This window comes from Streptomyces sp. NPDC093261 (assembly GCF_044753645.1).
In the GTDB taxonomy this organism is placed as follows: domain Bacteria; phylum Actinomycetota; class Actinomycetes; order Streptomycetales; family Streptomycetaceae; genus Streptomyces.
This window is the reverse complement of record NZ_JBIVNO010000005.1, coordinates 165,221-222,891: the sequence shown is the minus strand read 5'-3', so window position 1 is coordinate 222,891 and position 57,671 is coordinate 165,221. Positions and strand designations below refer to the sequence as shown.

Sequence of the window (57,671 nt, the reverse complement as noted above, 5' to 3'; positions counted from 1 at the left end):
GCGAGCGCGGTCAGCAGCACGGTGCCGGGGACGACCAGCGGCAGCGGACGGAGCGCCAGCAGGGTGACGGCCAGCACCACCACACACGCCGCCGCGGCAAGCACCCCGGGCATCCCGGGTGCGTAGCCACCGTGCGGCCCCTGACGGATCGTCAGTCCGGTGAGCGCGCCGAACGCCATCGAGCCGAGACCCGCCACCAGCACGGTGCCCCGGTCGGCGCCGAGCCGGGCGGCGACCACACACCCGGCGCCCAGCAGCACGGCGATCAGCCCGGCGCCGGCCGCGGTCGGCGCACCGGGGCCGAGCCCCAGCAGCGCGGCGGCCAGCGCGGGCAACGCCAGTACCGCCATGGCCAGCGCGAGCCCCCGGGTCAGCTCCGGGCGCCAGCGGCCCGGCATCGCGTCCACCGCCTGCGCCACGCCGTCGGCGACGTCGTCGAAGTGCAGCGTGGGCAGCGGATCCTCGGCGGGCCGCAGATGGAGTACGTCGCCGTGGCGCAGCCCCAGCGTCGCCGGGGTGCCGTCGGCGTCCAGCGGGTCCTCGCCGAGCCGTTGCAGCACCCAGGGCGTACCCCGGTCGGCGGTGTCCTTCGTCACGTGGCGCACCAGCACCGGCAGCAGCGCGGAGACCGGCGTGGTGAGCGGGATGGCCAGGTCGGACCGGCCGGTGGGACCGACCACCGTCACCCGGCAGACCTCCGAGGCCGGTGCGGTGACCGCATGCGGTGAGGTCATCGGGCTGCTCCTGGGGTGCGGTGGTACGGGACGGGCAGGCGAAGGGGAAGGCCGTGCGGTGCGAGGGGGGACCGGCCCGGTCCCGGTGCGAGGCTCACGGGGTCACCAGTCCGGTCTGTACGAGCTTGACCGACCGGCGGGTCACGAGTTGGGCGCGGCCCGGGGGCAGGGTGCGTGGCTTGGCCTCGCCGAGGAACTTGCCCTCCTCCTTGGGGTACGAGAACAGCAGGGCGGGGTTGCCCAGTTCCCACAGCCGGCGCAGCACCGGATCCATCATGGCTCGGACGGCACCGGAGGTGCTGCGGGCGACGACCAGGTGCATGCCGATGTGCAGGCCCTGCGCGAGCAGGGGCACCAGCGGCGCCATGGGCGAGGGTGCGCCCGGGGTGCCGGAGAACAGGTCGTAGTCGTCGAGGAGCACGAACAGCCGTGGCCCTTCCCACCAGTCGCGGCGGGCGAGCTGCTCGGGGCTGATGTCCGGTCCCGGCACTCGTTTGCCCACCGAGACCGAGGCGCTGTTGGCCAGTTGGGTGAGGGCGTCGCTGTCGACGACGTATCCGACCCGGTACTCCTCGGGCACCGAGGTGAGCAGTCCCCGGCCGGGGTCGGCGACCATGATGCGGGCCTGCTCGGGGGTATAGCGGGAGGTGATGGACCGGATCATCAGACGCAGCGCGTTGGTCTTGCCGGTCTCCCCGTCGCCGAACACCATCAGATGCGGGGTGGAGGAGAAGTCGTGCCAGACCGGCTCGAGCCGCTGTTCGTCCCAGCCCAGGCACACCCGCAGGTCACCCTCCGCCCCCGGGAGCTGGGTCACCGGAAGCCGGGTCGGCAGCAGGCGCACACCGGGTGCGGGACGACCGGTCCAGAAGGTGTCGATCTCCGCCACCGCCGCCTTGGTGGCGGCCGTGAGGTCGACGGTCTCGCCGGAGCTGTCCAGCCGGGGCAGCGCGGACAGGAAGTGGTGGCCGCCCGCGGTCAGGCCGCGGCCCGGCTGGTGCGGGACGGTCGCGGCGGTGCGGGAGCCGACCTCCGACTCCATGGAGTCGCCGAGGCGCAGTTCGAACTTGGTGCCCAGCAGGTCGCGCAGGCGAGGGCGGATCTCCGACCAGCGTACGGCGGAACCGATCACGTGCAGGCCGAACGACAGCCCGCGCGCGGCCATGTCGATGACGCGCGGCTCCAGGTCCTCGTAGTCCTGGCGCAGGGTGCCCCAGCCGTCGACCACCAGGAACACATCACCGTAGGGATCGTCGATCTCACCCGCGGCCTTGAGCGCGCGGTAGGCCGTCATCGACTCCAGGCCCCGTGTGGTGAACTCCTCCTCGCGCCTCTCCAGCAGCTGCGTCAGCTCCGCCACCGTGCGCAGGACACGGTCGCGTTCCAGACGGGTGGCGACCGAGCCGACGTGCGGCAGGCCGGCCGTGGAGACCAGACCGCCGCCGCCGAAGTCGAGGCAGTAGAACTGCACTTCCTCCGGGGTGTGGGTCAGCGCGAGGGACAGCATCAGCGTGCGCAGCATGGTCGACTTGCCGGTCTGCGGGGCGCCGACCAGACCGATGTGACCGTCGGCGCCGGACAGATCGGCGACCAGCAGTTCACGCAACTGCTCGAAGGGCCGGTCGATGATGCCCAGCGGCACGCGCAGCGAGCCGAGCGCCGGATAGTCCGCCGCGCTCATGCCGCGCACCGGGTCGGGGACGATACCCGGCAGCAGCTGGTCGAGACTGGGGGACTCGGTCAGCGGAGGCAGCCACACCTGGCGAGCCGGCGGGCCGCTGTCCTCCAGCCGCCCGATCAGCACCTCCAGCAGACTCTCCTCACTCTGCTCGGCGTCCGAGGACTTCCCGGCGGGCTCCTCGCGCTCGGCGGCCCGCAGGGGCCGCATCTCGGCGGGATGCTCCTCGGTACGTTCGGACGACAACGTGCCCTGCCGCTCCAGGCCGAACGCGGTGACCTCCTGGGCGGCCCTGGCCTGTTCGGCGGTCTGCTCCGCCTCGCTCACCGGTTCCGGAGCGGGGCCGGAGACATAGGCGGCCTTGAAGCGGACCAGGTTGGTCGTGTCCACCTTCAGGTAGCCGTTGCCCGGCGCCGACGGCAGTTCATAGGCGCTGGACACGCCGATGACGCTGCGCGACTCCATCGAGGAGAACGTGCGCAGGGCGATCCGGTAGGACAGGTGGCCCTCCACCTTGTGGATACGGCTCTCGTCCAGGCGCTGCGAAGCGAGCAGCAGATGCACGCCGAGGCTGCGCCCGAGGCGGCCGATGGAGACGAAGAGGTCGACGAACTCCGGCTTGCTCGCGAGCAGTTCGGAGAACTCGTCCACGATGATCAGCAGCGAGGGCAGCGGGGTGAGATTCGCACCGGCACCCCGCGCCTTCTCGTAGTCGAACAGCGAGGAGTATCCGGAGTCGCGCAACAGCTCCTGACGGCGGATCATCTCGCCGTTGATGGAGTCACGCATCCGGTCCACGAGATGGATCTCGTCGGCGAGGTTGGTGATGACCGCCGAGGTGTGCGGCAGCCGGTCCATCCCCAGGAACGTCGCACCGCCCTTGAAGTCGACCAGCACCAGGTTGAGGACCTCGGAGGAGTGGGTCGCCACCAGGCCCATCACCAGCGTGCGCAGCAGCTCGCTCTTGCCGGAACCGGTCGCACCGATGAGCAGGCCGTGCGGGCCCATGCCGCCCTGCGCCGACTCCTTGATGTCCAGCTCGACGACCTCGCCCTCCTCCGTGACACCCAACGGCACCAGCAGGCGCGCCGACTGGGCCTGCCGAGGGCGCCATGCGCCGGCCACATCGAAGGTGTGCGGGTCGCGAATGCCCAGCAGAGCGGTCAGGTCGAAGTCCGAATCCAGCGGCTGGTCCACCAGGTCGACGCTGCCGCTGGTGCGCATCGGCGCCAGGGTGCGGGCGAGGGTGTCGGCCTGCGTGCGGCTGAGCGCGTCTGCCTCGGCGGTGACCGTGTCGTCGCCGGACGGGAAGGCGACGTTCGTACCGTGCGTCGTGAGCCGCAGCACCTTCGGGCCGCCGGTCATCGCGCCGGTCGCGTCCAGCAGCACCACATTCCGCAGCCCGCCGTGCAGCAGCCGTGAGGTCTCCGGCAGCCGCACGCCCTGCGCCACGATCACCACGAACGGCTCGGCCACACTCGGCGAGGCGTCCGGGTCGTGGTCGGGACGGTCACGCACGTCCGCGCCGAGCAGATCCATCAGCGCGTCGTGATCCTCGGCCGCCAGCCGCACCGGGCCCGCGTCATCCGCCTCGTGCGGATGGGCGTTGTGCGGAAGCCACTTGAGCCAGTCCCACTCGGTCCGCGCCGACGCACCGCCGAGCACCGCGATCCGCAGCTCGTCGGGGGAGTGGAACACGACAAGCTGCCCGATCATCGCGCGCAGCAGCGCGAGAGCGGGCTCGGGCTCACCCGCCAGCTCCACGCTGGTGAAACGGCGCAGCGCGACCGGGATCGGCAGCCGCGGCACCGTCTGATGCGCCTTGGTGAACCGCCGCAACGAGATGGCGGTCAGCGGCTCCAGATCCTCCACCGGCTTGGTCTGCGGCGGCAGAAACTCCAACGCCGCCCGCCGGATACCCTGCCCGATGCGTATACGTGCGAAGTCCTCGTGGGCGGGGCGGCGTTCCCACAACCGGGCGCCGATCGCCAGAGCCCACAGCTGACCCGGATCGGGGTTGTCCCACAGCAGGGCGGAGCGCTGCTGGGCGGCGGCCTGACGGGCCTGGCGGCGCTTCTGCGCCAGATAGCGCAAGTAGTCACGACGTTCCGCACGCATCCTGCGACGGCGTTCCGCGCTGGACCGGCCGATCTGGGTCAGCGTCATGCTGATCATGGCGACGCCCATCATTCCGGACATCACGTACGTCGTCGGACCGGCACTGCGCATGGAGAACATCAGAACCATCGCGCCCGTGCCCAGGCCCATCGGCAAGTACATGAGCGCCGACCCGAAGTCGGCACTCGCCGGCTCCCCCAGAACCGGTGGCTCCGCCAGCTCGACCTGCCCTTCGGGCAGTTGCGGGCCCTCGGCGCGCGGCGATCGCTTGGCCACCACGGTGCTCAATATGTGACCTCTCTGGCGCGTGCACGCCCGTCAGACCGGAGTCAACCGGAGCTGATGCGACGGGCGTTGGTCGTTTCAACAGGTGGAGGTGGCGGCCCCCGACAGGCCGATCTTAAGCCCATGAAGTCAGTGACTGGTGAACGCTCCTTGATGCTCTGAACGCCGTCTGAGGAAATTTTGCGTCACCTTTTGATCTTTTGTGGTTACGAGGGGGCGGGGCGTCTGGCCGGGATGCGATGGCCGTCACCTGCCCGACGCCGCCTGAATCGCGGCAGCCGCATCAGGCTGAACCGGAGGATCCGCCTCTCGAACACCCGAGTGTGGGGCGAGCCGAGATGGCCGGATTTGGCCGGTGAGCGGCGCGGGACGGGGCGGCGACTCCCAGCCGACCAGGCCACGGCGCCGGCCAGGGGGAGAACGGGATGGCCCGGTCCGGGTCGTGGTCCCCCCGACGTTGAGGCCGGCCGCCTCGAAGGCCGCCCCAACCCCCGTGCCGGCCAGGTGGGTCAGCAGTGGCCACACCCCTGCCGCCGAGAACGCCGCGCCGCCCTTGCCGCCCTCCGAGACACCCGCCACCGCGCGGTCAGCCCGTTCACCCCACCGAACGTCGCCGTCGCGACCCCCATTCCCCCCATCGCCAGCGTGCTTGATGCGCCCGGTCGTACGTCGGTTCAGAGTCGCCGCCGCCCGACCCGGATGCGCGGTACCCGTGCCCCCACCCCCACTACCCGGCCCCCATCAGCCCGAAGGGCGGTACCGCGACGCGCCCAACAGGCCGAGCGCATCCTGCGGCGCATCGACTCGCCCGTGGCCTCTTGGCCGCCGGGTGCACGGCGGTCACGGCGATCCGGTCCACTCGGGCAGCGGCGTGTCTTCCCGCCGGCGGGGCAGGCGCGGAGAGCCTCCGCCCAGCGGCCGGATGACGGCGCGGCATCGGTGGTGAAATGATGACCGGCGACACAAGGCGACGGCGGTCCGAGGAAGCCGGTGTGAATCCGGCGCGGTCCCGCCACTGTGACCGGTGAGCGAGTTCCGGCAGGCCACCGCCCTGATCCGGGTGGGAAGGCGGAGCGAGCGGCGACCCGGGAGCCAGGGGACTCACGCGGTCGCCTCCTCAGGCGACACCGGGGCGGATCTCCCCGGGAGGGGAGTGGCGCGCCGTGCCCGAGAGGCCGACGGAAGAGGCATTCAGCGGGGCCGTGGAGGGCGGCGACCCGGTGCCGTGCCGGGTCGTCGTGTGCCGGGACTGCTGCTGCGGCAGTCCCAAGGTGACCGGGGTCGATCACGCGGCGCAGACCGCGCGGCTGCGGGCGGAGGTGCCGGTGCGCATCTCCGACTGTCTCGATGTGTGCGAGCAGGCCAACGTCATCGTCGTACAGCCGTCCGCCGCGGGGCGGACGGCCGGTGCGCGGCCGGTCTGGCTGGGGCTCGTCAACGATCCGGACGCGACCGAGGACATCATCACCTGGGTGTGTGCCGGCGGCCCGGGCGTGGCTCCCCGGCCCGACATCCTCGACCTGTACGCCTTCACGCCGCCGCGACCACGTGCGGATTCCTGAGTACACGCACACTTCGAACGGCGCCTTTTCCACGCGGTGTTCGCGACCGTGGACCAGGCGGAGGCGTTGGGCCCTTCGTCGGCAAGCGGTCACCGGGGGTTCCGCCACCGCTGACCCCGCGACCACCCCGCGCGGAGAGGGAGACCAGGCCGGAACAACAGAACGAGTCGCCCAATGCGTGCGACGGAACGAGCGGTGAGGCACCCCGCGGCCCCGACACCTGATAGGCCGGCCGGAGTCCTCGCATGTCGACCGAGCGCTGATCGGCCATGTCCGGAAGGCACGCGCAGAGACCCTGTTGAAGGACCGGCGTTCACCAGCGGCCGAACGAGCGGTGGACGCTGGCGGCCGAGGGACGAGGCGGAGTGACGGGTGTCAGCCGCGCGGCAGGAGGAGGCGGGAGAGGGCGGTGGTGGCGAGGAGAAGCGCGGCGATGGCGAGGAGACCGAGGCGCATGCCCGGCAGGGAGAAGCCGCCACCGGGAGTGGGGAGCAGACTACCGAAGAGGGCGACGGCGAGCGCACCACCGGTCTGGCGAGAGGAGTTGAGCAGTCCCGACGCGGTTCCCACGCGCTCTTTGGGGACGGCGTCCATGAGCAGCGCGGTCAGCGCGGGCACCGCGAGCGCCCCGCCGATGCTCAGCGGCAGCAGCAGAACCAGCACCAGCCACACCGGGGTGTGCGCGGCCAGCGGCAGCATGGCCGCCATCGCGCCGGTGAAGACAAGCTGCCCGGCGACGATCACCGACCGCCGCCCGATCCGCTCCGCCAGCCGCGGCGAGACCAGATTGGTCGTCGTCACCACGGCCGACATCGGGACGAACATCAGCCCCGCCGCGGTCCCCGACATCCCGCGCAGCTGCTGGTAGTACAGCCCGAGGAGGAAGATGCCGCCGTAGAAGGCGGCGTTGACGGCGAAACCGACCGCGAGCGGGACGGCCACCCGGCGATCCCTCAGCATGCCCAGCGGGACCATGGGCCGACGGTGCCCAGCCTCCACCACGCGGAAGGCGTATCCGCAGGCGACGGCCAGCACCCCGGCTGCCAGTACGGGACCACTGGTCCAGCCCAGGTGGCCGCCCTCGATCACCGCGAAGGCCAGCCCGGCCAAGGCCAGTACCGCGGTGAGCTGGCCGCCGCCGTCCAGCGCGGCCGGCCGGCGCGGGGAGCGGGGCACCCGGACCAGCAGGCCGAGGATCACCGCGCCCACCGGGAGGTTGAGCAGGAAGACCGCCCGCCAGCCGGCCGAGTCGGTGAGCAGCCCGCCCAGCACCGGGCCCGCGGCCATCGCCACCGAGCCGCCGACCGTCCACAGCGCTATGGCGCGGGCGCGCGCCCGGGCGTCCTCGTAGGCCTGCCGGATCAGCGCCAGTGAGGCCGGCATCACCACCGCGGCGGTGCCGCCCTGTGCCACCCGCGCGGCAACCAGCGCGCCGATGCCGGGCGCGAGCGCGCAGCCGAGGGAGGCGAGGGTGAACAGTGTGACGCCCCAGACGTAGGCCCGGCGGGCGCCGGCGCGGTCGGCGAGGGCGCCGGCGGAGAGCATCAAGGCCGCGAACATCAGGGTGTACGCGTCCACCACCCACTGGAGTCCGGCCATCCCGCCGCTGAGGGAGTTCCGGATCGCGGGCAGCGCGATGTTCACGGCCGAGACGTCGATGGTGATCACTGTGAACCCGAGCAGCGAAGCGACCAGCGCGACGCCGCCCCGCGGCGGCGCGCTGAGGGCGTCGGCAGGCGGCGGGGTCGGTCGGGCTCGCAGCGGTCGCCGGAGCGTGGGCGCCGACGACTCGGAGGCGTGCCCGGGGGCGGGGGCGGTGAACCGGGACGGGGTGGTCGGCATGGTGAACTCCTTCAGTTCAAGTGGGATTGACGGGCCATCACGGACAACTGGCGGGCGGCCACAGCCCGCTGGGGCCGCGGTCCGGTGTCCTGCACCCCCTGGGTCCCCGGCGGCCGGGCCGCCCGCTCCGGGTCAACTCTGCGCCCGGGCGAGGCCGCCCGGCAGACCGGGTTGTGCCGGGGGTCTGGCGTTCCAGGCCCCGACACGGCCCCCCACGCTCCCCGCCCGCTTGCGATAATGACTCAATGGCAGCAGTGGACGCGCGGGGCACCGAGCTCGGCAGGTATCTGAAGGCCCGCAGGGCGCAGGTGCGCCCGGAGGATGTCGGCCTCCCGGTCGGCGCGGGCCTGCGACGCACTCCAGGACTCCGCCGGGAGGAACTGGCCGCGCTGGCCGGGGTGAGCGTCGACTACTACATCCGCCTGGAGCGCGGCCGGGAGACCAACCCGTCCCCCGCCGTCGTGGACGCCCTCGGCCGTGCCCTGCGGCTGCGCGGCGATGGTTACGAACGCCTTCACGAGCTCGCGGAGTTGGCCTCCGGCCGGGTCTCCGAGCTGCCGGCCTGTTCGGACCACACCGTCCGCGACTCGGTACTGCGGATGCTGGAGTCGGTGCGACCGCTGCCGGCCTATGTGGTGAGCCGCTACAACCGTGTGCTGGCCGCGAACCCGCCCGGCCGGCGGCTGCTGCCCGGGCTCTGGGACTGGCCCCAGCACCAGCGCAACCTGACTCGCTATCTCTTCCTCCACCCGATCGGCCGGACCCTCTACGAGCCGTGGGAGGACACGGTCGCGCACTCGGTGGCGCATCTGCGGGCGGTCGGCGGCGCCGATCCGGACGACCCGGAGCTGACCGCGCTCGTCGGTGAACTGACGCTGAAGTCCTCAGACTTCGCGCGCCTCTGGGAGCGGTACGACGTCTGCGAGCGCGGCGGTGGGCAGAAGTCCTTCCGGCATCCGAAGGTCGGGCCGATGACCTTGACCTACGAGGTCATGCGACTGGCCCGGACGGGCGGCCAGCGCATGGTGGTCTACCAGGCAGCCCCCGGCACCCCGGACGAGGAGGCCATGATTCGCCTGGAGTCCGCCGACGCCCGGCCGCCTCTCCTTGAAGTCATCGGCCGCGCAGGCCTGTGACTCGAGCGGGTGAAGTGCCGGGGCGTCCCGTACCGCCTCACCCGCCCAGGACGAGCGCCTCACCCGCAAGGACTACCGGCTTCGCGCGCGCAGAGTCCGGTGTGGACCACGCACGGGGCGCCGGGGAACCCCACGGGGGCCGGCCGCTGCCGGGACCTGAACGGAAATGCCCGGGTCCGGCCGCGGGATGAGGCCCGCGGATGCGCCCCCGCCGTGCTCGGTCGCCACGGCGGCCCCGGGACCCACCACCGGCGCCACCACCAGCGCAAGCGCCATCGCAGCCGCCGCACACAGCCACCTGCGGTCGGCGACCGTCCCTGCCGTCGTCCACCGAAGCGTTCTTGCTTTCACGCCCACCAGGCGCTTTCGTTGCCGGGCATCCGACGAACCCACCCGAGCCGTCCCGGGTGGCGCACGGGACAGAGGCCGCGAAATCGACGACCTCCACGCAAGGGCCGGCAACCATCCGAACGGCGCGCTCACCGACGGAAGCCCTCACGTGGCCGATAGTCGCGGGCGCGGGCTCGTGGGCACCCGGGTCACCCGCACCGCTCGGATAACATGATCGACGTTACGACCCCTTCACTGGAAATTCACCTAACAACTCACAAATCGGCCGAACACTTGATACCTAGAGCATCACGGGTGTTTTCGCGAATAAACTCCATAATTACGCCCGCCGCGTGGCGTCAACCGAGGGCGGTGCTGTGGGCCACGGCGGGTGTGGCGGCCCTCGGATTCCTTGTCACGCTGGAGATCGCCGCGCGCCGCTACGGCGCCCCAGGGCCGATCACCAGCCAGGCGCAAGAGGTGATATTCCCGCCTAAATCCGGCTTCCTGTTGTATGCCGGTATGGCGTTGACAATGGTGGTGCTCACCTGGCGGCAACGGCTCATCGCGGCTGGTGCCGCGATCGGCATCGACGCCGCCTTTGTCCTGGTGCGGTGGGCGGCCGGCGTCAAAGTGACCGAGGGGCACCCCTTCGGCAACGGCGCGTTGTGGGTCATTCTGGGTTGTTTGGTCACCGCTCTCACGCGCCGCAGAGGCCAGGAACGCGTCCTGCTGCTGAAGGGCGTCGGGCTGGGCCTGCTGCTGGTGACCGGCCGCAAGACGGGCGATATCTGGCTACTCGTCACGTCGAAGACGCGCCCGGCGGTTCTCGACCAGTACGCGGCAACCGCCGATCATGCGCTGGGCAACCCGTCGTGGCTGGTAGGCCGGATTGTCAGGGCCACCGGCCCGATCGGCGCCCACGTTCTCGACTACGTCTACATTCAACTTGCCGTGGCCGCGGTCGTCGTAGCGCTGTATCAACTGCGGAAAGTGGCGGTCGAGCGCCGCTTCCCGCCCCATCATCTGGTGCGCACCTTTCTGGTCATCGGTCTCCTTGGGCCGGGCATCTACATGATCTTCCCGGTGGTCGGACCGGTCTTCGCCTATGGCGACGGCGGCGGGCACTGGGCGGTGGCCAACCTGTGGCCGGGCTCGCTGCCGCCGATCAACACCCCGCACCGGATGCCATTCGACGCGATGACCCCACGCAACTGCATGCCCAGCCTGCATACAGCGTGGGCTACCGCGATTTTCGTCCATTCCCGCAAGGGTCCGCGGATTCTGCGATGCGCAGGAGCGTTCTGGCTGTTTGCCACGCTCACCGCAACGCTGGGATTCGGCTACCACTATGGCGTGGATCTCGTTGCCGGTGTGGTGTTCGCCCTCACGATCGAGGCAGCGCTGCGCTCGCTCGAACGCGGCTGGGATCGGTCGGGCGTCCAGCTTGTCACCTACGGCGCAACGGTCTTCGCTGCGCTCTTGGTGTCGTATCGCTATCTGCCGAAGGAGATGGCCGAACATCCGTGGGTGTCCGGACCGCTTCTCATCCTGGCGATGACCTCGGTGGTCAACGGCTACGTACGGACCACCGGAGTCTGGGAGCCGCAGTCCGCACCAGTGCGGCAACCGGAGCCGCAACCCGCACTGAGCGATGTCCAGTGAGGGAGTCCGTGCCCTCCAAGTCGAGGCTGCGTGAAGATCCCTGCTCACCGCGACGCCCCACAAGTCCCGGCGGTGAGGCGTTTCAGACCCAGGAGTACTACAGCGGCGCGGGCGGCCTCCTGCACGGCGGCAGTCAATCACGAGGTAAAGGGTTCGACATCGTCCGTTCAACGGCCTTGTTCTGTGCATGACTCGTTCGATGGGATGCGCGGAGACCACTTCGAGATCACTTCGTGAGACCGAGACCACTTCATCGACTCCGAACCACAGGGGGATTCATGCGCATAGCCCGTACCGGGCGGGGCGTCGCGGCTGCCACGTCCGTCGCCGCCCTCGCGGTCACCGCACTGGCGACCGCAGCGCCCGCCGCCGTACCGCACACCCTGGCGGTACCGGCCGTCGTCGGGCACACCCTGGTCCACGGCGTGAGCAGCCCGCTCTCCAGCGAGCAGTGCCAGGCCAAGTGGCACATCAACTGCTACGGCCCGCTGCAGTACCGCACGGCGTACGACCTGAACGCCCTCTACCGCAAGGGCGTCACGGGCAAGGGCCGCACCATCGTCATCGTCGACTCGTACGGTTCCCCGACCGTCCAGCACGACCTCGACGTCTACAGCAAGCAGTTCGGTCTGCCCAGCACCAAGGTGAGGGTGGTCAAGTGGGGGCATGTCCCCGCCTTCGACCCCAAGAACACCGACATGACCGGCTGGGCCGGCGAGACCACCCTGGACGTCGAGATGGCGCACGCGGTGGCACCCGATGCCAAGATCGTCGTGGTGGAGACGGCGGTCTCCGAGACCGAGGGCACCACCGGTCTGCCGGAGATGATGTCCGCCGAGAAGTACCTGATCGACCACGGCGTCGGCGACGTCATCAGCCAGAGCTTCGGTGCCACGGAGAACACCTTCCCCGGTTTCGGCAAGGGCGACTTCTCCAGCATCAAGAACCTGCGGTACGCCTTCCAGGACGCGAACCGCAAGCACGTGACCGTGCTGGCCGCCTCCGGTGACGGCGGCGCGACCGACCTCAAGGCGGACGGCAAGACGTACTACAAGCAGCGCGTCAACTCCTGGCCCTCCTCGGACCCGCTGGTCACCTCGATCGGCGGTACCCAGCTCCACCTGAACGACAAGGGCGACCGCGTCAAGCCGGACAGCGTGTACAACGACTACGGCTCCGGTGGCGGCGGCCAGTCCCACGTCTTCACGCGCCCGGGCTTCCAGAACGGCGTGAAGAGCGTCGTCGGCAACCGCCGCGGCACCCCGGACATCTCGATGTCCGCCGCGGTCAACGGCGGCGCCTGGATCTACTCCAGCTACGACCCGACCGCCGTCGGCTGGGACGTCAGCGGCGGCACCAGCGAGGCCACCCCGCTCTTCTCGGGCATCGTCGCCCTCGCGGACCAGGCGGCCGGCCACCGGGTGGGCAACATCCAGAAGTCCCTGTACGACCTCTACGCCCACCACGCCAAGAGCAACGGCATCGTCGACGTCAACGACGGCACCGACAACAGCTACCAGGGTGTGACCGGCTACAAGGCCGTCAACGGCTACGACCTCGCCACCGGCGTCGGCACCGTGGACGCCCTCCGCTTCGTCCCGGCTCTGGCCAGGGCGAGCCGCCACGGCTGACCCTCCCTGATGCCACACGGACGGCCCGGGTTCCATACCGGGGCCGTCCGTTTCAGTTGTCTCCCCGGTCTCCCGTTCCGATCCGGGGCCGGCTGGGGCGGGCAGCCTCGCATGTACGGGTCCGGTGGGAGCCGGCAGCCGCGCGCGTACGGGGCTGGTGGGGCCCAGCGGCGGCCGCACGGCAACGGATCGCCGGCTCCGCGACTCCAACGGCGGCTGACCCGGGCCGAGGCCGTCGGGCAGGCCCTCGTTCCGAGGGCAGGCCGTGAGCGGCGCGGAATTGCTGCTGGTCCGGTGGTAGCGGTGGTGGCGAACGGGTGGGTCATCGGCGGAGGCGGAACTGAGGGCCGTACGTCTCCTCGGTGCCGGCGATAGGCATCTCCATCAACTCCACGGCAGGAGTCTCCAGCCTGCGCATACGACGCACAGCGGTCCTCAGGCTGTGGGGGTCGCCTTCGCCCCACGCCGTGTCGAGCGCTTCCAGGACAGTGGTGTACGTGCTGTCGAAGTCTTCCAGGAGCCGCCGGGCCCCGGCGGGCGACCGGTCCCAGCCGCCCGCCGGGACCATGGACATGGGCCGCGTGTCGGGGAAGGGAATCGGCGGTCCGGTGAACCGCCACTCGCCGCCGGCCTCACGCAGTTGCCGACCGTGGTAGATCTCGGCGAAGGCGTAGTAGTGCGCCATGTGGCCGTCGCCCATGCCGTCGGTCGGGGAGACCGAGGTGCCTTCCCCCTGGTCCTTGATGATCTCGATCGAGCGCTCGATGTCCTCAAGGGTCTTGGCAGGTCTGAGTGTGTCCTCACCGATGCGTTCGTGCATCTGCCGGTCGACGGAAAGATCGGGTGCCACCACCCGGAATGCCTTCAGCACTTCGTCGTAGAAGTGGCCGATGCTGAGGGGTTCACCCGCGCTGTCGGTCAGTGCTGCCGCAGGCGCCTCGATGCCCATCATCACGTCCCGCACGAGTGCCTTGGTCAAGCCCGACAGGTACACGTTGACCCCTGGATGCACCCCACCCGGCAACGGACCCGGGTAGACCGGTGCCGACTCCTTGATCCGCGGCCGGCCCCCCAACCCCACCAGCAGATTGCAGACGATACCGAGGTGATACATCTCGTCGGAGATGATGCGCCGGATCAGCCGGGCGGCATCACACTTGCGGTCCTTGATGGACCACCAGCCGCACAGATAGGGCGGGATGGTGGAGAACTCGATTCTCACAGCCACCTGAAGCGCCGATCTGAGCCAGCCGACGCCGCGGTTCTCCTCGGGGACGGCGACCAGGCGGGCCACGGTCCCGTGTTGCGGTGGGGCGTACCGTTCGGGCTCCGAACGTCTGGGGCCGTGGGTGAAAGCGGCCACAGAGACCGGTGTGCCCGCCGCCAAGGCGGCCGACGCCAGGACGCTACGACGCCGAACAGGAACACCGGCCGACTCCTCGGGAAACCCACTCGCCTTCGCCACCGCCGCCTCCGCACCCGCCGGTGATCCCGGCATCGCCCTCGAACCAGGTGAGCGAAGCTAGCAGCCTCGCCCGGTCTCTCCGTGGTGCCTGCAGCACACGACGCGCCCCATCACGCCATCGGTCCAGGCCCGGGAACCAAGCGGCCATCGGCCCCGACCACATACAGATTGAGGTGACCGGGATTCGCGGTACGGGTCCCGTTTCGGACCGGCCCTGCGGGCTGGGGCACAACGGAGTCGTTCATGCCGGTCGCGATCGCCAGGTCCGACACAGGGCGAGGGGCCTGACTACCGCGGGGCCATGAAGAGGGGAGGGCGGCGAGGCCAGGAGAGCGGGGAGAAACGCTCGGCCCAGGCGGGAAGGATGTGGCCGGGGCTCGCCGAAGGTGACGATGACATGGCGGATCCGGTGTCCGTCGATGAGGCGGTGGTTGACGTGCCGTCCACCCCGTCCTCGGTGTCCTCGTCGCCCTGCGGGACGGCTGGACCGCCAAGGTCACGAACACAAAGCTCAAGACACCGGTCAAGACCGACGACGGCACCATCACCGACACGGCGTCCGAGATCACCTGGACCGGCGGCAAAATCGACCCCGGGCACTTCGTGGACTTCGATGTGGCCTTCGGTCAGCTGCCCGACGGCACCGACCAGCTGACCTCACAGCCAAAGACGCACAGGACCAGGGAAGCGGCGCGCCGGCCACCTCGCCGGCGGCCCGGAAGGGCTCCGACAGCTCCGACTCGACCGTGTCCAGCAGCGACTCGACGGCCCGTGGGCTCGGTGTCACCGGATTGATCGTGGGTGTGCCGGCCCTGGCCGCGGCGGCCTTCGCCATCGTGCGCAGCCGCTCCGGCGGATCTCGGCCCGAGTGAGCTGGGGTGCTCTGCCGACGGTGAGCCGTCGGCAGAGCACCCGTCCGCCGAGCGGTCGTCTTTCTTGTGGCGCACGCCGAAGGACTTCCGGAACTCGGCCCTCGGTCTCTGCGACCGCTCCAACGGGTGACGTGGACCCGACTGCCTGTCGAGCGGTTCCCGGGTGCGCCGGCCCGTGTCCCGTTCCGTGGCCGCCGGCGTCGTACCTCGGCCCGGCACGCGCTCGTCCGCCCGCGGCGCCACACCGCTCTCCAGAACGCCACACCCGGCCCCCGAGGCCACCGTCGGCGCCGGGACCGATGTGGTGGCGCTGACCGTCGGCAGTCTGACGTCCGGCATCGCGGCGAAGATCAGGGCGGCCGGACCGGACGGCAAGGAGATCCCGGTCGGGCAGCCGCTCGTCACCGACACGGACGGCCACCACAGGAGTCGGTGCGACGGCAGAGCGAGTTCCGGAAGTCCGCCACGAGCGTGGTCACATCGGTCGCGGTACGGCTGCCGGCTCGACATCGTGGTCATGGGCTTGCCGTGCCTGACGGCGAGCCAGGCAGCGTCTGCCTGCTCGCAGGCTGAACGGCCGCGTTCCGCGCGGGGGCGACCGGGCGGGCTTCAGGACCGTCCGGCGCTGAGTGTGCCGGCAGATGCCGGCGGCTCAACCTCTTGCCGACCGCCGGCTTGGCCGCGTCGGGCGGAAGCCGACGCACCCAGCGTCGTCGCCCCCTGGCGAGCCGGGCCACGCCCAGCTCCCCGACTCATGTGGGCGGGCGATTGCGTCGATTGCGCCAGGACCCCTGGGTGCTCCACCGCCGGTGTCGCGGCGACGCCCGCTCTGCGTGGCAGGGCCGAGCAGGTGGCGATCCCTGTGCCTCGGCCCGCGTGATCTCGTCCCTGCGTCGGTCTTGGCTGAGCGCGAGATCGAATGTGGTCCGTGACTGGTCCGGAAACCCTGCCAACTGAGGCCGTATGCCTTCGGATCGTCCTTGTCACGTCATGGACAGTGACTGCGGCAGTCGGGTGCCTGAGGCGCAACGTTCGCTCCAGGCACCCGACTTCAGGTTCTAGAAGAACCCAAGCTTCTTCGGCGAGTAGCTCACCAGCAGGTTCTTCGTCTGCTGGTGGTACAGCGCAAGCAGCTCGCTGACCTGCGAATATGGCAGCCGTGGGGATCTTGCCGGGACTGCTGGCCCGGGAATGGTCCGGATCTTGACTGATGCAGACCTTGGGGCTGCGGCTCTGTTGGATTGGCCGTAGCCGCCCGCTCCGAGGTGACGGTCCCACCTGGCACAGGTTGTAGAGACCGTCTTCAGGCGTCCACGTCAGTCCAGGGCGGGTGCGTAAGAGCAGGTCAGGGCGTCGCGGTCCGAGGGAGTCGGCGTAGTTGGTGACAGACGTGTGACAGCGCCTGTGACAGGGCGGTGATAGGGCAATGCCGCGCCGGGGAGCATGCTGGCGGGGCCTCTGCCCGGAGCCACGAGACGAAGCCCCACCGGAGCACTCCGGTGGGGCTTCGTCTCGAGCTCGACTGTGCTTGCGCGCATGACGCGCTCGGCTCCTCGTGCAGTTGGTGTTCCTGCGATGCGCTCGGCGACGCTGGATTTGCGATCGCAGCCAGCAAGACAGGGATCATCCGTGAGGCGCGGTGTGCACTGCTCGGGCGGGCTCAGCGGTATGCCGACTGTCGGTGGATGTGTGACGTCGTGGCCACCGTTGATGCTGCACCCGTGACGAAACCGGGCTTGGTCGTACGTGCCGGACGTTCTGCGGTGACAGGGCACAATAGTCCGCACGCGGTGGCTGGGGGAGCGGCTCTGGGGAGGGCGTCGTGAAGTTCAGAAAGCGAACGCTAGAAATGCTCGGCGACCTCATTTGCGGAAACCTCGGTGCGGCAGATCCTCAAGCTGAGGCCGAGCCTGCATCTTTCCCGTATCGCTCGAGCAGCTACATCACCGAGTTCTTCGCGGAACTCGACATGGATTTCGAGCACGACGGTTCGACGCGGCACCGCTGGGTCGCTGGAGTGCTGGAACAATTATTGGCGGAGCCGCACGAGGGGCCTTCACACCCACCGGAGTCCTTCTGCAGGGTGATCGACCACCTGATGAGTCCGGCGGATGCCCTCAATGAGGGTCTCGACCGGCCCAATGCCCTGCGCTTGCTGAACAATGCGCTCGCCCGGGAAGGGTTCGAAGCCTTCTACGGGGAGGATAAGCACTGCTACCTGCGGCACATCGGAACGAACACTGTCTCGATGTTGGCCAAGAACCCGCATCGTCCTCTGAGCGCCGCCGAGATGCAGCGGCGTACAGCACTTGCTGCGTTCCTGGACACGTGCAGTGAGGATGCACTCATTGAGGAGGTGCTGCTGCCACTCTTCCGTCAACTGGGCTTCCACCGGATCACTGCAGCCGGGCACCGGGACAAGGCGCTGGAGTACGGCAAGGACATCTGGATGCGGTACACCCTGCCGACCCAGCACTTCCTGTACTTCGGCATCCAGGTGAAGCGCGGGAAACTGGACGCCACCGGAAAGTCCAGGGCGGGCAATGCCAACATCGCTGAGATCCACAATCAGGCTCTGATGATGCTGGCGCACGAGATCTTCGACCCCGAGACCAACCGGCGCGTCCTCGTCGACCATGCGTTCATCGTGGCCGGCGGGGAGATCACCAAGGCTGCACGCAACTGGCTGGGCAACGCGTTGGACGCGGCGAAGCGTAGCCAGATCATGTTCATGGATCGCGACGACATTTTGAACCAGTTCGTGGTGACCAACCTGCCGCTTCCCGTAGGTGTGCTGCCGGGTGCGACGCCATCCGGTGGTACCGCGAAAGCGTCATTCTGATGCTCGTTCGGGGCCTGCGGCCTCAGGCGGACCGGCCGACGTGGCCGGGGATACGGCCGTCAGCAAAGCTGCCAGGGGGCCTGGCCGCGACCGCGGCGACGGAGTTGGGGCGGGTCGGCAGCACGAACCAGACGCTCTTTCCCCGGCTGTGGTGGCGGACGCCTCGCGCGCCGGCGAGCGCGTTCAGCAGGGGTATCCTTCGGCCGGACTCGGTAGGATCCTCGACGGCGGTGTCCGGCGTCAGGCTGCCCCGCAGGGGTGCGGCCTCACCACCGACCAGCTCGAGACGGGTTGGTGCGCCGCCCTCTGCCGCATTGTGTTCGGTGCGCCCGGGTCCTCAGCTCGGGTCCTCGACCTCGCACTCCAGCAGGCCCCACCGCAACTGGGCGGTGACCAGAACGCGGCAGGTGTTCCGGGCGCGCAGAACGGCATTGCTGACCAGTTCACTCAGCAGCAGGACCGCCGACTCCGCGCTGTCCTTTGACACGGCCCACCCCGCCATGACAGCCCGCAGCCAACAGCGGGTGTCACGGGCGTCCCTGGGTGGCGGAGTTACCGATGGCCAGGCCCTCGGCGAAGTTGTACAGGCCGATGCCGGTGGCGATCATCAGGGGGAGCGAGCCCGCCTGGCTGCGGGTGCGAGGATCCAGCTCGGCGGAGGCGACCAGGCGGGGGCCCATGAAGAGATACAGGAACCCCGGCAGCAGCATCTGCGCGACGAGGAGGAGCGGGGTGGCGGCCAGCAGGCGGCGGCTGGATCCGCCGGCCAGCCCGGAGAAGACGATCACGTAGTCCACGCACGGACACAGCAGCACCAGTAGCACCCCGAGCCGGACGGCTTGGTCGGCGGGCAGCAAGGCGATCATCCCGGCGACGACCAGCGGCACCACTACGAAGTTCACCACCAGCGCCGCGGTCAGGAACCGGCCGTCGCGCAGCGAGCGGACCAGTTCGGCGGCCGGGACCTGGAGGAAGGTGACGAACAGCAGGGCGCCGAGGACGGGGTTGATGGCGTGCTCCAGCCCTGGGCCGACGTCCGGGGCGAGCCAACCCAGCAGTCCTCCGGCGGCCATCGCCGCGAGGTAGATCGCGACCTGGTGGTGTTCCATCCGTTCGACCAGGCCCTGCGGTCCCTGCTCAGGCACCCCGACTGCTCCTTCGCCCTCGTACCGGCTGCCCGGCGGCAGCCGCATGCGCATCCACACAGGCCCTCCCACCGGCGCGGACACCGGCGGTATCTGTAGTCCTCAGTGCATCGGTGCGCTGTCCTTGGGCGGCGGACCGACGCTGGGCATGCCGAGATCGGCGCGGGCCGGGGTGGTGCGGCACACCGCGCGACGTCGGCGCACGACGAAGAATCCCACTCCGGCGGCCACGGCCAGCACCGCGAGGGCGGGCATCCACAGGGCCCCGATCGCCGAGGTGACGCCGATGCCGCCGAGCACCGCCAGGAGGGGGCCCACGCAGCACACCGCGCAGGCGGCCAGGGCGGCCGCGCCGGCGCCGAGGGTGCCCCAGGTGCGGGACGGGCGGGAGGACGACGGGCTCATGCGGGTGCTCCGAAGAGATGGGCCAGCATCCCGGCGGCGTTCTCGGGTGCTCGCACGTTCAACTGGATGGCGCTGGGGGTCAGGTGCAAGGTGAAGTCGAAGAACGCGCAGCAGCCTTGTTCGGCCGCGGCAAGCGCCGCGAGCCGTCCGGCGAGCTCGACGTCCGGCGGGAAGGACAGCCGCAGCCCGTCGGTGATCTCCTCGCGCTGTTCGGCCTTCTCCACCAGCGCGCGCCACTGCTCGGTTCGCTCGCCGAGCTCGGCGCCGCCGAGGGTGCAGGCGACCGGGGCATCCCGCCACTCCTCCGGATCCGGGCCTACCGTCCGGTCGGCAGCGGGGCGGGTCGGTGAGAGCGTTACCAGCACTGGCCCGGCCTGCGGGGTGCTGGTCGTGGTGCAGCCGCAGTCCGGGCCGCATGCGCCATCGGGCGCCGGGCCGGACAACTCGATGTGGACTGCAGCCAGGTGGGCGGAGAAGGCGAGCAGCTCGGCGATCCGGCCGTCGGTGTCCGCGATCCGGTCGGCGATCAGCGGCAGCATCCGGGCCCGTACCGAGGCGCACACGCCCGCCTGGCGGATCTCCAGCAGGTCGCGGATCTCCTCCAGCGCCAGGCCCAGCAGTTTCGCCGAAGAGATGAAAGCCAGCCGCTCCACCGCGTCCTCGCCATAGACGCGGTATCCGGAGGCGGTGCGCCCAGCCGGCAGCAGTCCGGCGCTCTCGTAGAAACGCAGTGTCGTGGCCGGGAGACCGGATCGCTCGGCCAGGTGTGAGATGCGGTAGGTCGTCACACCGCCGACGGTAAACCTTCAACCCGACTCGAAGGTCAAGCCCCACTAACGGCCGGTCCGGCGGCCGTCAGCCGTGGCTGGGAGGCCGAGCTCACCGAGCAGGCCGCGTACGCGCTGCTCGATCTCGTCCCGGATCGGGCGGACAGCGCCGACGCCCTGGCCGGCCGGGTCATCCAGCTGCCAGTCGAGGTACCGCTTGCCCGGGAAGACGAGGCAGGTGTCCCCGCAGCCCATGGTGATGACCACGTCAGACGCCTGCACCGCCTCGGAGGGAGAGGCATCTCCATCAGGTCCATGGCAGGAGTTTCCAACCTGCGCATAGACGCACAGCGGTCATCAGACTGCGAGGGTCGCCTTCGCCCCGCCTTGAGTAGGTGCCCTCGGCGCGTGCATTGGTTTTCGTCGTACAAATCTAACGGCCGCCCGGGGCACCGTGGTTACGCCCGCGCGCGCCGTGCAGCATCGGGCGGCAGGTCAGGTCACAGACGGGTGGTGAACCGTCCGTCGGGCAGTTTGCGCAGCGAGCGGATGCTGGGCCGCTTCGCAGGTCCCCCCGATCCAGGCCGCAGGCTGGCCAATTCTTGACCGTACGCGGCCAGTTGTTTACGTGATGGGTCTATGCGTGTCAACCAGGGGCTCGTCACACTTCAGGGCAGTTCCACCACGCACAGCACACGCACAGATGCCCACCGGCGGCCCCCAAGTTCCACGGCTCTGGGCTGCCGGACCGCCCCCGCGCCTCCGGGAGTATCTCCGTGCTCAAGAAGAACAGATGGTGGATTTACCTGGCGGCCACCCTGGCCGCCACGCTCGCGACGGTACTGTCCCTGACCGCCACCAGCAGCAGCGCCGGAGCGCGCTATCACTCAACTCCCGACGCCGAGGAACACGAGGACGTGGTCGCCAAGAGCGCTGCCACTACGGGAAGTTGCGGTGTGGAGCGGTGGTCGGTGAAGACCGGCACCGACGCCGATGCCGGGTCGATCAACCTACAGTCCACCACCTCGACCACCATCGCGTCGCTCGACGCGCTCCCCGCCCCTTCCTCGCTCCCGGCCAACAACCGGGTGAAGCCGACGGAGACCACCGTCTACCGGCTTCAAGCGACGCTGACGCAGTACAAGCTCGAAGCCGACTCCGATTACCACCTGGTCCTCAGCGACGGCTCCGGGCACACGATGATCGGCGAGATCCCGGACCCTGCGTGCGTCGGCGGCGGCAGCCCGCTGCTGTCCAGCATCCAGAAGGCGCGTGGCGAGTTCGACGCGAAGTACACGGCTACCGGTAGCTTCCAGACGGCAAACGTGCCCGTCTCCCTCACCGGCGTGGGCTTCTTCGACTTCAACCACGGCCAGACCGGGGTCGCCCCCAACGCCATCGAACTGCACAGCGTGCTGGACGTGCAGTTCGGTACCGGCACGGGCGGCAGCGTCACGGTCACCAGCCCCGGCAGCCAGTCCGGCACGGTCGGTACGGCGGTCTCGCTGCCTATTTCCGCGACCGACACCGCGGGTGGGACGCTAAGTTATTCGGCGACCGGCCTGCCCCCTGGTCTGTCGGAGAACTCCAACAGCGGGGTGATCTCGGGTACGCCCACGACGGCTGGCACGTACAGTGTCACGGTCACCGCGCACGACAGCACTGGCCCTTCTGGCAGCACGTCCTTCACCTGGACGGTGAATCCCGCGGGTGGCGGCAACTGCACCCCCGCCCAGCTGATCGGCAACCCGGGTTTCGAGGCGGGCACCTCCGCACCGTGGACCACGGGTTCCGGCGTCATCAGCAACACCTCGGCCGAGCCCCCGCACACCGGCAGTTGGGACGCCTGGCTGGACGGCTACGGCTCCACCCACACCGACACCCTGTCTCAGTCGGTGACCATCCCGGCCGGCTGCACGGCGACCCTCTCCCTCTACCTGCACATCGACACCGCCGAGACCAGCACCACCACCGCCTACGACAAGCTCACCGTCCAGGCGAACTCCACCACACTGGCGACGTACTCCAATCTGAACGCGGCCGGCGGATACGTCCAGAAGTCCTTCAACCTGTCCAGCTTCGCCGGCCAGAGCGTCACGCTGAAGTTCACCGGCACCGAGGACTACACCAACCAGACCTCCTTCGTCATCGACGACACCGCAGTCAACGTCTCCTGAGCCTCAATTGGTCGGCTCCCGGTGTTCCGTGTCGCAGCGTCCGCCGCGACGGAACACCGGCGGGGGCCGGCGGGTGCCCCCATGTCTTTGGCCGAGGGAAGCGGGGGTGTGTTGGGCCGGGGTGCCGGGCAGCATGGCGGGGTGGTGGATCTGCTGTGGGGTGACGTGAGCTGTTACTTCGCCCCGGACTTGATGGGGTCGCTGCCGGACGAGCGTGGCCCGGATGCTTCGTTGGAGGACTGGCAGGCGGTTCTCGATCTTGTCGCGGAGAGGGGCTGGAAGTGCCAGTACTCCGAAGGGGAGGCGGTGCTTCCGGTGCCCCGGGCGGAGGCCGTGCTGTCCCGCCCGGCGGATGCCGGGTGCCCGGACCTGAGGGTCTGGCCGACTGCCGATGTGTTGGCGATCTTTCGTCTTCATGCCGACGATGAAGTCGACTTCGACGTCGACCTGCGGGAGTTGCAGGGCCACGCGCGACTTGATGTGATCTGCGGTTCCGCCGGGAGATCGGACGCCGGTTGGGCCAGCCGGTGTTGATGGATCCGGAGGGCGACTATGGCCATCCGGTGCTCGGCTTCGATGTCGCGACTGATCGAGTCGTTCTCCTCGCTGAGCCGCGGGTCAAGTTACTGAGGCCGCCGGCCGGGGTGCGTAGAAGGCGCCGTCGCTGAGCATCGCGAAGAGGACGTTGGGTCGGCGCCCGGCGAGGCAGAGCAGGGCCTGCCGGCAGCACCGCTGTGGGCTGCGGAGGCCCGGCAGGACGCGGTTCTTGCTGCGGCCCGGTCCGTGAACCGCCGCCTCCAGCAAAAGCTGAACCGTCACGACATTGGGGCGACCGACCTTTGCCTCCAGACCTTCGACCTGAAGGACCCGGCTCCGGGGAAGCCGCGCCTGCGCTTCCCCGGAGACGGGAACACACCGACGTGGCGCGCCCGGCAAGAAGTCGCCAAGTACCTCGCCGCCGGCACCTTCCTGGCCATTCGTAATGTCGCCGCCCACGAGGACGAGGTGTCCCGGACCGAGCAGGAGGCACTGGAGCACCTGGCGACCTTGAGTGTTCTCGCCCGTTGGATCGAGGAGTGCGCAACGGAGTTTGCTGCCTGAAGGGGCGGTTATGGACGCCGCTGAGTTCCCTGCCACTCGGCTCGCGCGACCGTGTCCCGGCAGGACGCCTCAAGCAGCTCGGTGGTCCCTTGGTATGGAGGCCAGGGGATGGCCGATCCGGTCGTGGTAGTCGCTCAGGGTGCGGGGGGAGTCCAAGGCAACCGCACCGACCAGGACGGGGGCGCCGTCGGGGCCGGGGCGGGTGTATCCCGCCACCATGCGCCGCTTGGCGGGATCGCCGTCGAGGATCGTCATGTCGGTGCCGAGCCCGGGCATGCCGGCGGACTGGATGCGTACGCCGTGCTGGTGGGACCAGAAGCGGGGCACTGGGGTGAAGGGAGCGGCGTCCTGGGGGCCTTGGAGGAGAGCGTCGGCGGCGTGGCGGCCCATTTCGATGGCGTTGATCCAGTGCTCGACGCGACGCGGGGTGTCGTCGAAGCGGAGGTTGGGCCAGCGGGCCACATCTCCCGCGGCGACGATGCCGTCGATCGCATAGCCGTCTGCTCCCACCACATGGGTCGTGGGTGCGCAGAGAACGCCGTCGGTGACGTCGAGGCCGGTGTGCCAGAGCCAGTCGGTGCGAGGCATGGTGCCCACGCCGACCACGGCCGCGTCGGCGCGTACGGTCTCGCCGTCCTCCAGCATCACGGTCACGCCGCTGCTGTCCTGGGACCAGCCGGAAACGCCGACGCCGAGGTGGAGGCGGACGCCGTGGTCGCGGTGCAGGTCGCCGACGACGGTGCCGAGGGCGGGGCCGAGGGAGCGGTGGAGCAGGGTGGGGCTGACGTCGATGATCGTGACGTCGACGGCGCGGGTGCGGGCGGTGCAGGCGATCTCGCAGCCGATGAAGCCGCCACCGATCACCGCCACGTGCCGGGCCTTGGCGAGGGCGGCGTCGATGTTGCGGGCGTCAGCCAGGGTGCGCAGCATCCACACCCGCTCGGAGTGCAGTGGGGCGCCGGGCAGGTGGCGGGCCTCTACGCCGGAGGCGATGACCAGGCCGTCGAAGGGGAGCTGTTCGCCGCCTGGCAGGAGTAGTTCCCGCCGGTCGATGTCCAGGCCGAGGGCGCGGGTGCCCAGGCGCCAGGAGGCGTCCAGTTCGGTGTGGGTGACCAGGGCCAGGTCCGGGGGTTGGCGATCGCCCGTGAGGAGCTGCTTGGACAGCGGGGTGCGGTTGTAGGGGCGGTGGGGTTCCTCGCCGATCATGGTGATCTCGCCGCGCCAGCCGAGTTCGCGGAGGCATTCGGCGGCGGACAGGCCGGCGAGGCCGGTGCCGACGACGGCGATTCGGTTGGTGGCCGCGCTCGTCACAGCTTCTCCCGGGTGGTGAGGGTGATGGCCTGCATGGGGCAGCAGCGGGCGGCCTGACGGACCGCCGGGGTGTGGGAGGCGTCGGGGGCGGCGTCGTAGCGCAGACGGCCGTCGGGGCCGAGGTCGAAGACCTGTGGCGCTTCCTGCTGGCAGATGCCGTACAGCTCGCAGTGGTTGTTGTCGACGCTGACCTTCACCGCCGGCGCCGCAGCGGCAGGGGCTGCGGTGGGGACGGTGACGTGCGGGCCGAAGGCGTTGACCGCGGTGTGGGATGCGGACACCGGCGTCACACCTCCTGCGGGGCGATGCGGGTGGCGACCGCGGTGGTGGCCGGCAGCAGCCGCAGCACGAACAGCAGGATGGGAGCGGCGGCGATGCCGAGCACGAAGATGCCGAGCAGGCCGAGCGCCTGGACCTCTGCGGAGGCGGTGATGGTGTGCAGCAGCGACAGGCCGAAGGCGGGATAGGTGAGGTAGTGCACCAGGTGCCAGCGGCGGTAGCCCAGCTTGCGCTGGACCCAGATCGAGACGGCGACCGCGAGGCCGAGCTCCAGACCGATGATGCCGAAGGCGACCTCCGGCTCGCCGCCGTTGACGAACGGGATGACCACGTTGACGTACGAGAAGTGCTGGCCGGTCTGGAATGCGTAGGCGATGCCGTGGATGCAGCCGAAGGCCAGGCAGATCACCGCGAGCATCATGTGCCCGCCGTAGAGGGTCTCGCGTCGCACGCTGCGGCGGGCCCATCCGGTGGTGGTCAGGATGCCGAAGCACACCGCCAGCGCCATCAGCCCGTAGGAGAGGTACCCGGCGAGGGTGGCGACGTGCCGTACGCCCTGGTCGTAGGGGGTGTAGGAGCCCTCTGCGAGGGTGTCGGCGTGAGCGACGGGCATCGCGGCCAGTGACAGGGCGAGGGGCAGGGCCAGTATGGTGGCCCGCGCCGGCCACCGGGTCGTTGCGGTCGAAGCCAAGGTCGTTCTCCTTGAACGGGGTGACGCTATGTGCGACGAACTGCTCCGCCGAAGCAGCACGGCTCCGCGAAGTCTTACACGCTGTGAGACTAGCCTGAGTCTTACAGGATGTGCGACAAAGAAGTGTCCCCGCCCTCGGAACGACGGACGGCGGACGGGAAGGAAAGGGAGCTGACCATGCCGAGCCCACGCGATCGGGCCGACGCTGTGGAGGCGGGTGCCCGGCGTCCGGCCGGGGCGCTGGAGGCGGAGATCATGGCCGCGCTGTGGGCCGGCGACGGGCCGATGACCGCCGCTGAGGTTCACCAGCAGCTCGGCGACGGTCTGGTCTACAAGACCGTGCTGACCGTACTCGGCCGCCTCCGCGCAAAGGGCCTGGTGGATCGAGAGCCCGTGGGCCGCGCGTACGCCTATACACCCAGCCGGGCCGCGGCCGAGGTGGCCGCCCAGGAGATGAACGCCGCCCTGCGCCGCACCGGCCACCGCGCCGAGGTGCTCCAGCACTTCGTGGACACCCTGGACGCCGACCAGCAGACCGCCCTGCGCGCCCTGCTCGACTCCACCGACTGAGCGGGTCCGGAAAGGCGACGACGTTCGTGTACCTGACCGTGTACCTCCTGCTTCTGGCGCCCGCCGTGCTGGCTGCCGTCGGCCCTCGTCTGACCCGGCAGCTCGCACCGGCTGCCGCGGCCCGCATGCTGGCGGCCATCTCGGCGGTGGCGGCGCTGTCCACGGTCTGGGGTCTGCTGGTCCTGGCGGCCGGTGGCCTGGGCCGCATCGGCGAGGTCATCGCCTATACACGTCCCGACCCCGCCGCGCTCGCCGCCGCCGACCCGGTGCCGCGCACGCTCGGGGTGCTGGCTGCCGCTCTGCTGTCCTGCGGCCTGTCCAGGCTTGCGCGCACTGTGTGGCGGCGCCGCCGTGAGATGCGGGCACTGGCCGGTCTGCGGCGCCTGCCTGCGGCCGGAGACCTGATCGTGCTGGCCGACGACCAGCCGGACGCCTACGCCCTGCCCGGCCGGCCCCGGCGGATCGTGGTCACCTCCGGCATGCTGCGTGCGCTGCCTGTCGACGAACGGGCGGTGCTGCTGGCACACGAGCATGCCCACCTGGCTCACCGACACCACCATTACGCGGCCCTGGGCGAGATGGCCTCTGCGCTCAACCCCATCCTGAGGCGTCTGCGCGGCGAACTCGGCTTCGCACTGGAGCGTTGGGCCGACGAGGACGCCGCCCACGCGGTGGCCAGCCGGCCGCTCGCGGCCCGTTCGCTGGCCCGAGCCGCCCTCGCCGGCACCGGCCGGGGACCCGCCACGGCGCTGGCTTACCTGCGCCACCAGGTGACCGAGCGGGTCCGTGCCCTGCAGGGCGCTCGCCCGGAAAGCCGCCGAAGCGCCGCGCTGCTGGCCGCGTCCCTGGTCACCGCGACGGCACTCGCGCTGGCCGACGCCACCTCGGCGCTCGGCCGGTTCCTGGAGATCTTGCACCCGTGAACGGGACCCCAACGCCAACGCGTTCATCGGCAGCACGTCCGGCGTGGCTGACCCACAACGTGAAAGTGCTGTGCGGGGTGTCCTTCCTCCAGGACGCCGCCAGTGAGCTCCTCTATCCGATCCTGCCGATCTTCCTGACCACCGTGCTCGGCGCCCCGCCCGCCGTGGTCGGCGCGATCGAGGGCCTTGCCGAGGGCGCCGCGTCGGTCACCAAGGTCGCCTCGGGGCGCCTAGCCGACCGATTCGCCCGTCGGCCGCTGATCGGCGCCGGATACGGGCTGGCCGCCCTGGGGAAGCTGCTCATCGCCCTTGCCACCGTGTGGCCGTTGGTGCTGGTGGCGCGGGTGGTCGACCGGCTGGGCAAGGGGGTGCGGGGCGCACCGCGCGATGCTCTGCTCGTCGCCGGTGTTCCCCAGGGACAGCGCGGCAGGGTGTTCGGGCTGCACCGGGCGGCCGACACCGCTGGCGCCGTGGTCGGCCCGCTGGCGGGTCTCGCGCTGTACGAGGGCCTCGACCACCGCCTGCGACCGTTGTTCTGGGTCGCGGTGATCCCGGCCGTCGCCTCGGTGGCCCTGGTCGCCGTCGTCCGTGATCCGGGCCGGACAGGTGGTGCTTCTACGAAGGCCGTACGAGCCCGGTGGCGGTCCCTGCCCCGCCCCTACTGGCGTGTCCTGGCCGTACTGTTCGCCTTCAATCTGATCAATTTTCCCGACGCGCTGCTCCTGCTGCGCGCCCACGAGCTGGGCTTGTCCACGGCCGGGGTCGTCGGCGCGTACGCGGTCTACAACCTCGCCTACGCCGCCCTGTCCTACCCTGCCGGAGCCCTCTCCGACCGGCTGCCACGCCCGCTGGTGTTCGCGGCGGGCCTGGTCTTCTTCGCCGTCGGATATCTGGGCCTCGGTCTCATCCATGCGCCCTGGCTGGTCTTCGTCGTCCTGCCTCTGTACGGCGGATTCGCCGCCTGCACCGACGGGGTCGGCAAAGCCTGGGTCTCCAGCCTCGTCCCCGACCGCCAGCAGGGCACGGCCCAGGGCCTCTATCAGGGGATCACCGGCGCCGCCGTCCTCCTGGCCGGGCTGTGGGCCGGGCTTGCCTGGGGCTCCGACGGGCATGTCCCGCTGCTGGTGTCCGGCGCCATTGCCCTTGCTCTGGCGGCCGTCCTGCCCGTCCTCGGCCGCTCCCGGCAGGCCAACGGCTGACCGACCCCGGTAAACGATTATTGACGTGTCCTTGACTACTTCCTCCAACTCCGGTCACACAGCGCGGGGCTAGGCTCCCCAGGCGACTCATGTCCCGGCAACCCCGGGACCAGTACCTGCGCCAGCACAGCCCAAGGCAGACCGTCATTCGGGGAGTTGGGGGAATCGCCATGCGCACACGTACAAGAGCGTCTTTCGTAGCCACCGCTGCTGCGTTTCTGCTCGTCGCCGCAGTGGGCAGTTCTGCGGCCTCGGGTGGTCGCCAGCCAGTCCATCTGGTCTCACCCACCGACCCTTACGCCGCCTGCGACATCAGCGGCGACGGGACCGGCACCAACTACCTGTCCGCCGAGGACGAGCCGTACGTCACCGTCTCCCCGGCGGATCCGCGCAACGCGGTCGGGATCTTCCAGCAGGACCGCTGGTCCAACGGCGGAGCCCGGGGCCTGACCGCCACGTACACGCACGACGGGCGGCATTTCACCGAGACCCCGCTGCCGTTCTCGCACTGCGCGCCGGGCGGCCTCAGCTATCAGCGAGCCTCTGATGGCTGGGTGAGCACGGGGCCCGACGGCACCGTCTACGCCAGCGGTCTGGTGTTCGACACCACCGACGCGCGCAACGGGGTGGCCGCCTCGACGTCGTACGACGGCGGACGCACCTGGACCCACACGGTCCCGTTGATCGACGACACACAGGCCGAGTTCACGGACGACAAGAACGCGGTCACCGCCGACCCCGTTCACCCCGGCGTCGCCTACCAGGTCTGGGACCGCATCGACGAGGACGACTCCGCCAAGGTCTACGACGGGCCCGCCTACATCTCCACCACCCGCGACGGCGGCCGGCACTGGTCCAAGGCGCGCCCGTTCGTGGACACCTCGGTCGTTCCGCACTCGCAGACCATCGGCAACGTCATCGTCGTCGACCCGCGCACCGACACCCTCTACGACGTCTTCGACTGGCAGACGTACGACATCGACTACAGCACCGGCACGTTCACGCCCACCGACCTGCACTTCGCCGTGGTCAAGTCGACCGACCAGGGCCGCACGTGGAGCAAGCCGGTCACCATCGCCAAGGACACGTCCGTACCCGAAGTCGATCCCAATGCCCCCACGGACGCGACCAAGTCCCTGCGCGCGGGTGGCGACCTGCCGAATGTCGCCATCGATCGGCACACAGGGGAGTTGTATGTCGCCTACGAGGGCTCGGACTTCAGCGGCGGCGCCTACAACTCCGTGGAACTGACCCACTCCACCGACGGTGGCCGGACCTGGTCGACGCCAACGAGGGTCAACCGGGTCGCTTCCGCGCCCGCCTTCACGCCCTCCATCAGCGTGGACGCACGCGGCACGGTCGCGCTCACCTACTACGACCTGCGCTACCTCACCGCCGGGAACACCACCACCCTGCCCACCGCCGCCTGGCTGCTCACCTTCCCGCCTGGAGCCGAGAACCGCGCTACCGAGCGTCGCATCTCCCGCGTCTTCGACTGGCTCCAGGCCCCTTACGCCCGGGGGCACTTCCTCGGCGACTACGAGGGCCTCGCTACTGACGGCCGCTTCGCCGTTCGGCCCCTGTTCGTGGAGACCACTGACAACGCGCCACAGAACTCCACGGACGCCTACAGCGGGCTGTTCCACACCGGCAGGGACTACGGTCCCTTTGCTGCGGCCACGGCTACGGCTGCGCCGGGAGTGGCGGGACACTTGGGAGCTCGGCCGCACCGGGTCGTCCGGTGATCGAAGCCCCTCCTAGAGGGATACGGCTGAATCAACTTCGGGTTCATGTGAGGCGGAAGGTAAACAACCCACCATTTTTCCTGTGAGCCCTTTGTGTGACTGTTGTGGTCACGCCAAGATCCCCTCTGCGCCCGGGACACCCCCATGCTCCCGGCGCAGGGAGGAGCGGGCATGTTGCCCCCGAAGCACCAGCGACGGTTCATAACCTGCACCGTCGTAGCGGCCGCGTTCGGACTGGTATGCACCCAGTCGTACGCGGCGCCCAACAACGCAAAACCCCGCCCCTGGCAGGCACGCCACCAGGCCGCCATCGGCCGGCAGCACATCAAGGCAGTGCACGCGGGGCACGGCGTGTCCGCGTTCGCCGCGGAAGGCGGCGATGACGACGGGGCCGACGAGGCGGAGAACTCCGCCGAGGCGACCGCCCAGTTCACCGAGGCCCGTACCGCGCCCGGCGTGGTCGCGCCCGGCGCCTACGGGGCGGCCTGGCAGCAGCTGCAGTCGATGAGGCACACGAGCGGCAGCTGGGACCACGTCACCAAGAAGGCGTACAACGCCGACGACCCCCGCTACCGCGATGTGAACTCCAACTCCAGCGGCGGCGCGGGCGATGTCACGGGCCGGATCACCGGCATCGCGGCCGACGACCACGGTGACGTGTACGCGGGCGGCGCGAACGGCGGGGTCTTCCGGTCCACCACCGGCGGCGGGCACTGGAAGCCGATCTCCGACAAGCTGCCGTCCCTGTCGACGGGCACCCTCTCGCTGGACGGGCAGAACCGGCTCTGGTACGCCACGGGCGAGTCCAACACGGGGGCGACGTCCTTCGTCGGCACGGGCGTGTACGTCCTGAAGGACCCGCGCCACGGCCAGTTCCAGCCCGGCGACCGCGTGGGCGGTGCCGAGCTGGAGTCCACCGTCATCCACGCCCTGCGCTTCGCCGGCACCACGGTGTGGGCGGCCACCAGCACCGGCGTCTGGTCGCACTCCACGACCACCCTGTCCGGCCCCTGGAAGCACGAGTTCGCCCCCAACCCGGACTACCTGCCGGGCGGTTCGAAGGCGGACGACCCCAGCGCGCCGTACAAGAACATCGCCAACGACATCGCCATCGACCCGAAGGACCCCTCCAAGGTTCTCCTCGCGGTCGGCTGGCGCGGCGGCGACACCTACAACGGCCTGTACGCGAAGGCGGACGACGGCAGCTGGAAGCCGGTCAGCGGCCTCGGTGACCTGCCCACCAGCAGCGCCGACGTCGGCAACGTGACGTTCGCCGCGGCGGCCGACGGCTCGCGCCTGTACGCCATCGACCAGTCGCCGGCGCAGATGGCCGCCAACCCGGACAGCGGGCTGAAGGGCGTGTACGTGTCGAAGAGCGGCTCGCCGTTCGGGCCGTGGACGCTGATCGCGGACTACACCAAGCTGAAGGCGTCCGGCTCCGCGCTGCAGAGCGCGGGCTACATGCCGGGCATCCAGTCCTGGTACAACCAGTTCCTCCAGGTCGACCCGGCCAACGCCGACCACGTCTACCTCGGCCTGGAAGAGGTCTTCGAGACCAAGAACGGCGGTCAGAGCTGGACGGTGCCCGGTCCGTACTGGAACTTCCCCTTCCCCTGCTGGAGCATCGACCCGGCGAAGCAGACCGGCGATTGCTCGCCCACGACCCACTCCGACCAGCACGCGGTCGCGATCGGCAGCTACAAGGGCAAGACCTGGGCGTACGTGGGCAACGACGGCGGCATCTACCGCCGCCCGCTCAACGGCGCCGTCGACTCCGGCGGTCACGCAAAGGACTGGCAGTCCCTGAGCGACGGCACCCTCGACACCCTTCAGTACTACTCCGTGGGCGTCGGCAAGGACCTCACCAACGGCGGCGTCTCCGTCACCGGCGGCCTGCAGGACAACGGCCAGTCGATCCTGCGCGGCCACGACAAGGTCATGGGCTCGAACTTCGGCGGTGACGGCGGCGACACCATCGCCGACCCCGCCAACGGCTGCAACATCGCCGCCGAGTACGTGTACCTGGACATGTGGGTCACGCAGAACTGTGGTGTCAACGACGGTTCCTGGTCGACCGACCCGTCCAAGGCCACCGAGTACGAGGTCGCCCCGCCCGACAAGGACCAGGGCGGCGCGGGCGCCCGCTTCATCGCCCCGATCACCGCCGACGCCAAGGACACCAACACCTGGGTGGCCGGCGGCCGGCACGTGTGGATCAACACCAAGGGCTTCGCTATCCGCTCCGGCAAGGAGTGGACCAGCGCCTACGACCTCGGCGCCGGCCACGTGGCCACTGCCGTCGCGTCTTCGGGTGGCACCGTGTACGTCGGCTGGTGCGGGCCCTGCAACAACCAGGGCTTCACCCGGGGCATCGCGGTCGGCAACGCCGACGGCACCGGATGGCACCAGCTCAACCTCCCGGTCGACGGCACGATCCCGAACCGCTACGTCTCCGGCTTCGAGATCGACCCGGCCAACGCCCAGCACGTGTACGTGGCGATCAACGGCTTCTCCCGCCGCTTCACCGAGGGCCCGGGCGCGGGCGTGGGCCACGTCTTCGAGTCCAAGGACGGCGGCGCGAGCTGGACGGACATCTCCGCCAACCTGCCCGACGTCCCCGCCGACACGGTCAAGCTCCTCCCGAACGGCGGCATCGCCCTCGGCACCGACCTGGCCACCTTCTACCGCCCCGCCGGCGCCACCAACTGGCTGGTCCTGGGCCACAACCTGCCCACCACGGCCGTCATGCAGCTGCGCCTCGGCCCCGACGGCAAGCTGTACGCCGCCACGCACGGGCGCGGCATCTGGTCCTTCGACGTACGGCGCCTCAAGGGCCGTAAGGACTGATCGCCACCCGTACGCTGCGTAGCACGACGACGGCCGGTGCGGCCCCGCTCATGGGGCCCACCGGCCGTCCGGCGTTCGGGTCACTGCACCGGATATGCCGCCACACTCAGCTGGAGCGTGAAGAGCGGCGCGCCCTCGGGACCCCAGGTCACGGACGCCGATCCGATGCGCGCGGCACGCACCGTGACCCGGGTGACGCCCTTGCCGTCGGTGGCGGAGGAGGTCACCAGAGCCAGCATCGGGTTGCTGCTGCGCGGCTGCGGCCAGGGGCCGTGGGCGCGGGGTTGCAGGACGACGGTCACGGTCGTGCCGGAGCGCACGCACAGGTGCTGGGTGGAGGCGTCCCCGGCGCCGTGGGTGATCGTGGCGGAGCTTGCCAGGCAGCCGGGCGACGCGGAGGCCGTAGGGCGGGGCTTGGCGGTGTCCCTGGGTGGTGACGACGGAGTCTCGGGAGGTGCTGTCGCCGATGGCGACGTGGAGGGCGAGGCTGGGTGGCTTGCCCTCCCTGTACTGCTTGGCGACGGCGTTGTGGCGCGCGGGTCGGCGGAAGAGCGCGGTGGCGTGGAGCCGGAGTGGGCGCTACTGCCGCTGCTTCCGCAGGCGGTCAGCAGGCAGGCGACCGCAACGACGGCGGCCCCGAAGCACGACCCTCTGAGTACCGGCCTGCGTCTTTGCTGCTCCAGCGCCACAACTGCCTCCTCACGTCGCCGCACGCCACTGTGACGTCCGGGTCCGGCGCCCGGTTCCTGCGCCCATAGTCCCGTGCTCATACACAAAGGTGCGCCCCGGCGTCGTCGCCGGGGCGCACCATGTGTCTTCTCGGGTCACTGCCGGACCGGCAGCGGCCTGGTGAGATGCGGTGAGGGGACGGTCGCCGCGCCGTGGGTCGTGGAGCGGGCGCTGCCTCCGGTGACGGTGAGCGGGCCGGCGGTGTAGAGGGCCTCGTCGAAGGCTTGCCCGTTGGTCGGGGCCTTGCCGACAGCGAAGACGGAGACCGCCTTGCCACTGACGACGGAGGTGGAGATGTAGTCGCCGACCATGCTGCCCTGGGTGGACCCGGCGATCTGGGACAGGGACATGGGGCCGGCGACGGTGGCCGGGGTGCTCCAGGTGCTGCCGCCGTTGGCGGAGGAGATGTAGCCGCCCTCCAGTTGGCAGGTGGATGTGGTGCAGTTGGCGTTCGGGTAGAAGTAGTAGTAGAGGCCGATCTTCGCCGTCGTGCCGGAGGTGGCGGGGTCGATGCCGATGCCGGGGATGAAGTGGTCGACGCCGCTGGTGGTGGCGTCGATGGGGACCCGGGTCACAGCCGACCAGGTGGTGCCGTTGGTGGAGGTGGCGTAGACGATGTCGTTGGCCGGGCAGCCGGAGCGGAAGCGGCAGTCCTGCCAGGCGACGTAGATCTTGCCGGATCCGTCGATCTCAGCGGACGGCAGGCCCTCACCGTCGCGCAGGTTGCCGGCCACGCCGTGGCTGGTGACGTTGGCGATCAGTGTGCTGGAGGACCAGCTGGAGCCGCCGTTGGTGGAGTTGAAGGCGCGTACGGCGCTGCCGTTGGCGGAGTAGGGGACCACGACCGTGCCGTTCGGCTGGACGAGGGGCTGGCCGCCCAGGCCGCTCGGGCCTCCGGACGGTGCCACGGGCGCCGACCAGGTCGCGCCGCCGTCGGTGGAGCGGCTCATCACCACCGCGTTGCCCGAGGACGTGACGTCCACCTCGACGTAGCAGGTGCCGTAGTACGGGCTGGTGGCGGAGTCGTCGCAGACAATCCACTCCTTGTCGTAGCCCTGGCCGTCATTTCCGACCGCGATCACCGGGTTCTGCCAGCTCGTGCCGTTCGTGGAGCGGCTGACGCTGACACCGGCGCCGTTGACGTTGGAGTCGATGACCAGTCCGGCGACCATCCAGGTGCCGTGCTTGGCGTCGTAGGCGACGGCCGGGTCGGAGACGCGGGCCCAGGTGCCGCCCTGGTAGGTGGTGATGCCGGGGAGCATGCCGTGCTGCCAGGTGGTGCCGCCGTCGGTGGAGGTGTTCCAGCCGATGTCGGAGGAGCCGCCGTCGGTGAACCGGCCGACCTGCGAGGAGGCGACGATCGTGTTGCCGTAGGCGAAGGTGTCCGGTTCGAGCTCGGTGGCGTGCTGGCTGGAGGTGTTGGTGAAGGGGTCGGTGCTGACCTGGGTCAGGCCGGGCGGCGGGGTGGCGGTGGTGAAGGCGACGTCGTCGTAGAGGGTGTAGGTGGCGTCGCCCGCGTAGTTGTCGTCGTGGCTGACGAGTTTGAGGGTGTAGCTGTGCCCCGCGGTCACGGACGACGTGATCTGCTTCCAGCCCTGGCCGTTGGTGCAGGTCTTGGCCAGTGCGGTCGTCGTGGTGCCGGTCGTGGTGTCGGTCAGGGTGGCCGTGGCCCAGTCGTACGTGACCGTGTCGGGGCAGGTCACGCTGTACCAGAACGACAGCTGGGTGGTGCCGGTCGGCGCGGTAAAGGTCTGGGCGATCGAGGAGTCGCCGTTGGTGGGTGAGGTGCCGCCGACGCGGGCGGCGTAGTTGCCGCTGTGGGCACCGGAGTTGACCACGGACGTGGTTCCGGCGGCGGTCCAGCCGGTCAGGCTGCCGGACTCGAAGCCGCCGTTGGAGACGTCGGCCAGGGCCGGGTGAGATGCGAGAAGGAGGCCGCCTAAAGAGAGCAGGGCGGTGGTGGCGGTCGCCACGGATCTACGGAGAGCAGTGCGCGACATGAGGAGACCCCTTGTCGTCGATGGGGGTGTGCCCTCAAGCGAGGGCGTTCGAGGTGGGCGGACCACCGGCGCAGGCCCGCTGGTCCGCCCCGGGCACGACGTTTCAGGAACCGATCTCTGGCCCGACGCCGATCAGGACAGGGTCACGTCGTCGTAGCGGGTGTAGGTGGCGTCACCCGTGTAGTTGTCGTCGTGGCTGATGAGCGTGAGCGTGTAGCTGTGCCCGGCTGTGACCGAGGCGGTCTTCTGGATCCAGCCGGAGGAGGACACACAGGTCTTGGCCAGCACGGTGGTCGTGGTGCCGGTGGTGTTGTCCTTGAGCGTGGCCGTTGCCCAGTCGTAGGTGAGCGTGTCCGGGCAGGTCACGTTGTAGTAGAAGCCGAGCGTGCTGGTCCCGGACGGTGCCGTGAACGTCTGGACGATGGAGGAGTCGCCGTTGGTCGGCGACGTGCTGCCGACCCGGGCGGCGTACGTGCCGCTGTGCGCCCCGGAATTGACCACGGACGTGGTCCCGGCCGAGGTCCAGCCGGACAGGCTGCCCGTCTCGAAGCCTCCGTTGGTGATCCCACCGCCGCCGCTGCCCGAGGTGACGGTCAGCGTGTAGGTCGCCGTGTGGGTGGCGGAGGATCCCGTGCCGGTGACCGTGATGTTGTACGTCCCCGCCGGCGTCGACGACGCCGTGGCCACCGTCAGCGTCGACGAACCGCCCGCGGTCACCGAGGCCGGGTTGAAGCTTGCCGTCGCCCCGCTCGGCAGCCCGGATGCCGACAGGCTCACCGACTGCGCCGAACCGGAGGTCACGGCGGTCGAGACGGTGGTGTTCGCCGACGAGCCGGCGGCGACAGTGGACGAAGCCGGGCTGACGCCGATCGAGAAGTCGTTGCTCGCGGTGGAGCCGCAGTTGGGCAGGGTGAACGAGGCCAGCCTGGTGTGCCAGTTGAAGTTGCCGTTGGCGGGGATGTACTCGTTCGTGTACCAGAACGTGCAGTCGTCCGTCGGGTCCACGGACATCGAGGTGTAGTCGCCCCAGCGGCTGTACGTGGTCTGGGACCCACCACCAGTTATTGCGGTGACCTCGCCCTGCGTCATCGTGCCGAGCGTGTCGCCGGCCAGACGGCCGGTGTAGCGGATCGACGGGTGCACCGAGGAGGAGGACTGGGAGTAGCCGAGGGCGATGTTGCCGACCTTGTCCTCGGCGATCGAGCCCATCCAGCGGTAGGTGGAGTCGGGGGCGTACGTCCCCTGCTGGTACACGGTCGGGTTGCCGCCGGACAGGCGCAGCTCGTACCAGCGCACGCCCACGGAACTGCCCGCCGTCACCGCGTGATTGACCACGAGCGACTCGTGATCCCCGAAGTTGCGGTAGGCCAGGCGGAACATCAGCCGGTCGGACAGCGAGTCGAGCTGCTGACTGGTCCCGCTCTGCGGAATGCAGGTGCCCGAGCTGCCGCACGCGGTGGTGTACGACGCGACGGTCAGCGTCGACGGGCCGGTGAAGGTCGAGTTGGAGGTCGTCGTCCAGTCGACGTGGAACTTCCAGTAGGCCAGCGTCGTACTTGTGGTGCCCAGGCCCACCATCGTCTCCGGTTCCCCGGACGGTGGCGCGGTCGAGCCGTCCAGGTCCGCGCCGAGGAGGCCGCCGTAGGAGGACGAGGTGGTGAAGCACTGCTGGGTGGCGCTCGCGCCGGTGAGCATGGCCGACCGGTTCATGGCGCACGCCTCGGCGTTCAGGAAGCTGCCGGAGGCGGTGAACATGTTGTAGGTGACGTAGTACGCGTCCGGCCACACCGACAGCTTCGGGTAGTCCGGGAAGTTCGAGTACTGGAACGAGTAGCGGTAGTAGCTGCCCGTCGCGTCCGAACTGCTGGAGACGGCCACGCACTCGTAGTAGGGGCCCGAGGACGACGACACGTTCGCGAACTGCGTCACCACCCAGCGACTGGCCAGGGTGTCCCAGCGGACCACCGCGTCACCGTCGTTGGTGGACTGGCAGGAGCCGCCGAACCCGGACCAGAGAGTGCTGGTGTCGGTCGGGGCGAGGACGGTGGCCCCGGACTTGGAGTACACCGCGTAGGCGGTGTTCACGGTCTCCACGATCTGGCTGGAGCCGACCGCGGCGTTCGGGTCCGGCGGGACACCGGTGATCGAGTAGTTTCCGGCGCCGATGCCCTCGAAGTTCGTGCCCGTCGACGGGGCGGACGGCCCGCCGGGGCTGGACTGCACGACCGGGTCCGGGATGTGGGACGCGGGCGGGTGCGGGAGGCGCGCCTCGCCGGGGTCGTCGTCCTGCTGCTTCTTGCCGTGGTGGCCATGGTGGGCGTGGGCGGCCATGGAGCGCAGGGTGGGGGAGGTGTCGTGGCGGACGGCGGGTCCGGTGTCGGCCGAGTGGTGGGCCGCCGGGGTGTGGGGTGCGGGGTCGGCCTGGGCCGCAGGGGCGGCGAGCCAGAGTGCGGGGACTGCGGTCAGGATCGCGGTGAGCGCGGCTATGCGGCCGCGTCTGCGTCTGGATCGGGACACGGAACATCCTTTCGGCCAGCCGGAGACGCCCGGCATGCGGGGAGAAGAAGGACGTTCACGCCGAGGGAGCGCGTGTTCGCAATCCGGGATGGTTGCACCGGACATGTCACGCAACAAGAGGGATACGGCCTGCGTGGCGCGAAGCAACCGAGAATTTACAGACTTCAGCCAACTCACAGTAAAAACACAGGGTTTCCCCTGTATCGGCACAAGGGATTTCCCTGTATCGCCCGTAGCGGGAGCGAGAATCCCTGCCGGATCACGGAACGGATCCAGCCTCAGCCGCGTCCCACCGCCGGACTCTCCCGACTCCACCCTGGGGGCATCGTGAGACACCACCGCACCGGCGCCCGTTCAGTCGCCGCGCTCGCCCTCATGGTTTCAGCCGCCGCCTGCGCATCCGGCACCGGGGCCACCGCGCCCGCCAAGAACAGCCCCTCGGCCCACGCCTCGACCCGGTCGTCCCACGGGACTCCGACCGCCGCAGGCCCATCCGCCTCCCGCTCCACCCGACCGTGCCTCAGCGGCACCGTCACGGTTCTGTACCCGCCGGCCGACAATCCCCTGCGTACCGCCTGTCTGCAGGTCGGCACGACGATCCGTCTCACCCTCAAGTCGTCGGCCAACTACGGCTGGGCACCGGTCAGGAGCTCCAACCCGAACACCGTCACGTTGCTCGACGACCACACCGCATCCGACGGCACTCGGTCCGCCACCGCGCGCGCCGCCTCTGCGGGGACCGCGACGCTCAGCTCGGCCGACACCTACACGCCCGACCCGCACGGTCCGCCCTCGAGGGCCTGGCAACTGACCCTCACCGTGGTCCAGTGACAGTCGTGCGCTACGACGGTTCGACGTGGACCAGCAGCCGCCAGAGCCGCGTCTGCGGCCCGAACCGATCTCCGCGAAACGACGACGTCGATCGCAGCTCCGCCTCACCGACACCCGCAGCCCTGACCGTGGCCCGTACGGTTCCGTCCGTCGTTTCCGCCGCGGTCACCGTCAAGGGCCCTGCGACCACCTCGACCGGCGTCCACCCGTATGCGGGTGACCCACGCAAGGTGATGTGGACCTCGTCACCCATGCGGACATGCAGCGGCGGTTCCGGCGGGTCCCCGGGGCGGTGGACCACCTCCACCTGCCTTGCCTCGTCGCGTGCCACGTCACGAAAACTAGCGGCACTGCTCTGTCACATGAAGGCCAGGGTCCGGAGGGCGTTGGGTGCCGGAGCGGTTCCTGGTAGAGGGCTTCTCGGCGTCAACGGCATGACATGCGTGCTGCAGGCGTCCCTGGTCTACGAGCCGGCACAGCAAGGCCCCTGCCTGTTCGGCTGAAGGAGCGAACGGCTGCCCTGTTCGGCCCTGAACACATGGCTGTAGTGCGTACCCCGCGCGAGTCTGTCCGAGAGACTCGTTCTCTCCCGATACGCCCGGTTGTGCGTCATGCCGGCTGCGGATAGGAGCTTCGGTGAGCAAGGTCCCCGTGAGTAAACTGCCGACGGTCGGCGTGCTCTTCTGGACGATCAAGATCGTGGCGACCACCCTGGGTGAGTCGGTGTCGAACTTCGTGTCGATGGCGCCTCTGGACCTTGGCTATGCCACCGGCGCGATCATCTTCCTGGCGGCCTTCGCGGTCACACTGGCGATGCAGCTGAGGTCCGACCGGTTCCGGCCGGTGGTGTTCTGGTCGGTGATCCTGACGACCAGCATCGTGGGCACCGCGATGTCGGACTTCATGAACCGCACCGCCGGTCTGGGGTATGCCGGCGGTGCAACCGTGCTGACGACCCTGCTCGTGCTCGTACTGATCGGGTGGCGGGCGACCGGCCAGACCATGGACGTGGAACGGATCGCCACCACCAAGGGGGAGATCCTCTATTGGACCGCGACCCTCGTGTCCAACACGCTGGGCACTTCCAGCGGTGACTTCCTCTCCGACGGCCTGGGCATCGGTTTCCGCGACAGCGCCCTGGTGCTGGGCGGGGCGATGCTGCTGATCCTCGCCGCCCACTACCTCTCACCGATCTCGGGCACGGTGCTGTTCTGGGCTGCCTACGTCCTCACCCGGCCCCTCGGAGCGGTCGCGGAGAACGCCGTGGAAAAACCCGTGGCGCAGGGCGGCCTCGGGGTGGGGACCACCATCACCTCCGGCGCCCTGCTCGCTGTGCTGGCGGCCCTGGTGGTCTACCAGCAGCTCACTCACCAAGGGCAAGCCATCACGCTGGACACTCTTCCCCGAGCCGAGGGCCAAGCCGATCAGCAGCCGGAGGCGGCTCCACGGCGGTGAAAGCCGGCTGATCGTCCAGGTGACGGACGCCAGGCCCCTGGTGATCCGGGGTGGCGCTACCCTGGTCGTCGGTTGTGATCTGTGATCGCGACGCGGCGGTGGGGCTCGCCGTACCCGAACCGCGGCATCGGTGCCGCCAACAGTCCCTACTTGCGATGGAGCGTGCCCGCATACCTGTGGGCTCCGGCGAGTAGGAGATGTACGTTCATGACAGCCCCGCGATCCACCACGACGAACGAGCCCACGGATCCCGACGTCGATCTGCGTGTGCCCGCTCAGCGGCGGCAGTCCTGGCGGGCGCAGGGGCCGATCGTGGCGGTGGTGGCGCTCGGCGGCGCAGTCGGGGCGTCGGCCAGGTACGGGGCGTCGTTGGTCTGGCCGGTCACGGCGGGCTCCTTCCCGTGGACGACGCTGTGGGTCAATGCTGTGGGCTGCGCGGTGATCGGCGTGTTCATGGTGCTGATCACGGACGTGTGGGCGGCGCACCGGCTCGTCCGGCCGTTCTTCGGAACCGGCGTCCTGGGCGGGTTCACGACGTTCTCCACGTACGCGGTGGACATTCAGAAGCTCGTGGACGGTGGTCATCCGCGGACCGGGCTTGCGTATCTCGCCGCGACGCTGTGCGCGGCGCTGGCGGCGGTATGGCTTGCGGCGACGGTGACGCGCCGCCTGGTGGCGTGGAGGCAGCGGTGACAAGGCTGACGGGCAGTGCCCTGCGAGTGACGATCTTCATCGGTGAGAACGACGTCTGGCACCACAAGCCGCTGTACAGCGAGATCGTGCACCGGGCGCACAAGGCCGGGCTGGCCGGCGCGTCGGTATTCAGGGGAGTGGAGGGCTTCGGCGCCTCTTCGCTGATCCACACCTCGCGGCTGCTCTCGCTGAGCGAGGATCTGCCGGTGGCGATCGTGATCGTCGACACCGAGGACCGGGTGCGGGACTTCCTGCCGCAGCTGGACGAACTGGTCGGGGAGGGGTTGGTGATCCTCGACGAATGCGAGGTCATCCGGTACGTGGGCAGGGAGAAGAAGGCGTGAACTGGCTGCTCGTCATCTGCGGCGCCATGGTCGGCGCTCCCATGCGGTATCTGACCGACCGGGCGGTGCAGAAACGGCACGACACGGTCTTCCCGTGGGGCACGTTCACCGTGAATGTGGTCGGCTGCCTGATCCTGGGCCTGCTGTCCGGGGCTGTGGCGGCCGGGGCCGCTTCGTCGCAGGTGCAGCTCCTGCTCGGTACCGGGCTGTGCGGGGCGCTGACGACGTACTCGACGTTCTCGTACGAGACGCTGCGCCTGGCGGAGGACGGGGCGAGGTTCTTCGCCGCCGCCAATGTCGTCGCCAGCGTGGTGGCAGGGCTGGGGGCGGCCTTCGTCGGGGTGTCGTTTGCGGAGGCGCTGTGGGCGTGAACCGGCCGGTGTCCGAGGAGAGGGAAGCGGAGCGGCCGTCGGCCCGCATGGGGCCGTGGCGGTTCGTGGTCTGGTTCGGCACGGTCAGCCTGCTCGCGGACTTCGTGTACGAGGGCGCCCGTTCGATCACCGGTCCGCTGCTGGCCTCGCTCGGCGCGTCCTCCCTGGTCGTCGGTGTGGTCACGGGCGCGGGGGAGGCGGCGGCGCTGGGGCTGCGGCTGGTCTCCGGGCCGATGGCGGACCGCACCCGCCGCTTCTGGGGGTTGGCCATCGCCGGGTACGCCCTGACGGTCGTCTCCGTGCCCCTGCTGGGCGCGGCCGGGGTGCTGTGGGCCGCGTGTGTACTGGTCATCGCGGAGCGGGTCGGCAAGGCGGTGCGTTCACCCGCGAAGGACACGCTGCTGTCGCATGCCACGGCCGCGACCGGGCGGGGCCGCGGCTTCGCCGTCCACGAAGCGCTGGACCAGATCGGCGCCCTGGTCGGCCCGCTGCTGGTGGCCGGTGTGCTGGCACTGACCGGGAACGACTACGGCCCCGCGCTCGGCGTGCTCGCCGTTCCCGGCATCGCCGTACTGCTGCTGCTGTTCTGGCTGCGGGCCCGGGTGCCGGACCCGGAAGCCTACGAACGCGACGTGACGGCCGCAGCACCCACGACGCCGGATGCGCAGGACGGGCGTCTGCCGAGGGCGTTCTGGACCTACGCCGCCTTCACGGCGGCCACCACGACCGGGTTCGCGACCTTCGGCGTGCTCTCCTACCACCTGGTCGAGCGGCATCTGCTGACCGCGGCATGGGTGCCGGTGCTGTACGCGGCGGCGATGGCCGTGGACGCGGTCGCGGCGCTGGCCACGGGCTGGCTCTACGACCGGTGCGGTCCACGCGTGCTGGTCGCTCTGCCGGTGCTGACCGCGGCCGTGGTGGCGCTGGCGTTCACCAACACGATCGCGATCGCGGTGGCCGGTTCGCTGGTGTGGGGCGCGGCCATGGGCATCCAGGAGTCCACGCTGCGCGCCACGGTCGCCGACCTGGTGCCCAGCGGACGGCGGGCGACCGCTTACGGCCTGTTCGCCGGTGTCGTCGGCGCGGCGAGCCTGGCCGGCGGTGCCCTGACGGGCGGGCTGTACGGCTACTCGATCCCCGTCCTGATCACGGTGGTCGTCGCCATCCAGGTCCTCGCTGTGGTGCTGCTGGCCGTCACCCGAGTCGATCGGCGCTGAGACGCTGGCGCGTCATCGGCTCAGGCCGTAGGGCAGGGACGGATCGGCTGCGGCGATCTCGATCAGGCGGTTGTACTTGGCGACGCGCTCGCCGCGCGCGGGGGCGCCGGACTTGATCTGCCCGCAGCCGACGCCGACGACCAGGTCGGCGATGAAGGCGTCCTCGGTCTCGCCGGAGCGGTGGGAGACCATCTGGGCGTAACCGGCCTCGCGGCTGACGCGAATGGCCTCCAGCGTCTCGGTGACGGTGCCGATCTGGTTGACCTTGATGAGGGAGGCGTTGGCGACCTTCTTCTCGATCGCCTCGGCGATGATGGCGGGGTTGGTGACGAACAGGTCGTCGCCGACCAGCTGGATGCGGGTGCCCAGGCGATCGGTCAGGCGGACCCAGCCGTCCCAGTCGTCCTCGCCGAGGCCGTCTTCGATGGACCAGATCGGGAAGCGGTCGATCAGTTCCTCGTAGCGGTCGATGAGCTGGTCGCTGGTCAGGGCCTCGCCCGCCACCGTATAGCGGCCGTCTGCAGCATTGCGGAACTCGATGGCGGCAGGATCGAGGGCGATGGCGACGCCGTCACGGCCGGGTGTGTACCCGGCGTCCGTGATTGCCTGGACCAGCGCCGTCAGTACGTCTTCGGGGCGGCCGATGTCGGGGGCGAAGCCGCCCTCGTCGCCCAGCCCGGTCGGGTGGCCCCCCTGCGCGAGGTGGGCCTTGAGCCTAGCCTGGCGTAGATCTCGGCGCCGGCGCGGATCGCTTCGGGCAGATTGGGGGCGCCGATGGGCGCGAGCATGAACTCCTGGAAGTCGAGGGCGTTGGCAGCGTGCGCGCCGCCGTTGACGACGTTGAAGTGCGGCACCGGCAGCACGGGTTGAGTGCCAGCTGTTGCGGCGAGGTACTGCCACAGTTCCTGCCCGCTCGCCACGGCCTGAGCACGGGTGGCAGCGAGCGAGACGCCGATGACGGCGTTGGCACCCAGGCGGGACTTGGCGTCCGTGCCGTCCAACTCGATCAGGACCGCGTCCACTTCGCGGAAGTCGGCGTAGGAGCGGCCGGTCAGCGCGTCCGCGATCTCGCCGTTGACGTGGCCGACAGCCTTGGTGACGCCCTGACCGCCGTAGCGCGCGGGATCGCCGTCGCGTAGTTCGACGGCTTCGCGCGTGCCGGTGGACGCGCCGGAAGGCACGCCGGCCCGAACCCGGAGTCCGTCGGCGGTTTCCAGGGTGACCGCGAGGGTGGGGCGCGCGCGGGAGTCGAGGATCTCGATGGCGTGCAGGCGGGCAATGCGCAGCATGCTGTCTCCTTCGGGGGTTCGTTCAGCTGTGGCCTTCGGCCGCGACTGCCTGCGCGGCGACCCGAGCGCGGTCGGGGGCGAGATAACGGCCGCCGGGCGGCCACGGCTGGACATCGGGGGTGACGGTGTAGAGCAGGGGCTCGGCCGTGGGGATGTCCAGGGCAGGGACGGCCGACTCGTCCAAGCGGTCGAGCAACGAGACCAGCGCGCGCAGGGAGTTGCCATGCGCGCAGATCAGGGCAGTGCTGCCACGTACGAGGGCCGGCGCCACTGCGTCAGCCCAGTACGGGCGTACGCGAGCCACCACGTCACTGAAGCTCTCCACTGCGGGGACACCTTCGCCGGGCAGGGTGGCGTAGCGGGGATCGGCACGCAGCAGTGCGAGCCGGTCCGAGGCGAGCGGTGGTGGGCGTCCATGCAAGGAGCGGCGCCAGATCACGTACTGTTCGGCGCCGACGGCCTGTCGTATCTCCTGCTTGCTACGGCCGGTGAGCGCGCCGTACTGCCGTTCGTTGAGCCGCCAGGTGCGCCGCACGGGAATCCAGGAGCGGCCCAGGTGGCCGAGGACGATCTCCGCTGTGCGGATGGAGCGCTGCAGCAGCGAGGTGTGCGCCACGTCCGGCAGCAGCCCGGCCTGTGCGATCAACCGGGCTGCGTCGGCGGCCTGTTCCTCACCACGGAGGGTGAGCCGGTAGACGGCCCAGCCGCCGAAGAGACCAGAGGCGTTGGCCTCGCTCTCCCCATGCCGCAGCAGAATCAGCGTGCCGCCCCCGCCGGTCACTCGTGCTCGCTCCCGGCGGCGCGGGCGCGCGAGGCTTCGATCTCCGCGTAGGCCCCCTCCCGGCCTTCCCAGTGGGAGCCTTCGACGCTCTTGCCGGGTTCGAGGTCCTTGTAGACCTCGAAGAAGTGAGTGATCTCCAGCCGGTCGAACTCGGAGATGTCGCCGATGTCCTGCACGTTCGCGTACCGCGGGTCGTGGGCGGGGACGCACAGCACCTTCTCGTCGGGGCCGTGTTCGTCCTTCATGCAGAACATGCCCACAGCCCGGCACTCGATGGTGCAGCCGGGGAAGGTGGGTTCGCCGGTGATGACGAGTGCGTCGAGCGGGTCGCCGTCGCGGCCGAGGGTGCCGTCTATATAGCCGTAGTCGGCCGGGTACTTGGTGGAGGTGAAGAGGAGACGGTCCAGACGGATGCGGTGCAGTGTGTGGTCCATCTCGTACTTGTTGCGGGAGCCCTGGGGGATCTCCACCGTCACAATGAACTCCACGTCATCCTCCTTGCCTCGTTGTTGTGGTCCTCGAAGGGGCGGGACTGGGTGAGCCTTCGACGGTTGGGGTGGCGGGGCTCCTCAGGGCGTCGCGCAGCCGTCGTAGACCGTCTGCGGGCCGGCCGAGCCCGTTGATCTGCAGCCGAGCCACCTCGGTACGGGCGTCGGGATGCACGGCCACCGCAGCATCGGCCGCCTGCTGGGCGGACACCGCCTCGTCCAGCACTTCCACGAGTGCTCGTATCTGAGCTGGGCGCGAGAGGCGGACAGGCGGGGTACGGCGACGGCGCAGGCGAGCGAGGAGGCGGACGGTACGGCGCCAGAGTTCCGTGCCGGGCGGCGCGAGCGCAGTGGGTGCAGGCATGGCTCCTCCTGGTCAGCACGGCTGGACCAGGGACCGTCAGCGAACACGCGTCCGCGGTTGCGGTGAGCCCCATCACCGGCACGCCCTTCCAGGGGGTGCCCTTCCAGTGTGCGCCTCGGTCCATTCCAGGCCACTCCGCCGGTGCTGGGCATAGGCCGGACGGGGCGCTCTGCCCAGGACCATCGGCACGCGATCAGCATCGGGGTGCTTGCGCCACCACGATCCGGATCGGTGGTTCCCGGGTCATGGCACGTTCCCTGCCGGGGCGTCTGCCGCCAGTTCGCTCAGGTCGCCCAGGATCTGCCGCAGCAACTGTTCACGCGGGGTGAGGCAATGATCCGCCGGTAGTGTCTGCTGTCGGTCGGCGTCGAGCACCGTACGGATGCGGCGGGCCACGGCCTCGTACCGCGCTTCTAGCGTGCTGTCCAGGTGCCGGGCCCTTTCGGTGAGCCGTTGTTGCAGGTCGGAGCGGATGCGGCCGAGGTGCATCGGCACCAGGTTCTCGGCCTCGAACCGCAGATGGCGCTCGGCACGGGCATGGCGCCAGGGCGTGGGCAGGTGCCGGCGCACCTAGCCGGCCAGCAGCTCGCTCTGACCGACGTCCTCGGTGAGGTGGTAGTGGAAGCGCGGATTCGGGGCGAGGGATGTGCCGTCGTACTCCAGCAGCGGACGTACGCCGAGCAGATCGCTGATCTCCTCACGCAGGACTCCGATGTCCCGGTCCAGGCCCTCGCGCAGCCGTGCGTCCAGAGCCACCAGCCGCCCGTCGAGCCACTGCTCCTGCTGGGCCCGCCATGGTTCGACCGCCTGCCGGACCAGAGCGACCAGGTGCGTGCGGCCTGCGGACTCCAGCCCTGGCCCGGCATGTTCAGTGCAAAGCGCCGGCCAGTCGGCGGCCAGGCGCTCCGCCACTTGCTGGGTGAGCGGCCGGTCGGCCTGCGCTGCGGCGGCATTGAGTCCGTCCAGCAGGCGGCCGGCCTCGGCTCGGGCCGCATCGCGGGCTTCCTGGCGGCGCTCGCCCAGTCGCTCCACCTGCTGGCGGAGGGTACTGCGGTACTCCAGCTTCCTGGCCGCTTGCGCCTCGGCCATGGCACGGGCCATGAGTACCTCGTCCAAGAGCGCGGCGGTCAGGCTCCCCAGGCGGCGGGCCAGGGAGCGTTGCAGGTCTGCGTGGCGGTTCCGGTCCAGGTACGCCCCGAGCGTGTTGCGCAGCTCGGTCACCCCGCGCTGCCGGTCCGGCCTGGCCACGCACACGTGCACCGTCACCGGTTCGCCGAACACCTCACCGGCGACGGCGCGCAGGTAGTCCACCGCCTCCGGCAGGTCGGTCTCGTCGAGCAGGTCGGCTTTGTTCAGCACCACGAAGACCCGTACCGACGCGGCGGCCACCTCGGCCAGCAGCTCGCGTTCCGCCGCCGAGACCGGCGGGTCGGCGCTGAGGACGAACAGTGCCGCGTCCATCGTCTTCAGCGCGGCCCGGGCCTGCTCGGTGTTGTGCTCGTGCACCGAGCCTGTGCCCGGAGTGTCGACCAGTTCGATGCCTGCCGGCAGCCTCGGCGTATCTAGGCGGACGACTACCTCCTCCACGCCCAGCCGGTTGCCCGGATTGGAACGCTGAGTGACGAAATCGGACAAAGCCTGAAGTGGATGTTGCTCAGTGCGGCCGTCCGAGAACCACACGCTCATGCCCTCCGGCGGGTCGGCCCGCACGACGGTCGACAGGGCCGTCACCGGCACCACGCCCGTCGGCAGCACCTGTCGCCCCAGCAGTGCGTTGACCAGCGTGCTCTTGCCCCGCTTGGCATCCCCGACCACCAGCACCCGGAACCGGTCCTGGGCCAGTTGCTCGCCCACCGCTTCCAGCAGCCGTTGGTCTTCTGACGCCTCGGGGATGCCAGCTGTCTCCAGCCGGGACAGAGCCGATCGCAGACGCGCACTGGTCGAGGCCACCGTGGCGGCAGAGGATGCGGTGGACGTCGCTGCGGAAGCGGATGAGGTCATGGTGGTCTCCCAGCCGTCAGGCAGGGACCGTTGGCGAGCCTGTTGCGGCCCGCGGTTGGCGGTGAGCCCCTCCACCGTCCTCGTGCCCTCCACGGTACGAAGCGGACCGGCCGGCCGCAAAGGCCGGTCCGTACCCCGGCTGGTTGCCGCGTCAGCCGTGCAGCAGGACACTGCTGGTATCCGGCGATGGGGCTCGCCGACAACCGCACCTCTGCGGTGCTGATGGCCTCTACCTGCTGACCGTGCTCACGTCTGAGGAGGTCAGGGCCATGCCCCGGATCACCGTCGACATCGACGCCACCGTTTCGTCCACCATCCGCAAGTCCGACGACGGCGCCTCCGGCCGCCTCACTTCGACGGGCTGGCCGGTCGGACACGGACGAATCCCTGACACGCTCGACACCGATGGGCTGCCCCTGGGCGCTCTCGTGGTGATGCCCGAACCCGCCCTGGCCGGTGCCACCGTGCCTGCCTGGCCCCTGGGTGTCCTGCACCGCATAGGCGCCGAGTCCGTGTCTGCCGCCCCGGTACTGCTGTGCGTGGCCGAGGATCCTTCCTTCATCGACCTCGCCGACACAGACGACCTGCCCCGCTGGCACGCCGAGGGCGACGCCTGGGCCGCCGTCCTTGCACGTCTGCAGCACCAGGCCGTCGGCAAGGTCACCGACTGCGGAACCCGCGCCGAGGCCGAGCACCTGATCAGCGACGCCCATCACGCCTACGAGCGGCTCACAGGATGCCTCGAATGAAGGGCGTGGAACACGGTCACTGCGTCAGCTGCTGGCGAACCCGAACGGCCATCGGGCTCCTGGGCACGGTCCTGCTGTCTCTGGCGACTCGATACGAGCAGCCATTAGCTCTCTTCGATCGGCGTGCGGCCTTGCCCGCGCCACGAACACAGGCGGGTAGACGGGCATGGCTGGCCGTCACGTCGCTGGGCTCGCGTCCAGTCGCCTACACCGCGGTGACTGCACGGTGCCTGACGCGTGAGCCGTCCAGGCCCGTACGTGAGCGCTACCGGCCCTTGCTGGTTCTGGCCATCGGTGACGCCGTACGCAGTGGCCTCTGCCGTGCGGTCGACCGCCCCCGGCCTCCGGAAGAGGACTGGCTGTCCGACTGCCAGGGAGCGAGCTTTCCGTCTCGGCATACCGCGACGGCCCTGCTGGCCGCCGGGCTGACCGCAGGGGCGGCTGGACCGGCTGTCGCCGGTGCGGTGGCTGCGCTTGTCGGCCTCAGCCGTGTGGCCCTGCGTGTTCACTGGCCGTCGGACGTCGTCGGCGGATGGTTGTTCGGCTACGGCTGGCTGGCCGTCTCGGAGCTGGCGCGCCGACGCGTTGCGGACGTCGCTCAGAGGCCCACAATCGCGGTTGCAGTGGAGCTTGTTGGTCAGGAGCACAGCCCAGCGAGCCTGAGCAGGTGAGAGCCACTTGCCTGTGCCGGTGAAGCCGTGTGGATGACCCGCTCGGGCACTGGGTCCGACGATTCGACAGCCTCTGGACCCTCGGCAAGACCGGGCCCAGGGGGCTGGCGAACCAACTGGCTGCTCAATGAGAGGCTCACCTTGATGGAGCCCCGGTGTGAAGATGCCATGCCGACCGCCCCGGAGAACGTGTCATCGCCATCTGTGAAGGGGCGCGGAACCCGAGAGTCGGGGCGCCACCGCCGATCACGACGGACCGCCCCGAACCTTACGGCGTATCAGCAGCACTGAGGCCCTGGCCAGTTCGGTGTCGCCGTCGGCAAGTGCGGCGAGGTACCGCTCTGCGTCGAGCGCGGCCTGACAACCACTGGCAGCAGCCGTGATGGCCTGGCGGTAGGTGCGGTCGACGACATCGCCGGCGGCGAAAACACCAGGGATGCTGGTGCGCGTGGAGGGCGAGGCGACCTTGATGTAGCCGTCGTCGGTCACGCCTCCTGCTGGGCGTCGATCTCAGCGATCAGGGCCTCGATCCGGGCCTTGATCTCGTCGCGGATGGGACGGACGGCCTCGACGCCTTTACCGGCCGGGTCCTCCAGGGCCCAGTCGAGGTACTTCTTGCCGGGGAATATCGGGCAGGCGTCGCCGCAGCCCATGGTGATGACGTAGTCGGACGCCTGGACGGCCTCGGTGGTGAGGATCTTCGGCTTCGCCTCGGAGATGTCGATGCCGACCTCCTTCATGGCCTCCACCGCGGCGGGGTTGACCTGGTCGCCCGGGATGGAGCCGGCGGAGCGGACCTCGATCCGGTCACCCGCGAGGTGGGAGAGGAATCCGGCGGCCATCTGCGAACGCCCGGCGTTGTGGACGCAGACGAACAGCACGGAGGCGAGCGGGCTGGAGGACATTGGTTCTTCCTTCGTAAGTGGATCAAGAGGGTGATGGGGGAGTCGGTTTCAGGTGCTCGGCAGCGAGTCGAGCAGCTGGGTGATGTGGGCGTCGATCTCGTCGCGGATGCCGCGGACGACGGCGATCGGCGCGCCCTCGGGGTCCGTGACCGGCCAGTCCAGGTACCGGCGGCCCGGCAGCACGGGGCAGGCGTCGCCACAGCCCATGGTGATGACGATGTCGGCGGCCTGCACGACCTCGTCCGTGAGCGGCTTGGGGAAGGCGTCCGTCAGGTCCACTCCGGCCTCGGTCAGTACCTGGGCGACGACCGGTTCGACCGCGGCCGCCGGGTGCGTGCCCGCCGAGGAGACGACCATGCTGCCGTTCACCCGGTGGGCGAGGAGGGCGGCGGCCATCTGGGAGCGGCCGGCGTTGTGGCTGCACACGAACAGCACCCGCGGCAGGCCACTGCCTGGCGCCCCCTGAACATGCGCGAGCGCGTCCAGCCGCTCCGTGGCCAGGTGCTCCGCCAGCACCACAAGGTGGGTGCGGATGCGGGCGTGCTCGGCGAGTCGTTCGTAGGAGTCGATGATCAGGCGCTGGATGGTCTCCGGGGAGAAGTGCCCGCGGTAGCGGACGGCGAGGCGGGCGATGCCGGCCGCGAGGCGTGCGTCGGGCAGGACAGGGGGCGGGGATGCGGTCATGGGAACCCCTTCGGGGCGTGGGCCCCCACGGGTGTGGGGATGCGGGTCCCAGGGATCAGCTCAGGCTGGTATCAGCCCGGAGTGATGTGAGAGTATCAGTCCATGCTGACGTCAGTCGACACTGATCTGTTGCGGGTCCTGGCGGATCCGCTCCGCCTCCAGATCGTCACCCTGCTCGCCAAGGAGACGCTCTGCAGCACCCACCTGATCGAGGAGACGGGGGCCAGACAGACCAACCTCTCCAACCACCTGAAGGTGCTGCGCGAGGCGGGGGTCGTGGAGACGGAGCCCTGCGGCCGGTTCACCTACTACCGCCTCAAGCCCGACGTCATCGCCTCGCTTGCCGGTCAGTTCGCCGACCTCGCGGAGACCGCGCGCGCCACCGCCGAGCACCACGTCAAGCGGTCCTGCCCCTGAATTTTCCCGGCGCCCGTCCATCGCCGCGTCCCGTCGCCAATCCCGCATGCACCGAGGAGTCCCGTTGACCGCCACCGAGGCCACCGAGCACGACAGAGCCGGGGACGCCATAGCCCCGGGCGCTGAGCCGCAGCCCGCCCCGGGGGCCACCCCGCCCCAGACTCCTCCGCTGCTCGCCAAGGCCGCCGCCGAACTGGTCGGCACGGCGGCACTCGTCGCGGTCGTGGTCGGCTCCGGCATCCAGGCCACCGAACTGACCAAGGACGTCGGCCTCCAGCTCCTGGCCAACTCCACGGCCACCGTCTTCGGCCTCGGCGTGCTGATCGCCCTGCTCGGCCCGGTGTCCGGCGCGCACTTCAACCCGGCCGTCACGCTGGCCGAGTGGTGGACCGCCCGGCGCGGCGGCGCCGGCGTCAGTCTGCGCGAGACGGCCGTGTACGTTCCCGCGCAGATCGTCGGTGCTATCGCGGGTTCGGTCCTGGCCGATGCGATGTTCGGCGAGCCGCTGGTCAAGTGGTCCACCCATGACCGGTCGGCAGGGCACCTGCTGCTCGGCGAGGTCGTCGCGACCGCCGGCCTGATCCTGCTGATCTTCGGCCTGGCCCGCACCGACCGCGTCCGCTTCGCTCCTGTCGCGGTCGCCTCGTACATCGGCGCCGCGTACTGGTTCACCTCGTCCACGTCCTTCGCCAACCCGGCGGTGACCATCGGCCGCGCCTTCACCGACACCTTCGCTGGCATCGCGCCCAGCTCGGTCGCAGGGTTCATCGGCATGCAGCTGATCGGCGCCGTGGTCGGCCTGGCGCTGGTGGCCCTCATCTTCATGCCCGGCCGGGAAGCCGCCGAGTGACGCGCACGTCCCAGGTAGTGGTGGTCGGCGGCGGCCAGTCCGGGCTCGCCGCCGGATACCACCTGCGCCGCCTAGGTCTCGACTTCGTCATCCTCGACGCCCAGACCACGCCGGGCGGCGCCTGGCAGCACACCTGGGACTCCCTGCGCCTGTTCTCCCCGGCCGCGTACTCCTCGCTGCCCGGCCGCCTCATGCCACCGCAGACCGGCGCCACCTACCCCGACGCGCAGCACGTGGTGGAGTACCTCGCCGACTACGAGAAGCGGTACGAGCTGCCCGTCGAACGGCCCGTGCACGTCCACGGCGTCCACCGGGACGGCCAACTCCTGCGTGTGGAGACCGACTCCGGCACCTGGCACGCCCGCGCCGTGATCAGCGCCACCGGCACCTGGTGGCGCCCCTTCCTCCCCGCCGTTCCAGGCCGTGGGGACTTCGGCGGTCGCCAGCTGCACACGGTCGAATACCGGCGCCCGCAGGAATTCTCCGGCCGCCGCGTGATCGTGGTGGGTGGCGGCAACTCCGGCGCGCAGATCGCCGCCGACCTCGCCTACGACACCAAGCTGACCTGGGTCACCCAGCGCCCGCCCCGCTTCCTGGCCGACGACATCGACGGACGCGCCCTGTTCGACACGGCCACCGCCCGCCGCCGCGCCCTCGACGAAGGCCGCACCGACACCGGTGGCGTCGCCTCCCTCGGCGACATCGTCGCCGTCCTGCCCGTCCGCGCAGCCCGCGATCGCGGCCTGCTCAAGGCGAGCCCGATGTTCACCCGCCTCGTTCCCGGCGGCGTCGAGTGGGCCGACGGTACCCGTGCCGAGGCCGACGCGATCATCTGGTGCACCGGCTTCCGGCCCGCCCTCTCCCAACTTGCACCGCTTCAGCTTCGAGGCCGACGCGGCCACATCGCCACCGTCGGCACACGCGCGGTGGACGAGCCGCGCCTGCACCTGATCGGCTACGGCGACTGGACCGGCCCCGCGTCCGCCACCCTCATCGGGGTCGGCCGCCCCGCGCGCGATGCCGCCCGTGAGATCAGTGCGCTGCTATCGGCCGGAACGGCGTAAGAGCAGCGGCACAATCGTGTCTTCCTCCAGTGCCGTGCCTCCAACGGGTGCTGAAGACTGCCGCTCGTGACGACGACTCCCGCCTCCGACCGCTCCTCGACGCCTGAACAAGAACGATGGCTGACCCCCGGAGTGCGAGGGATCGGCGCCGCCAGCTTCCTGGCCGATGTCGGCCACGAGATCCCCACGGCCCTGCTTCCGTCCCTGCTGACCTCCACGCTCGGCGCGCCAGCTGCCGCACTGGGTGCGATCGAGGGCGTCTCGGACGCGCTCGCCGGAGCCGCCCGTTTTGGTGGCGGCGTCCTGGCCGACGACCCGGTACGGCGGCGCAGGGTCGCCGTCGGCGGCTACACCACCACCGCCGTGCTCGGCGCCGCCACCGCTGCCGCGAGCTCGGTGTGGCAGGTCGGCGTGCTGCGGGCAGCGGCCTGGACGGCGCGTGGGCTTCGGGTTCCCGCTCGCAACGCGCTGCTGGCGGACATCGTCCCGGCGGGCGCCTATGGGCGGGCGTACGGCTTCGAGCGGATGATGGACAACCTCGGCGCCATCTTCGGACCGCTCCTCGCCCTCGGTCTGGTCGCCTGGCTGGGCGTGCAGTGGGCGATCGTGCTGTCCGTGATCCCTGGTGTGCTGGCGGCTGCCGCGATTGTCTACGCCATCCGTCACACGCCCGAGCCGGCCAGCCGGGACAAGGTGCCGCTGCGGTTCCGCGTACGCCCTATACTGCGCGGGGAACTGGGACGGCTGATGGCCGCGGTCGCCGCCTTCGAGGTGGGCAACGTCGCCGCAACCCTGCTGATCCTGCGCGCGATCGACCTGCTCACTCCCGGACACGGCACGCGGACGGCGACGACCATCGCGCTCGGCCTTTACACCGCCTACAACGTTGCTGCGACCGCAGCCTCGATTCCGGCGGGACGCCTGGCCGACCGGCTCGGTGTGCGCGGTCCGGTGCTCGTGCTGACAGGCGGTGTTGCGGCGTTCGCCGTCTCCTACGGCCTGTTCGCGGTCACCGGCGCTGCCCTGATCGTCCTGGCGATCCCCTTCATCCTTGCCGGGGCCGGCATCGGCGCGGTGGAGACGGCCCAGCACTCGGCCGTCGCCGCACTCGCCCCGAAGGAACTGCGCGGCTCGGCATTCGGACTGCTGGCCACCGTTCAGTCCTTGGGCAATCTCGCCGCGTCGACCCTGGTCGGCGTCCTGTGGTCCGTGTTCTCCCCGGCGGTCGCCTTCGCCTACCTCACGGTGTGGATGCTCCTCGCCCTGGCAGGGCTGCTGTTCACGGCCGCCCGCCCCACCGGCTGACCATTGCTCAGTCGACCAGCGGGCTGCGACGTTCGACGAGGACGACATCCCGCCAGCGCCCGTGGTGGCGGCCGATGCGCTCGCGGGTGCCGATGATGCGGAACCCGGCCCGCTGGTGCAGTGCGATGCTGGCGGTGTTCTCGGGGAAGATGCCGGACTGGATAGTCCAGACACCCGCCGCCTCGGTGGAGTCGATCAGCGCCTTGAGTAGGGCAGAGGCCACTCCGCGGCCCCGGGCGTCGGGATCGACGTAGACGGAGTGCTCGATGACACCGGCGTAGGCGCAGCGGTCGGAGACCGTGGTGGCGGCGACCCAGCCGAGCACTGCCTCGTCCTCGGCGAGGGCGACGAAGCGGTGCTCGGGCAGCTTCGCGGAGTCGAACGCCTGCCAGGTTGGAGCCGTCGTCTCGAAGGTGGCGTTGCCCTCATCGATCCCTGCCTGGTAGATCGTCAGAACCTCGTCGGCATGCGCAGCGGCCATTGGCGTGATGGTCACACTGGTCGGGCTAGACATGGCGGCGTACCCCTCGTCCCCGTTCGCTGGTCAGGCTGCGACCGGCGCGATAGTCAGCAACTTGCCCATGGCGGCCAGTACGGACGGCTCAACCCGGTAGTACACCCAGGTGCCGCGCCGCTCGGAAGTCAGCAGCCCAGCCTCCTTCAGCTTTTTCAGGTGGTGGGAGACGGTCGGCTGGGAGACGCCGACGTCCGAGATGTCGCACACGCACGCCTCGCCGCCCTCGTGCGAGGCGACGGCGGAGAACAGCCGCAGCCGCACCGGGTCGCCCAGCGCCTTGAACATTCGCGCGGCCGTCTCGGCCTCGTCCGCCGTGAACGGGCGCTCGGTGAGCGGCGGGCAGCACGGCGCCACAGCGTCGGCGGCTTCGGGCTCTATCAGCGGGAGCACCTTCGTATTCGACATACGTCTATGTTGACATACGTCGAACCAAGTGGGCGAGGGGTGAATGGTTCACCCATGAGCGAGGTGACCTGGCGGGCGCCATGCGAATCGGGCGTCACCGCCAGTCTCGACCGGCCGCCCTCGCCCGCCGCTGCCTCGGTCCGTAACGCCCCGGGCCTCTGATTCGGTGAATGTCTATGTTGACGCTTATCGATGCAGGTGTCATGCTGGGCGCCGCAAGACATCGACAGACGTCGAATCAAAGGGGAATTCCGTGGCTGTGTCCACCAACAGCGTGCCCACCACCGGCCAGCTGCCCGTCATCGTCATCGGCGCCGGCCCGGTCGGCCTGGCAGCTGCCGCCCACCTCGTCGAGCGTGACATCGAACCGCTGGTCCTGGAGGCCGGTCCCTTCGCCGGCACCGCCGTACGCGACTGGGCGCATGTGCGGCTGTTCTCCCCGTGGGCCGAGGTCACCGACCCCGCCGCCGAGAAGCTCCTCGCCCCCACCGGCTGGGTCCGCCCCGACGGTGCCACCTATCCCACCGGCGGCGACTGGGCTGAGCAGTACCTCCAGCCGCTCGCCGATGTCCTCGCCGACAAGGTCCGCTACGGCGCCACGGTCACCGGCGTCGCCCGCGCCGGCCGCGACCGCATCGTCGACGCCGACCGCGACGAACAGCCCTTCACCGTGCACATCCAACTGGCCGACGGCGGCGAGGAGCGCATCAGCGCCCGCGCCGTCATCGACGCCTCCGGCACCTGGTCCATCCCCAGCCCGATGGGCGCCGACGGCCTGCCCGCCCTCAGCGAGAAGGCGGCAGCCGACCGCATCTCTTACCGCGTCCCCGACCTGAGGGACCCCGCTGTTCGCGCCCGGTACGCGGGCAAGCGCACCGCCGTCATCGGCTCCGGAGCTTCCGCCTTCACCGCGCTCGCCTACCTCGCCGACCTGGCCAAGGACGAGCCGGGCACGCACGCAGCATGGGCCCTGCGGCGCGGCATCGGAGCGAACACCTTCGGCGGCGGCGAGGCCGACCAGCTCCCCGCCCGAGGCGCCCTGGGCCTGCGCGCCAAGGCCGCCGTCGAGGCCGGCCACGCCTCCGCGGTGACCGGATTCCGTACCCAGGCCGTGGAACGCGACGGCGACCAGCTGGTACTTGTCGCCGAGGACGGCCGTCGCCTGGATCCGGTGGACGAGGTGATCGTGCTGACCGGCTTCCGGCCCGACCTGTCCTTCCTGTCCGAGGTCCGCCTGGGCCTCGACGAGCGCCTCCAGGCTCCGACCACGCTGGCCCCGCTCATCGACCCGAACGTGCACTCCTGCGGCACCGTCTACCCGCACGGCGTGAACGAACTGTCCCACCCGGAGAAGGACATCTACCTGGTCGGCATGAAGTCCTACGGCCGCGCCCCCACGTTCCTGGCGATGACCGGCTACGAGCAGGTCCGTTCCATCACCGCCGCCCTTGCCGGCGACCGGGAGGCCGCCGAGCGCGTCGAACTGACCCTGCCGGAGACCGGAGTGTGCGGCGGCGCTGGCCTGTACGACGACCCCGACGCCGCCCAGAGCGGCGAAGGCGGAGGCTGCTGCGCGGCCCCGGCCACCCTCCAGATCAGTATCGGCGCCCCCGCCTCCTCGGGCGGCTGCTGACCCGCCGATGGACAACGTCCAGGTCAGCGAGGCCGCGACCGGTACGGGGGACCGGTCGCGGCCTCGCGCCG

At 70.1% G+C, this 57,671-nt stretch carries 44 protein-coding genes, 10 pseudogenes and 2 riboswitches (2 of these 56 running past the window's edge); of the genes and pseudogenes, 28 read left to right on the top strand and 26 right to left on the bottom strand.

What is annotated here, in order from left to right; translation table 11 throughout:
• Both eccD and eccCa read right to left on the bottom strand, forming a co-directional pair.
• Positions 1 to 734, bottom strand: partial view of a type VII secretion integral membrane protein EccD gene (eccD, locus tag ACIP94_RS15025; RefSeq protein WP_402424740.1) — the 5' portion only. Its footprint begins 661 nt before the window's first position; only the first 734 of its 1,395 coding nucleotides appear in the window; it begins with the start codon at positions 732 to 734; the stop codon falls past the left edge of the window.
• A gap of 94 nt (positions 735 to 828) precedes the next feature.
• On the bottom strand, positions 829 to 4,818 hold the full coding sequence (gene eccCa, locus ACIP94_RS15020) for a type VII secretion protein EccCa (RefSeq protein WP_402424737.1): 3,990 nt from the start codon (positions 4,816 to 4,818) through the stop codon (positions 829 to 831).
• Positions 4,819 to 5,795: 977 nt separating this feature from the next.
• Positions 5,796 to 5,918: riboswitch (cobalamin riboswitch) on the top strand.
• A gap of 117 nt (positions 5,919 to 6,035) precedes the next feature.
• Between eccCa and ACIP94_RS15015 the strand changes: the two genes are divergently transcribed.
• The gene (locus ACIP94_RS15015) at positions 6,036 to 6,377 is read left to right on the top strand and encodes a (2Fe-2S) ferredoxin domain-containing protein (RefSeq protein ID WP_402424971.1); all 342 of its coding nucleotides are present in this window, start codon (positions 6,036 to 6,038) and stop codon (positions 6,375 to 6,377) included.
• Positions 6,378 to 6,752: 375 nt separating this feature from the next.
• Here the strand turns inward: ACIP94_RS15015 and ACIP94_RS15010 are convergent, their stop codons facing one another.
• Positions 6,753 to 8,219 carry an MFS transporter gene (locus tag ACIP94_RS15010; RefSeq protein WP_402424734.1) on the bottom strand — a complete coding sequence of 489 codons (1,467 nt, stop codon included), beginning with the start codon at positions 8,217 to 8,219 and terminating at the stop codon, positions 6,753 to 6,755.
• Between the two features lie 245 nt (positions 8,220 to 8,464).
• Here ACIP94_RS15010 and ACIP94_RS15005 point away from each other — a divergent pair, with 245 nt between their 5' ends.
• From ACIP94_RS15005 to ACIP94_RS14995, 3 genes are all read left to right on the top strand, one after another.
• Entirely contained in the window at positions 8,465 to 9,355 is an 891-nt protein-coding gene (locus tag ACIP94_RS15005; protein WP_402424732.1) for a helix-turn-helix domain-containing protein, read from the top strand.
• A gap of 702 nt (positions 9,356 to 10,057) precedes the next feature.
• On the top strand, positions 10,058 to 11,350 hold the full coding sequence (locus ACIP94_RS15000) for a phosphatase PAP2 family protein (protein WP_402424729.1): 1,293 nt from the start codon (positions 10,058 to 10,060) through the stop codon (positions 11,348 to 11,350).
• A gap of 278 nt (positions 11,351 to 11,628) precedes the next feature.
• Complete coding sequence (locus ACIP94_RS14995) at positions 11,629 to 12,981, top strand: S8 family serine peptidase (RefSeq protein WP_402424726.1); 1,353 nt, start codon at positions 11,629 to 11,631, stop codon at positions 12,979 to 12,981.
• Positions 12,982 to 13,303: 322 nt separating this feature from the next.
• Here ACIP94_RS14995 and ACIP94_RS14990 read toward each other — a convergent pair whose 3' ends face one another.
• Positions 13,304 to 14,275 carry a ferritin-like protein gene (locus ACIP94_RS14990; protein WP_402424723.1) on the bottom strand — a complete coding sequence of 324 codons (972 nt, stop codon included), beginning with the start codon at positions 14,273 to 14,275 and terminating at the stop codon, positions 13,304 to 13,306.
• Positions 14,276 to 14,890: 615 nt separating this feature from the next.
• Between ACIP94_RS14990 and ACIP94_RS14985 the strand changes: the two are divergent.
• Positions 14,891 to 15,318 (top strand): annotated as a pseudogene (locus tag ACIP94_RS14985) (DUF1775 domain-containing protein); the annotation flags it as partial.
• Positions 15,319 to 17,140: 1,822 nt separating this feature from the next.
• Positions 17,141 to 18,160: a hypothetical protein gene (locus ACIP94_RS14980; RefSeq protein ID WP_402424720.1), complete on the top strand. Its 1,020-nt coding sequence runs from the start codon at positions 17,141 to 17,143 to the stop codon at positions 18,158 to 18,160.
• 337 nt (positions 18,161 to 18,497) lie between these two features.
• Here ACIP94_RS14980 and ACIP94_RS14975 read toward each other — a convergent pair whose 3' ends face one another.
• From ACIP94_RS14975 to ACIP94_RS14955, 5 genes and pseudogenes are all read right to left on the bottom strand, one after another.
• On the bottom strand, positions 18,498 to 18,647 hold the full coding sequence (locus tag ACIP94_RS14975) for a hypothetical protein (RefSeq protein WP_311695689.1): 150 nt from the start codon (positions 18,645 to 18,647) through the stop codon (positions 18,498 to 18,500).
• A 154-nt stretch (positions 18,648 to 18,801) separates the two neighbouring features.
• A pseudogene (locus tag ACIP94_RS14970) lies at positions 18,802 to 19,269 on the bottom strand (bile acid:sodium symporter); the annotation flags it as partial.
• A gap of 138 nt (positions 19,270 to 19,407) precedes the next feature.
• Positions 19,408 to 19,710 (bottom strand): hypothetical protein, encoded by a 303-nt coding sequence (locus ACIP94_RS14965; protein ID WP_402424718.1) that lies wholly within the window; start codon positions 19,708 to 19,710, stop codon positions 19,408 to 19,410.
• On the bottom strand, positions 19,707 to 20,498 hold the full coding sequence (locus ACIP94_RS14960; protein ID WP_402424716.1) for a MerR family transcriptional regulator: 792 nt from the start codon (positions 20,496 to 20,498) through the stop codon (positions 19,707 to 19,709). The genes ACIP94_RS14965 and ACIP94_RS14960 overlap by 4 nt, the downstream gene beginning before the upstream one ends.
• Positions 20,499 to 20,543: 45 nt before the next feature.
• A pseudogene (locus ACIP94_RS14955) lies at positions 20,544 to 20,768 on the bottom strand (phosphotyrosine protein phosphatase); the annotation flags it as partial.
• Between the two features lie 1,157 nt (positions 20,769 to 21,925).
• On the opposite strand from ACIP94_RS14955, the pseudogene ACIP94_RS14950 reads away from it, so the two are divergent.
• The 3 genes and pseudogenes from ACIP94_RS14950 to ACIP94_RS14940 form a co-directional block, all read left to right on the top strand.
• Positions 21,926 to 22,654 (top strand): annotated as a pseudogene (locus tag ACIP94_RS14950) (putative Ig domain-containing protein); the annotation flags it as partial.
• Positions 22,655 to 22,795: 141 nt separating this feature from the next.
• Positions 22,796 to 23,322: pseudogene (locus tag ACIP94_RS14945) on the top strand (hypothetical protein).
• 49 nt (positions 23,323 to 23,371) lie between these two features.
• Complete coding sequence (locus tag ACIP94_RS14940) at positions 23,372 to 23,755, top strand: TIGR02391 family protein (RefSeq protein ID WP_402424967.1); 384 nt, start codon at positions 23,372 to 23,374, stop codon at positions 23,753 to 23,755.
• Between the two features lie 69 nt (positions 23,756 to 23,824).
• Here ACIP94_RS14940 and ACIP94_RS14935 read toward each other — a convergent pair whose 3' ends face one another.
• The 3 genes from ACIP94_RS14935 to ACIP94_RS14925 are packed head-to-tail and all read right to left on the bottom strand — an operon-like array spanning position 23,825 to position 26,036.
• Positions 23,825 to 25,066 (bottom strand): NAD(P)/FAD-dependent oxidoreductase, encoded by a 1,242-nt coding sequence (locus ACIP94_RS14935; protein WP_402424713.1) that lies wholly within the window; start codon positions 25,064 to 25,066, stop codon positions 23,825 to 23,827.
• Entirely contained in the window at positions 25,063 to 25,347 is a 285-nt protein-coding gene (locus ACIP94_RS14930; protein ID WP_402424711.1) for a ferredoxin, read from the bottom strand. The genes ACIP94_RS14935 and ACIP94_RS14930 overlap by 4 nt, the downstream gene beginning before the upstream one ends.
• 5 nt (positions 25,348 to 25,352) lie before the next feature.
• Complete coding sequence (locus ACIP94_RS14925; RefSeq protein WP_402424708.1) at positions 25,353 to 26,036, bottom strand: ferric reductase-like transmembrane domain-containing protein; 684 nt, start codon at positions 26,034 to 26,036, stop codon at positions 25,353 to 25,355.
• A gap of 177 nt (positions 26,037 to 26,213) precedes the next feature.
• Between ACIP94_RS14925 and ACIP94_RS14920 the strand changes: the two genes are divergently transcribed.
• From ACIP94_RS14920 to ACIP94_RS14900, 5 genes are all read left to right on the top strand, one after another.
• Positions 26,214 to 26,606 carry a BlaI/MecI/CopY family transcriptional regulator gene (locus ACIP94_RS14920; RefSeq protein WP_263214202.1) on the top strand — a complete coding sequence of 131 codons (393 nt, stop codon included), beginning with the start codon at positions 26,214 to 26,216 and terminating at the stop codon, positions 26,604 to 26,606.
• 26 nt (positions 26,607 to 26,632) lie between these two features.
• Complete coding sequence (locus ACIP94_RS14915; protein WP_402424704.1) at positions 26,633 to 27,529, top strand: M48 family metalloprotease; 897 nt, start codon at positions 26,633 to 26,635, stop codon at positions 27,527 to 27,529.
• A 77-nt stretch (positions 27,530 to 27,606) separates the two neighbouring features.
• The gene (locus ACIP94_RS14910; protein ID WP_402424702.1) at positions 27,607 to 28,728 is read left to right on the top strand and encodes an MFS transporter; all 1,122 of its coding nucleotides are present in this window, start codon (positions 27,607 to 27,609) and stop codon (positions 28,726 to 28,728) included.
• Positions 28,729 to 28,898: 170 nt separating this feature from the next.
• Positions 28,899 to 30,473, top strand: a complete 1,575-nt coding sequence (locus ACIP94_RS14905) for a neuraminidase (sialidase) (protein ID WP_402424699.1) — start codon at positions 28,899 to 28,901, stop codon at positions 30,471 to 30,473.
• 171 nt (positions 30,474 to 30,644) lie between these two features.
• Positions 30,645 to 33,320: a WD40/YVTN/BNR-like repeat-containing protein gene (locus ACIP94_RS14900; protein WP_402424696.1), complete on the top strand. Its 2,676-nt coding sequence runs from the start codon at positions 30,645 to 30,647 to the stop codon at positions 33,318 to 33,320.
• An 80-nt stretch (positions 33,321 to 33,400) separates the two neighbouring features.
• On the opposite strand, the gene ACIP94_RS14895 is transcribed toward ACIP94_RS14900, so the two are convergent.
• The 3 genes from ACIP94_RS14895 to ACIP94_RS14885 all read right to left on the bottom strand — a co-directional run bounded on the left by ACIP94_RS14895 (position 33,401) and on the right by ACIP94_RS14885 (position 38,566).
• Positions 33,401 to 33,640 carry a hypothetical protein gene (locus tag ACIP94_RS14895; protein WP_402424693.1) on the bottom strand — a complete coding sequence of 80 codons (240 nt, stop codon included), beginning with the start codon at positions 33,638 to 33,640 and terminating at the stop codon, positions 33,401 to 33,403.
• Positions 33,641 to 34,144: 504 nt separating this feature from the next.
• Positions 34,145 to 36,022: an exo-alpha-sialidase gene (locus ACIP94_RS14890; protein WP_402424690.1), complete on the bottom strand. Its 1,878-nt coding sequence runs from the start codon at positions 36,020 to 36,022 to the stop codon at positions 34,145 to 34,147.
• Between the two features lie 159 nt (positions 36,023 to 36,181).
• Entirely contained in the window at positions 36,182 to 38,566 is a 2,385-nt protein-coding gene (locus ACIP94_RS14885; RefSeq protein ID WP_402424687.1) for a hypothetical protein, read from the bottom strand.
• 327 nt (positions 38,567 to 38,893) lie between these two features.
• On the opposite strand from ACIP94_RS14885, the gene ACIP94_RS14880 reads away from it, so the two are divergent.
• The 6 genes from ACIP94_RS14880 (at position 38,894) to ACIP94_RS14855 (ending at position 43,477) form a co-directional block, all read left to right on the top strand.
• Positions 38,894 to 39,397: a hypothetical protein gene (locus ACIP94_RS14880; RefSeq protein ID WP_402424684.1), complete on the top strand. Its 504-nt coding sequence runs from the start codon at positions 38,894 to 38,896 to the stop codon at positions 39,395 to 39,397.
• A gap of 636 nt (positions 39,398 to 40,033) precedes the next feature.
• Entirely contained in the window at positions 40,034 to 40,852 is an 819-nt protein-coding gene (locus tag ACIP94_RS14875) for a hypothetical protein (protein ID WP_402424681.1), read from the top strand.
• A 207-nt stretch (positions 40,853 to 41,059) separates the two neighbouring features.
• Complete coding sequence (gene crcB, locus ACIP94_RS14870; protein ID WP_402424678.1) at positions 41,060 to 41,545, top strand: fluoride efflux transporter CrcB; 486 nt, start codon at positions 41,060 to 41,062, stop codon at positions 41,543 to 41,545.
• Positions 41,542 to 41,889 carry a DUF190 domain-containing protein gene (locus ACIP94_RS14865; protein WP_402424675.1) on the top strand — a complete coding sequence of 116 codons (348 nt, stop codon included), beginning with the start codon at positions 41,542 to 41,544 and terminating at the stop codon, positions 41,887 to 41,889. The genes crcB (ACIP94_RS14870) and ACIP94_RS14865 overlap by 4 nt, the downstream gene beginning before the upstream one ends.
• Positions 41,886 to 42,260 carry a fluoride efflux transporter CrcB gene (gene crcB, locus ACIP94_RS14860; protein ID WP_402424672.1) on the top strand — a complete coding sequence of 125 codons (375 nt, stop codon included), beginning with the start codon at positions 41,886 to 41,888 and terminating at the stop codon, positions 42,258 to 42,260. The genes ACIP94_RS14865 and crcB (ACIP94_RS14860) overlap by 4 nt, the downstream gene beginning before the upstream one ends.
• Positions 42,257 to 43,477 carry an MFS transporter gene (locus tag ACIP94_RS14855; RefSeq protein WP_402424669.1) on the top strand — a complete coding sequence of 407 codons (1,221 nt, stop codon included), beginning with the start codon at positions 42,257 to 42,259 and terminating at the stop codon, positions 43,475 to 43,477. The genes crcB (ACIP94_RS14860) and ACIP94_RS14855 overlap by 4 nt, the downstream gene beginning before the upstream one ends.
• Before the next feature lie 12 nt (positions 43,478 to 43,489).
• Here the strand turns inward: ACIP94_RS14855 and eno are convergent.
• The 5 genes and pseudogenes from eno to ACIP94_RS14830 form a co-directional block, all read right to left on the bottom strand.
• Positions 43,490 to 44,766: pseudogene (gene eno / locus ACIP94_RS14850) on the bottom strand (phosphopyruvate hydratase).
• A 22-nt stretch (positions 44,767 to 44,788) separates the two neighbouring features.
• A complete protein-coding gene (locus ACIP94_RS14845; RefSeq protein ID WP_402424666.1) occupies positions 44,789 to 45,547 on the bottom strand; it encodes a 2,3-diphosphoglycerate-dependent phosphoglycerate mutase in 759 nt (252 codons plus the stop codon).
• A complete protein-coding gene (locus ACIP94_RS14840; protein WP_402424665.1) occupies positions 45,544 to 46,035 on the bottom strand; it encodes an inorganic diphosphatase in 492 nt (163 codons plus the stop codon). The genes ACIP94_RS14845 and ACIP94_RS14840 overlap by 4 nt, the downstream gene beginning before the upstream one ends.
• Positions 46,036 to 46,642: 607 nt before the next feature.
• Positions 46,643 to 46,969 carry a hypothetical protein gene (locus tag ACIP94_RS14835; protein ID WP_402424662.1) on the bottom strand — a complete coding sequence of 109 codons (327 nt, stop codon included), beginning with the start codon at positions 46,967 to 46,969 and terminating at the stop codon, positions 46,643 to 46,645.
• On the bottom strand, positions 46,970 to 48,400 hold the full coding sequence (locus tag ACIP94_RS14830) for a dynamin family protein (protein ID WP_402424659.1): 1,431 nt from the start codon (positions 48,398 to 48,400) through the stop codon (positions 46,970 to 46,972).
• A 173-nt stretch (positions 48,401 to 48,573) separates the two neighbouring features.
• A riboswitch (Fluoride riboswitch) is annotated at positions 48,574 to 48,639 on the top strand.
• Positions 48,640 to 48,669: 30 nt separating this feature from the next.
• On the opposite strand from ACIP94_RS14830, the gene ACIP94_RS14825 reads away from it, so the two are divergent.
• Together ACIP94_RS14825 and ACIP94_RS14820 are read left to right on the top strand one after the other, a co-directional pair.
• The gene (locus ACIP94_RS14825) at positions 48,670 to 49,149 is read left to right on the top strand and encodes an inorganic diphosphatase (protein WP_402424655.1); all 480 of its coding nucleotides are present in this window, start codon (positions 48,670 to 48,672) and stop codon (positions 49,147 to 49,149) included.
• Positions 49,137 to 49,700, top strand: a pseudogene (locus tag ACIP94_RS14820) (phosphatase PAP2 family protein); the annotation flags it as partial. The gene ACIP94_RS14825 and the pseudogene ACIP94_RS14820, both read left to right, overlap by 13 nt.
• Before the next feature lie 30 nt (positions 49,701 to 49,730).
• Here ACIP94_RS14820 and ACIP94_RS14815 read toward each other — a convergent pair.
• The 4 genes and pseudogenes from ACIP94_RS14815 to ACIP94_RS14800 all read right to left on the bottom strand — a co-directional run.
• Positions 49,731 to 49,850: pseudogene (locus tag ACIP94_RS14815) on the bottom strand (serine hydrolase); the annotation flags it as partial.
• 216 nt (positions 49,851 to 50,066) lie between these two features.
• Positions 50,067 to 50,303, bottom strand: a pseudogene (locus tag ACIP94_RS14810) (hypothetical protein); the annotation flags it as partial.
• A gap of 2 nt (positions 50,304 to 50,305) precedes the next feature.
• Positions 50,306 to 50,725 (bottom strand): arsenate reductase ArsC, encoded by a 420-nt coding sequence (locus ACIP94_RS14805; RefSeq protein WP_402424652.1) that lies wholly within the window; start codon positions 50,723 to 50,725, stop codon positions 50,306 to 50,308.
• Between the two features lie 48 nt (positions 50,726 to 50,773).
• A complete protein-coding gene (locus ACIP94_RS14800; protein WP_402424649.1) occupies positions 50,774 to 51,409 on the bottom strand; it encodes a low molecular weight phosphatase family protein in 636 nt (211 codons plus the stop codon).
• 102 nt (positions 51,410 to 51,511) lie between these two features.
• On the opposite strand from ACIP94_RS14800, the gene ACIP94_RS14795 reads away from it, so the two are divergent.
• From ACIP94_RS14795 to ACIP94_RS14780, 4 genes are all read left to right on the top strand, one after another.
• Positions 51,512 to 51,826, top strand: coding sequence for an ArsR/SmtB family transcription factor (locus tag ACIP94_RS14795; RefSeq protein ID WP_402424647.1), 315 nt, complete (start codon positions 51,512 to 51,514; stop codon positions 51,824 to 51,826).
• A 64-nt stretch (positions 51,827 to 51,890) separates the two neighbouring features.
• Positions 51,891 to 52,676: an aquaporin gene (locus tag ACIP94_RS14790; protein WP_402424644.1), complete on the top strand. Its 786-nt coding sequence runs from the start codon at positions 51,891 to 51,893 to the stop codon at positions 52,674 to 52,676.
• Entirely contained in the window at positions 52,673 to 53,740 is a 1,068-nt protein-coding gene (locus tag ACIP94_RS14785) for an ArsO family NAD(P)H-dependent flavin-containing monooxygenase (protein ID WP_402424641.1), read from the top strand. Before ACIP94_RS14790 ends, ACIP94_RS14785 begins: the two co-directional genes overlap by 4 nt.
• Before the next feature lie 66 nt (positions 53,741 to 53,806).
• Positions 53,807 to 55,045, top strand: a complete 1,239-nt coding sequence (locus ACIP94_RS14780) for an MFS transporter (RefSeq protein ID WP_402424638.1) — start codon at positions 53,807 to 53,809, stop codon at positions 55,043 to 55,045.
• Between the two features lie 7 nt (positions 55,046 to 55,052).
• On the opposite strand, the gene ACIP94_RS14775 is transcribed toward ACIP94_RS14780, so the two are convergent.
• Positions 55,053 to 55,526, bottom strand: a complete 474-nt coding sequence (locus ACIP94_RS14775) for a GNAT family N-acetyltransferase (protein WP_402424635.1) — start codon at positions 55,524 to 55,526, stop codon at positions 55,053 to 55,055.
• A gap of 63 nt (positions 55,527 to 55,589) precedes the next feature.
• Positions 55,590 to 55,967: an ArsR/SmtB family transcription factor gene (locus ACIP94_RS14770; RefSeq protein WP_402424632.1), complete on the bottom strand. Its 378-nt coding sequence runs from the start codon at positions 55,965 to 55,967 to the stop codon at positions 55,590 to 55,592.
• 259 nt (positions 55,968 to 56,226) lie between these two features.
• Here ACIP94_RS14770 and ACIP94_RS14765 point away from each other — a divergent pair, with 259 nt between their 5' ends.
• A complete protein-coding gene (locus tag ACIP94_RS14765) occupies positions 56,227 to 57,600 on the top strand; it encodes an NAD(P)-binding domain-containing protein (protein WP_402424964.1) in 1,374 nt (457 codons plus the stop codon).
• A gap of 7 nt (positions 57,601 to 57,607) precedes the next feature.
• Positions 57,608 to 57,671 (top strand): annotated as a pseudogene (locus tag ACIP94_RS14760) (MFS transporter) (its annotated part continues 152 nt past the right edge of the window); the annotation flags it as partial.

Coding starts and splice junctions, on each gene's coding strand:
- ACIP94_RS14830 (WP_402424659.1), bottom strand. CDS start 48,400: ATGACCTCATCCGCTTCCGCAGCGACGTCCACCGCATCCTCTGCCGCC.
- ACIP94_RS14825 (WP_402424655.1), top strand. CDS start 48,670: ATGCCCCGGATCACCGTCGACATCGACGCCACCGTTTCGTCCACCATC.
- ACIP94_RS14795 (WP_402424647.1), top strand. CDS start 51,512: ATGCTGACGTCAGTCGACACTGATCTGTTGCGGGTCCTGGCGGATCCG.
- ACIP94_RS15010 (WP_402424734.1), bottom strand. CDS start 8,219: ATGCCGACCACCCCGTCCCGGTTCACCGCCCCCGCCCCCGGGCACGCC.
- ACIP94_RS14920 (WP_263214202.1), top strand. CDS start 26,214: ATGCCGAGCCCACGCGATCGGGCCGACGCTGTGGAGGCGGGTGCCCGG.
- ACIP94_RS14900 (WP_402424696.1), top strand. CDS start 30,645: ATGTTGCCCCCGAAGCACCAGCGACGGTTCATAACCTGCACCGTCGTA.
- ACIP94_RS14965 (WP_402424718.1), bottom strand. CDS start 19,710: ATGAGCCCGTCGTCCTCCCGCCCGTCCCGCACCTGGGGCACCCTCGGC.
- ACIP94_RS15005 (WP_402424732.1), top strand. CDS start 8,465: ATGGCAGCAGTGGACGCGCGGGGCACCGAGCTCGGCAGGTATCTGAAG.
- ACIP94_RS14995 (WP_402424726.1), top strand. CDS start 11,629: ATGCGCATAGCCCGTACCGGGCGGGGCGTCGCGGCTGCCACGTCCGTC.
- crcB (WP_402424678.1), top strand. CDS start 41,060: ATGACAGCCCCGCGATCCACCACGACGAACGAGCCCACGGATCCCGAC.
- ACIP94_RS14805 (WP_402424652.1), bottom strand. CDS start 50,725: ATGTCCTCCAGCCCGCTCGCCTCCGTGCTGTTCGTCTGCGTCCACAAC.
- ACIP94_RS14905 (WP_402424699.1), top strand. CDS start 28,899: ATGCGCACACGTACAAGAGCGTCTTTCGTAGCCACCGCTGCTGCGTTT.
- ACIP94_RS14770 (WP_402424632.1), bottom strand. CDS start 55,967: ATGTCGAATACGAAGGTGCTCCCGCTGATAGAGCCCGAAGCCGCCGAC.
- ACIP94_RS14800 (WP_402424649.1), bottom strand. CDS start 51,409: ATGACCGCATCCCCGCCCCCTGTCCTGCCCGACGCACGCCTCGCGGCC.
- ACIP94_RS14775 (WP_402424635.1), bottom strand. CDS start 55,526: ATGGCCGCTGCGCATGCCGACGAGGTTCTGACGATCTACCAGGCAGGG.